This is a genomic window from Microbacterium sp. 67-17, from assembly GCF_001898325.1.
Classification (GTDB): domain Bacteria; phylum Actinomycetota; class Actinomycetes; order Actinomycetales; family Microbacteriaceae; genus Microbacterium; species Microbacterium schleiferi.
Genome location: NZ_MKTR01000024.1, coordinates 120,587 through 178,257, shown reverse-complemented (window position 1 = coordinate 178,257; position 57,671 = coordinate 120,587). Strand labels below are relative to the sequence as shown.

Annotated in this window: 47 protein-coding genes and 1 pseudogene; 19 read left to right on the top strand and 29 right to left on the bottom strand. The window is 68.1% G+C overall.

Features of this window, described 5'->3' with window-relative positions; translation table 11 throughout:
• Positions 1 to 20: 20 nt before the first annotated feature.
• Both BGO47_RS10590 and BGO47_RS10585 read right to left on the bottom strand, forming a co-directional pair.
• Complete coding sequence (locus tag BGO47_RS10590; protein ID WP_292711738.1) at positions 21 to 1,832, bottom strand: glycosyltransferase; 1,812 nt, start codon at positions 1,830 to 1,832, stop codon at positions 21 to 23.
• On the bottom strand, positions 1,829 to 2,725 hold the full coding sequence (locus BGO47_RS10585) for a glycosyltransferase (protein WP_292711736.1): 897 nt from the start codon (positions 2,723 to 2,725) through the stop codon (positions 1,829 to 1,831). Before BGO47_RS10585 ends, BGO47_RS10590 begins: the two co-directional genes overlap by 4 nt.
• Before the next feature lie 87 nt (positions 2,726 to 2,812).
• Between BGO47_RS10585 and BGO47_RS10580 the strand changes: the two genes are divergently transcribed.
• The 5 genes from BGO47_RS10580 to BGO47_RS10560 all read left to right on the top strand — a co-directional run bounded on the left by BGO47_RS10580 (position 2,813) and on the right by BGO47_RS10560 (position 11,638).
• The gene (locus BGO47_RS10580) at positions 2,813 to 4,957 is read left to right on the top strand and encodes a glycosyltransferase (protein WP_292711734.1); all 2,145 of its coding nucleotides are present in this window, start codon (positions 2,813 to 2,815) and stop codon (positions 4,955 to 4,957) included.
• Positions 4,958 to 4,966: 9 nt separating this feature from the next.
• Positions 4,967 to 5,998 (top strand): lysylphosphatidylglycerol synthase transmembrane domain-containing protein, encoded by a 1,032-nt coding sequence (locus tag BGO47_RS10575; RefSeq protein WP_292711732.1) that lies wholly within the window; start codon positions 4,967 to 4,969, stop codon positions 5,996 to 5,998.
• Positions 5,991 to 7,388 (top strand): DUF6056 family protein, encoded by a 1,398-nt coding sequence (locus BGO47_RS10570; protein ID WP_292711730.1) that lies wholly within the window; start codon positions 5,991 to 5,993, stop codon positions 7,386 to 7,388. The genes BGO47_RS10575 and BGO47_RS10570 overlap by 8 nt, the downstream gene beginning before the upstream one ends.
• A 20-nt stretch (positions 7,389 to 7,408) precedes the next feature.
• The gene (locus tag BGO47_RS10565; RefSeq protein WP_292711728.1) at positions 7,409 to 8,161 is read left to right on the top strand and encodes a polyprenol monophosphomannose synthase; all 753 of its coding nucleotides are present in this window, start codon (positions 7,409 to 7,411) and stop codon (positions 8,159 to 8,161) included.
• Between the two features lie 126 nt (positions 8,162 to 8,287).
• The gene (locus BGO47_RS10560) at positions 8,288 to 11,638 is read left to right on the top strand and encodes a hypothetical protein (RefSeq protein ID WP_292711726.1); all 3,351 of its coding nucleotides are present in this window, start codon (positions 8,288 to 8,290) and stop codon (positions 11,636 to 11,638) included.
• Positions 11,639 to 11,681: 43 nt separating this feature from the next.
• Here BGO47_RS10560 and BGO47_RS10555 read toward each other — a convergent pair whose 3' ends face one another.
• Both BGO47_RS10555 and BGO47_RS10550 read right to left on the bottom strand, forming a co-directional pair.
• Positions 11,682 to 12,878 (bottom strand): ABC transporter ATP-binding protein, encoded by a 1,197-nt coding sequence (locus BGO47_RS10555; protein WP_292711724.1) that lies wholly within the window; start codon positions 12,876 to 12,878, stop codon positions 11,682 to 11,684.
• Positions 12,878 to 13,798 carry an ABC transporter permease gene (locus tag BGO47_RS10550; protein ID WP_366246885.1) on the bottom strand — a complete coding sequence of 307 codons (921 nt, stop codon included), beginning with the start codon at positions 13,796 to 13,798 and terminating at the stop codon, positions 12,878 to 12,880. Before BGO47_RS10550 ends, BGO47_RS10555 begins: the two co-directional genes overlap by 1 nt.
• Positions 13,799 to 13,898: 100 nt before the next feature.
• Here BGO47_RS10550 and BGO47_RS10545 point away from each other — a divergent pair, with 100 nt between their 5' ends.
• Both BGO47_RS10545 and BGO47_RS10540 read left to right on the top strand, forming a co-directional pair.
• On the top strand, positions 13,899 to 14,999 hold the full coding sequence (locus tag BGO47_RS10545; RefSeq protein WP_292711722.1) for an NAD-dependent epimerase/dehydratase family protein: 1,101 nt from the start codon (positions 13,899 to 13,901) through the stop codon (positions 14,997 to 14,999).
• Positions 14,996 to 15,853 (top strand): NAD(P)-dependent oxidoreductase, encoded by an 858-nt coding sequence (locus BGO47_RS10540; RefSeq protein ID WP_292711720.1) that lies wholly within the window; start codon positions 14,996 to 14,998, stop codon positions 15,851 to 15,853. The genes BGO47_RS10545 and BGO47_RS10540 overlap by 4 nt, the downstream gene beginning before the upstream one ends.
• On the opposite strand, the gene BGO47_RS10535 is transcribed toward BGO47_RS10540, so the two are convergent.
• Entirely contained in the window at positions 15,854 to 17,887 is a 2,034-nt protein-coding gene (locus tag BGO47_RS10535) for a rhamnan synthesis F family protein (RefSeq protein ID WP_292711718.1), read from the bottom strand. It lies immediately after the preceding gene.
• Positions 17,888 to 17,962: 75 nt separating this feature from the next.
• Complete coding sequence (rfbA, locus tag BGO47_RS10530; protein ID WP_292711717.1) at positions 17,963 to 18,838, bottom strand: glucose-1-phosphate thymidylyltransferase RfbA; 876 nt, start codon at positions 18,836 to 18,838, stop codon at positions 17,963 to 17,965.
• Positions 18,839 to 18,906: 68 nt separating this feature from the next.
• Between rfbA and rfbB the strand changes: the two genes are divergently transcribed.
• Entirely contained in the window at positions 18,907 to 19,905 is a 999-nt protein-coding gene (gene rfbB / locus BGO47_RS10525; RefSeq protein WP_292711715.1) for a dTDP-glucose 4,6-dehydratase, read from the top strand.
• Positions 19,902 to 20,453 (top strand): annotated as a pseudogene (gene rfbC / locus BGO47_RS10520) (dTDP-4-dehydrorhamnose 3,5-epimerase); the annotation flags it as partial. The gene rfbB and the pseudogene rfbC, both read left to right, overlap by 4 nt.
• Positions 20,454 to 20,471: 18 nt before the next feature.
• Here rfbC and BGO47_RS10515 read toward each other — a convergent pair.
• From BGO47_RS10515 to purE, 3 genes are read right to left on the bottom strand one after another with little or no spacing between them, the layout of a single operon-like run.
• Entirely contained in the window at positions 20,472 to 21,557 is a 1,086-nt protein-coding gene (locus BGO47_RS10515; protein WP_292711713.1) for a glycosyltransferase, read from the bottom strand.
• A gap of 41 nt (positions 21,558 to 21,598) precedes the next feature.
• The gene (locus tag BGO47_RS10510) at positions 21,599 to 23,068 is read right to left on the bottom strand and encodes an LCP family protein (RefSeq protein ID WP_292711711.1); all 1,470 of its coding nucleotides are present in this window, start codon (positions 23,066 to 23,068) and stop codon (positions 21,599 to 21,601) included.
• Positions 23,065 to 23,532, bottom strand: coding sequence for a 5-(carboxyamino)imidazole ribonucleotide mutase (purE, locus tag BGO47_RS10505; RefSeq protein ID WP_292712144.1), 468 nt, complete (start codon positions 23,530 to 23,532; stop codon positions 23,065 to 23,067). Before purE ends, BGO47_RS10510 begins: the two co-directional genes overlap by 4 nt.
• 110 nt (positions 23,533 to 23,642) lie before the next feature.
• Here purE and BGO47_RS10500 point away from each other — a divergent pair, with 110 nt between their 5' ends.
• The gene (locus BGO47_RS10500; protein ID WP_292711709.1) at positions 23,643 to 24,494 is read left to right on the top strand and encodes a nitroreductase family protein; all 852 of its coding nucleotides are present in this window, start codon (positions 23,643 to 23,645) and stop codon (positions 24,492 to 24,494) included.
• Positions 24,495 to 24,519: 25 nt separating this feature from the next.
• Here BGO47_RS10500 and BGO47_RS10495 read toward each other — a convergent pair whose 3' ends face one another.
• From BGO47_RS10495 to BGO47_RS10485, 3 genes are read right to left on the bottom strand one after another with little or no spacing between them, the layout of a single operon-like run.
• The gene (locus tag BGO47_RS10495; protein WP_292711708.1) at positions 24,520 to 25,680 is read right to left on the bottom strand and encodes a 5-(carboxyamino)imidazole ribonucleotide synthase; all 1,161 of its coding nucleotides are present in this window, start codon (positions 25,678 to 25,680) and stop codon (positions 24,520 to 24,522) included.
• A gap of 54 nt (positions 25,681 to 25,734) precedes the next feature.
• On the bottom strand, positions 25,735 to 26,310 hold the full coding sequence (locus tag BGO47_RS10490; protein ID WP_292711706.1) for a PH domain-containing protein: 576 nt from the start codon (positions 26,308 to 26,310) through the stop codon (positions 25,735 to 25,737).
• An 18-nt stretch (positions 26,311 to 26,328) separates the two neighbouring features.
• Positions 26,329 to 27,120, bottom strand: a complete 792-nt coding sequence (locus tag BGO47_RS10485) for a biotin--[acetyl-CoA-carboxylase] ligase (RefSeq protein ID WP_292711704.1) — start codon at positions 27,118 to 27,120, stop codon at positions 26,329 to 26,331.
• A gap of 229 nt (positions 27,121 to 27,349) precedes the next feature.
• On the opposite strand from BGO47_RS10485, the gene BGO47_RS10480 reads away from it, so the two are divergent.
• Complete coding sequence (locus tag BGO47_RS10480) at positions 27,350 to 28,939, top strand: acyl-CoA carboxylase subunit beta (RefSeq protein WP_292711703.1); 1,590 nt, start codon at positions 27,350 to 27,352, stop codon at positions 28,937 to 28,939.
• A 6-nt stretch (positions 28,940 to 28,945) separates the two neighbouring features.
• A complete protein-coding gene (locus BGO47_RS10475) occupies positions 28,946 to 29,185 on the top strand; it encodes an acyl-CoA carboxylase epsilon subunit (RefSeq protein WP_292711702.1) in 240 nt (79 codons plus the stop codon).
• 243 nt (positions 29,186 to 29,428) lie between these two features.
• Here the strand turns inward: BGO47_RS10475 and BGO47_RS10470 are convergent, their stop codons facing one another.
• From BGO47_RS10470 to BGO47_RS10455, 4 genes are read right to left on the bottom strand one after another with little or no spacing between them, the layout of a single operon-like run.
• Positions 29,429 to 30,505 carry a hypothetical protein gene (locus tag BGO47_RS10470; RefSeq protein ID WP_292711700.1) on the bottom strand — a complete coding sequence of 359 codons (1,077 nt, stop codon included), beginning with the start codon at positions 30,503 to 30,505 and terminating at the stop codon, positions 29,429 to 29,431.
• Positions 30,502 to 31,761, bottom strand: a complete 1,260-nt coding sequence (locus BGO47_RS10465; RefSeq protein WP_292711698.1) for an ATP-binding protein — start codon at positions 31,759 to 31,761, stop codon at positions 30,502 to 30,504. The genes BGO47_RS10470 and BGO47_RS10465 overlap by 4 nt, the downstream gene beginning before the upstream one ends.
• Positions 31,758 to 32,432 (bottom strand): response regulator transcription factor, encoded by a 675-nt coding sequence (locus BGO47_RS10460; RefSeq protein ID WP_292711696.1) that lies wholly within the window; start codon positions 32,430 to 32,432, stop codon positions 31,758 to 31,760. Before BGO47_RS10460 ends, BGO47_RS10465 begins: the two co-directional genes overlap by 4 nt.
• A gap of 9 nt (positions 32,433 to 32,441) precedes the next feature.
• Positions 32,442 to 33,734 (bottom strand): TRAM domain-containing protein, encoded by a 1,293-nt coding sequence (locus tag BGO47_RS10455; protein WP_292711694.1) that lies wholly within the window; start codon positions 33,732 to 33,734, stop codon positions 32,442 to 32,444.
• 35 nt (positions 33,735 to 33,769) lie between these two features.
• Here BGO47_RS10455 and BGO47_RS10450 point away from each other — a divergent pair, with 35 nt between their 5' ends.
• Both BGO47_RS10450 and BGO47_RS10445 read left to right on the top strand, forming a co-directional pair.
• Complete coding sequence (locus BGO47_RS10450; RefSeq protein ID WP_292711692.1) at positions 33,770 to 34,438, top strand: Maf family protein; 669 nt, start codon at positions 33,770 to 33,772, stop codon at positions 34,436 to 34,438.
• 78 nt (positions 34,439 to 34,516) lie between these two features.
• Entirely contained in the window at positions 34,517 to 36,283 is a 1,767-nt protein-coding gene (locus BGO47_RS10445) for a biotin carboxylase N-terminal domain-containing protein (protein WP_292711691.1), read from the top strand.
• Positions 36,284 to 36,450: 167 nt separating this feature from the next.
• On the opposite strand, the gene BGO47_RS10440 is transcribed toward BGO47_RS10445, so the two are convergent.
• Positions 36,451 to 37,899, bottom strand: a complete 1,449-nt coding sequence (locus BGO47_RS10440) for an NAD(P)H-quinone dehydrogenase (RefSeq protein ID WP_292711689.1) — start codon at positions 37,897 to 37,899, stop codon at positions 36,451 to 36,453.
• A 62-nt stretch (positions 37,900 to 37,961) separates the two neighbouring features.
• Between BGO47_RS10440 and BGO47_RS10435 the strand changes: the two genes are divergently transcribed.
• Positions 37,962 to 38,795 (top strand): purine-nucleoside phosphorylase, encoded by an 834-nt coding sequence (locus BGO47_RS10435; RefSeq protein ID WP_292711687.1) that lies wholly within the window; start codon positions 37,962 to 37,964, stop codon positions 38,793 to 38,795.
• Positions 38,795 to 40,459: a phospho-sugar mutase gene (locus BGO47_RS10430; RefSeq protein WP_292711685.1), complete on the top strand. Its 1,665-nt coding sequence runs from the start codon at positions 38,795 to 38,797 to the stop codon at positions 40,457 to 40,459. The genes BGO47_RS10435 and BGO47_RS10430 overlap by 1 nt, the downstream gene beginning before the upstream one ends.
• A gap of 97 nt (positions 40,460 to 40,556) precedes the next feature.
• Here BGO47_RS10430 and BGO47_RS10425 read toward each other — a convergent pair whose 3' ends face one another.
• The 6 genes from BGO47_RS10425 to BGO47_RS10400 form a co-directional block, all read right to left on the bottom strand.
• On the bottom strand, positions 40,557 to 41,705 hold the full coding sequence (locus BGO47_RS10425; protein WP_292711683.1) for a mannitol-1-phosphate 5-dehydrogenase: 1,149 nt from the start codon (positions 41,703 to 41,705) through the stop codon (positions 40,557 to 40,559).
• A 13-nt stretch (positions 41,706 to 41,718) separates the two neighbouring features.
• Positions 41,719 to 42,156 (bottom strand): PTS sugar transporter subunit IIA, encoded by a 438-nt coding sequence (locus BGO47_RS10420; RefSeq protein WP_292711682.1) that lies wholly within the window; start codon positions 42,154 to 42,156, stop codon positions 41,719 to 41,721.
• A 105-nt stretch (positions 42,157 to 42,261) separates the two neighbouring features.
• Positions 42,262 to 43,794 (bottom strand): PTS mannitol transporter subunit IICB, encoded by a 1,533-nt coding sequence (locus BGO47_RS10415; RefSeq protein WP_292711680.1) that lies wholly within the window; start codon positions 43,792 to 43,794, stop codon positions 42,262 to 42,264.
• A gap of 14 nt (positions 43,795 to 43,808) precedes the next feature.
• On the bottom strand, positions 43,809 to 45,479 hold the full coding sequence (gene ptsP, locus BGO47_RS10410) for a phosphoenolpyruvate--protein phosphotransferase (protein ID WP_292711677.1): 1,671 nt from the start codon (positions 45,477 to 45,479) through the stop codon (positions 43,809 to 43,811).
• A 2-nt stretch (positions 45,480 to 45,481) separates the two neighbouring features.
• Complete coding sequence (locus BGO47_RS10405) at positions 45,482 to 45,757, bottom strand: HPr family phosphocarrier protein (protein ID WP_292711675.1); 276 nt, start codon at positions 45,755 to 45,757, stop codon at positions 45,482 to 45,484.
• A 20-nt stretch (positions 45,758 to 45,777) separates the two neighbouring features.
• Entirely contained in the window at positions 45,778 to 46,095 is a 318-nt protein-coding gene (locus BGO47_RS10400; RefSeq protein WP_292711671.1) for a PTS sugar transporter, read from the bottom strand.
• 196 nt (positions 46,096 to 46,291) lie between these two features.
• On the opposite strand from BGO47_RS10400, the gene BGO47_RS10395 reads away from it, so the two are divergent.
• From BGO47_RS10395 to BGO47_RS10385, 3 genes are all read left to right on the top strand, one after another.
• Positions 46,292 to 48,199, top strand: coding sequence for a PTS sugar transporter subunit IIA (locus BGO47_RS10395; RefSeq protein WP_292712143.1), 1,908 nt, complete (start codon positions 46,292 to 46,294; stop codon positions 48,197 to 48,199).
• 28 nt (positions 48,200 to 48,227) lie between these two features.
• Positions 48,228 to 49,007, top strand: coding sequence for an alpha/beta hydrolase (locus tag BGO47_RS10390; RefSeq protein WP_292711669.1), 780 nt, complete (start codon positions 48,228 to 48,230; stop codon positions 49,005 to 49,007).
• A 380-nt stretch (positions 49,008 to 49,387) separates the two neighbouring features.
• The gene (locus BGO47_RS10385; RefSeq protein ID WP_292711666.1) at positions 49,388 to 50,245 is read left to right on the top strand and encodes a type IV toxin-antitoxin system AbiEi family antitoxin domain-containing protein; all 858 of its coding nucleotides are present in this window, start codon (positions 49,388 to 49,390) and stop codon (positions 50,243 to 50,245) included.
• A gap of 283 nt (positions 50,246 to 50,528) precedes the next feature.
• On the opposite strand, the gene BGO47_RS10380 is transcribed toward BGO47_RS10385, so the two are convergent.
• The 6 genes from BGO47_RS10380 to BGO47_RS10355 all read right to left on the bottom strand — a co-directional run bounded on the left by BGO47_RS10380 (position 50,529) and on the right by BGO47_RS10355 (position 57,566).
• On the bottom strand, positions 50,529 to 51,644 hold the full coding sequence (locus BGO47_RS10380) for an adenosine deaminase (protein WP_292711663.1): 1,116 nt from the start codon (positions 51,642 to 51,644) through the stop codon (positions 50,529 to 50,531).
• A 52-nt stretch (positions 51,645 to 51,696) separates the two neighbouring features.
• Positions 51,697 to 52,995 carry a thymidine phosphorylase gene (locus BGO47_RS10375; protein WP_292711660.1) on the bottom strand — a complete coding sequence of 433 codons (1,299 nt, stop codon included), beginning with the start codon at positions 52,993 to 52,995 and terminating at the stop codon, positions 51,697 to 51,699.
• Positions 52,992 to 53,393 (bottom strand): cytidine deaminase, encoded by a 402-nt coding sequence (locus BGO47_RS10370; RefSeq protein WP_292711657.1) that lies wholly within the window; start codon positions 53,391 to 53,393, stop codon positions 52,992 to 52,994. The genes BGO47_RS10375 and BGO47_RS10370 overlap by 4 nt, the downstream gene beginning before the upstream one ends.
• A 62-nt stretch (positions 53,394 to 53,455) precedes the next feature.
• Entirely contained in the window at positions 53,456 to 54,757 is a 1,302-nt protein-coding gene (locus BGO47_RS10365) for an ABC transporter permease (protein WP_292711654.1), read from the bottom strand.
• Complete coding sequence (locus BGO47_RS10360; RefSeq protein WP_292711651.1) at positions 54,754 to 56,049, bottom strand: ABC transporter permease; 1,296 nt, start codon at positions 56,047 to 56,049, stop codon at positions 54,754 to 54,756. The genes BGO47_RS10365 and BGO47_RS10360 overlap by 4 nt, the downstream gene beginning before the upstream one ends.
• Complete coding sequence (locus tag BGO47_RS10355) at positions 56,046 to 57,566, bottom strand: ABC transporter ATP-binding protein (RefSeq protein ID WP_292711648.1); 1,521 nt, start codon at positions 57,564 to 57,566, stop codon at positions 56,046 to 56,048. Before BGO47_RS10355 ends, BGO47_RS10360 begins: the two co-directional genes overlap by 4 nt.
• Between the last annotated feature and the right edge of the window lie 105 nt (positions 57,567 to 57,671).

Sequence of the window (57,671 nt, the reverse complement as noted above, 5' to 3'; positions counted from 1 at the left end):
ATGATCGGCCGCGGACGAGTCTACCGGGACCTGGGCATGGTGCTCGGATCGGCGAACACCGCACGCCAGGATCCGAGCGACGCCAGCTGCGCCTCGGCTCGGTACTGGGCCGCCAGTTGCGGCCACCGCAACCACAGCCGGATGCGCAGCACCGTCGCGTCCCTCAGCAGCGCAGCGCAGCGGCGACGGGACCTCGTCAGGAGGAAGGCGCCCCTGCCGGTCGCGCTGTCGACGACCGCCGCATCCATGAGTCCCAGGCTCCACCACTTCCCCGACGCGCGGGGAAGGCGCGGGATCGGGGCGGGCGGGCGGCTGCGCCGGAGCTGATGCGCCAGCACGCGCAGCAGCCGCGCCCCGACCGAGCGACGGCCGGAGGGAGCGGCCGGGGCGGCGGGCACGGTCGCGGGCAGCTCCGCCTCGGCCCGGACGGTGTGACCACCCTCGGCGAGGAAGGAGCGGACCTCACCGGCCCGGTTGCGCAGCGACGGCAGCAGATGCGATGGGCCGCGCAGCACATCCGCGAGCGCCGCGCGTCGCACCGCTGCCGCGCCGTACTGCAGACACAGCACGTGGTTGACATCCTGCGTCCAGGTATCCCGCAGCACCCGCCCGCCGCGTCGTCGGGGCGAGTGCATCAACGCTGCGACGAGGCGGTTGCGCAGCTGGAAATACGCCTGCCAGTCCAGGCCGTCGTCCTTGGCCGTCCAGGGCATGTGCCAGAGTGCCGCGCCGGGCAACGTGACGACCGGGTGACCGGCCGCCTGTGCGCGAAGGCCGAACTCAACGTCGTCCCACTTGATGAACAGCGGCATGGCCGCGCCCACGCGCCGCACCGCGGCCAGAGGCACCAGGCACATCCACCAGCCGTTGAAGTCCACGTCGTACGCGCGCGCCGTCGCCGGGTCGGCGATGGTGGCGACGACATCCACGTCGTCAAGAGAGGGCGCGACCGGCTCCCACCAGAACGCGTCCCGGTCCACACGCTCACCCCACGTGTGGAGGATCCGCGGGGCGACGAGGCTGAGCATCTGCGCCCCGACGACGGCCGGCACCGGGGTGCGCTCCGCGAAGGCGAGCAGCCGGCGGATCCCTTCCGGCTCGATGCGAACGTCGTCGTCGACCAGCAGCGCCCACTCCCCCCCGGCGTCATCGGCCGCGACAATTCCACGGCTGAAGCCTCCCGATCCGCCGAGGTTCGCCTGGCGGATCACCTCGAGGCGGTCACCCAGCGCGGCGGAGGCCGCCTCGAACCCCGCTCCGGCCTTCAGATCTCGCGAGCCCTGGTCCACGACCACCACGCGTGCGACCCGATCGGAGATCTCCGGGTCCGCCAGATCGCGCAAGAGGCGGATACAGTCCGCCTCGCGGTCGAACGTCGTGACGCAGACGACAGCGCGGGCGGGTGCCGCCGGGACGGTCTCGCTCTCCCAACGTGCATCCGAAACGACAGCGCCGGTCTCCGTGCACACCTCGGCCCACACGGTGCCGACGTCACCGACGTCGACCGCGACGTCCAGCCCGCCGTCTGCGACGGCGCCGCGCGCCAGTTCGCGGACCGTGCCGGCCGCGGTGAGGCCGCGCACCGTTGCGGTCGCGGCGCCGACGACGGTCGCGCGCAACGCGACACGGCGCACGGCGGTGTGGCGTTGCCACACCGCCGTGGGGAGGGACCCGAAGTACGTCTGCCAGGACAGTGACCCGCCCGCGGCGAGCGAGAGGCGGCTGCGGCTACGATCGACTGCGCCGCGCACCGTCGCGTACAGCTCCGGCTCACCGACGCCCGCAAACGGGAGGCGGTGGATGACGGCGCCCGCGGGGACCTCCGGCGTCACCGGCGCCACCGATCCCGCAGGCGTCGCAGGGATCGCGCGGCGCGCTGGCCCAGGGACAACCGTTCGTCCAACTGGCGGGCGACCTCGTCGCGCACCACGCGCGCCAGGTAGAGCGGCAGACCGTCACCCTGGCCTCGCACCCATGCGCGCAGTGCCTCGTCCCGGACACGGCGGTCGTAAATGTCGTGATCGGCGGCGAGGGCGAACATGCTGTTACCGAGTTCACCGGCGACCCCCCGCCGCTGCATCCAGAAAGCCAGTGGGCGCGCGCCCAGGAAGCCGATGTCGTAGCGCTGGAGCACCCGCAGCGTGAACTCCCAGTCCTCGACCGCATGGAGGTCTTCGCGATACCCGCCCAGTTCGTCGTGAAGACGGCGTCGGTAGAGATGGCCGATCGGCACTGCGCGGTTGACCTGAAGGAATTCGCCGTAGGAGACCGAGGTCATCTCCGGCCAGAACGGCGCACGCCCCACCTCCACGAAGGCGCCGTCGCGCTCGGCCTCGTAGACGATTTCCGTGCGTACCATCACCCCGGCATCGCCGGGATGGGCGTCGAGCCGATCGACCGCCGCCCGGAGAAAGTCCGGATCCCACAGGTCGTCATCATCGTGCAGCACCACGAACTCCGTCGTCAGCACCGCCAGTCCGGCGTTGGCCGCTGCCGAGCGTCCGCGCGGCGCCTCGTGGTGGACCACCCGCAGGCGGTTCGCGGTGCCCGAATGCTCCGTCACGGCTTGTTCCACCGGCGCGGGATCGCCTCCGTCGTTGACGATCACCGCGGTCCAGCCTTCGAACCGCTGCGCCACGATATCCGCGAGTGCGCGGCGCAGGAACCAGGGCCGGTTCTTGGTGCGGATCACGATCCCGACGCGCGGCTCATCGACGTCGGACATGATCCTCCTCGCAGCCGGCCCGGGCGGACCGTCGGTCGACGCGAGGTTATCACCGCGGCGCTGAGAGCCCGCTCGTATAATCGGGGCGTGATCCGCCGACTCCGCGCCGCGTGGCGCGCCGCGCGAAGCTGGCCGGGAGTCGGGAGCCTGCTCGCCCTGGCCGACCGGATGTGGTGGGCCCGCCGGATCCGGCGCGCGCGCATCGTCGACGTCAGCCACGTCGGCGCACAGCTGGGTCGCCGCGTCGGCGAGCGAGCCGCAGTCCGCGCCTACGTCCGCGGCGGGCACCGTGCCGGGCTCAGCATGAACCCGCTGTTCTGCGAAGCCACGGCGTCCCGCCAGCTTTCGGACGCCGACCGCGTGCCCGCGCTCTACGCATATCTCGTCAACGACCGCGACCGGATCGAGGTCAGCCCCAATTGGGACGCGCCGGGCTACCTCGCCGCGCACCCGGAGGCCCGCGAGGATCCTGCCGGCCCGCTCGGCCATCTCTTCCGCGCCGCACGCGCGGGCTCGCCGGTGCCGCTCGGCTGCGGCGCGCGCATCCGCCCCGTCCCGTGGTCGGAGGTGCGTGAGCGCGCGCGACAGGCCGCGGAGCAGTCCCGCCGACGGGTGGCGGTCACGCTCCGCTCCGACGCGGACGTGAATGCCGAGCTGGAACTGCAGGCCGAGATCGGCCCCGAGGAGGACGCCGACGAGACCCTCGCCCTCGCGTCGGTCATCGCCGGTGCGCGCCCGCTGCGAACCTGCCTGCTGCTGCGCGACCCCACCCCGGACGAGTGGATCCAGGCCAGCCTGCTGTCGCTGTGGCTCGACGGATGCACGGTCTCACGCGGCGCCATCTCCGACGCGGCGGCCGCGCCGGCGGACGGTGTGGTGCTCGTCCGCGGGGCGGGTGCACGCCTGAGCGCCGCCGATGCGCTCGCCCTGGCCGACGCGGGGCGCAGCCGCCCCACCGCCCCGCTGTGGCTCGCCCCGGACGGCACGATCGCCTCCGCGGGGCTCGTGCGCGTCGACGGGGCGGTCCGCCATCTGCTTGCCGGGCACCCGCGCGAGGACGCCGCCCGACTGGGCGAGCGCATCGACGTCCCCGCCCTGGCGGGCGGGACCTTCGCCGTTCCGGCTGGCGGGGGCGGCACGCCGCAGACGCTGCTCACCGCGACCGTGTTCGCGCCTGCTGCGGCCCCGGCCGGCTCCGCACCGGCGACGACGGACGACATCGCCGGCATCCTGCGCCCCGCGGGCCTGCGCCCCGCCGGCGTGGACCCCGACGGGCGGCTGCGCCTGGCACGCGTGACCCCCGCACCGCGCCGCTGGGCGATCCGTACGGCCTCGCCCGCCGGCCTCGCCGGGGAGTCCTGGGGCGACACGCACTTCGCGCGCGGGATCGCGGCGGCGCTGCGCCGCCTCGGCGAAGAGGTCGTCATCGACGCCTACGACGCCCGGGAACGGCCCTCCACAGCACTGGACGACATCACCCTTGTGCTGCGCGGACCCCGCCGGATCGATCCGCCGAGCACGGGGAGGTCCATCCTGTGGGTGATCAGCCATCCCGATGAGATCACCCGTGAAGAGGTGGCGGGCTTCGACCGCGTGTTCGCCGCATCCATCCCCTGGGCCGCACGGGCGTCCCACCGGTTCGGTCTCCCCGTGCTCCCCCTCCTGCAGTGCACCGACGCCCACCGCTTCCGCACCACCGGCGCCGTCCGGGGCGATGACCTCGTCTTCGTTGGCACCGCCCGCGGCATCGCGCGCCCCGCGGTGGTCACCCCCATCCGCGCGGGCATCCCCCTCCGCGTGTACGGCCCGGACTGGCGGGGCTACATCCCCGCCGCGAACATCGCCGCCACCGGTATCCCCAACGCCGAGCTCCCGCTGCGGTACGAGACCGCGGCGGCGGTGCTCAACGACCATTGGCCGGCCATGCAGGCGGAGGGGTTCATCTCCAATCGGCCCTACGACGTCGTCGCCGCCGGCGGGCGCGTGATCAGCGACCATGTGACGGGCATCGAGGACGTCTTCGGCCCCGCGCTGGTCACCTTCGACACCCCGGAGGACCTCGTTGCCCTGTTGTCTCGGCCCGTCGACGCGCTGTTCGGCGCCGATGCGGCGGTCGCGACCGTCTCCGAACGCATCCGCCGGGACCACTCGTTCGACGCCCGTGCCGCCACGCTCGTGCAGGCGGCACGCGAGCTGGCGAGCCGGGCAGGAACGCGCGAGGCTGGCTGTTAGAATCCGTCGGTGACTTCCGGACCTCCCTCCGTCCCTTCCGAGGGAGACCTGACCCGGACGCCCGCGCCGGCGGCAGTGCCGGATTCCCCGCGGCGGCGCGCGTTAAAGATCGCCCTGCTGGTGTTCCGCTACGCGCTGATAGTGGCCGTCGTCGTCTTCGCGGTCTGGTACTTCGTGCGCATGTGGGATCCGGTGCGCTCGGCGCTGCTGGAGATGAACGGGTGGTGGGTGGGCGCCTCCTTCGTCGTGTTGCTGGCGGGCCTGATGTGCAACGTGGTGGTGTGGACCACACTTCTTGACGGACTCGGCCACCCGGTCCCCTTCGTACGCGGCGCGCAGATCATGCTGGTCGGTCAGCTCGGCAAGTACGTGCCCGGCTCCGTCTGGGCGTACGTGCTGCAGATGGAGCTCGGACGGCAATACGGCATCGCGCGCGCCCGTGTGCTCGTGACGTCACTGTACGCTGCGGGGATCGGCGTGGTGTGCTCGCTCGTCATCGGCGCCGTGGCGCTGCCTCAGATCGCCGCCGGCCATGAGCAACTGCTGTGGCTGTTCGCCCTGCTTCCGGTAGGCCTGGTGTGCCTGCTGCCGCCGGTGATGACGTTCCTAGCCAACCTCGCCCTGAGGATCTTCCGCCGACCGCCGCTGGAGCACCGCGTGCGTGCGCGCACCATCGTCCTCGCCGTGGCGTGGTGCCTTGCGTCCTATCTGCTCTACGGCGTACATCTCTGGCTGCTCACGGACGGGTCGGTCTCGCCGATGTACATCGTCGTGATGTCGGCCGCTCTGAGCCTCGGGTTCACCGCCGGGCTGTTCGCGTTCGTGCTACCGTCCGGGGTCGGCGTGCGCGAGGCCGTGCTGATCGGGATCCTCGGCCTCACCCTGTCCGCCGGCGAGGCCTCCGCGATCTCCCTGGTCTCACGGGGCATGTTCACGGTGGGAGACCTGCTCACCGCGGGCGTCGCCGCGCTGGCGGCCTTCGCGATGCGCCGCCGCCTGCACAACGCCGATATCCGATCGACGGAGTACGCCGATGTCTAACGCTCTCGCCACCGATCACCCCGTCGCGCATCCGCGCCGCCGTGCGACGTTCGTGTCCTACGGGCTGGTCACGCTCGCCTACGCCGTGGTGCTGCTGCTCGTGCAGCGCCGGGACGGCACCGACGACTTCACGTTCGCCCTGAACATCGCCCCCTTCCCCACCATCGGGGACTGGATCGCCTATCGGTACGAGTCGTGGAGCGGTCGGATCTTCCCCGAGGCGTGGCTGTACGTTTTCACCACAGCCCCGCTCATCTGGTGGCAGTTGGCGAGCCTCGTGCTCAGCGTCGCATTCGTCGCGATCCTCGTCCTGTACGCGCGCCTCGCCCGTCCGGCCGCCGACGACCGCACCACCGCCGGATACGTGCTGATCGCCGGTGCGCTGGTGTTCCTCCTGGACGTCCCCGTCCTCAACGGCGGGTACACGTGGGTCACCGGGAGCATGAACTACTTCTGGCTGATGCCCTTCGCCCTCGCGGGGTTCTACCCGCTGGCGAGGATGTACTCCCCCGCCCCGCGGCTGGCGTGGCCGTGGGTCGTCGGCGCGGTGGCGGCGGCGTTCGTCGCGGCCGTGTCGGCCGAGCAGGTGGGCGCGATCCTCCTGGTCCTGGCCGTCCTCGTCTTCGGCGAGCGCGCCCTCGCGGCCGCGCGCCGCCGCGCGTCCTGGCGGAGCCTGGCCACCGCCGGCCCGGTCGCTGCGTCCGCCGCGGTGGGGTTCGCGATCCTCATGGGCGCGCCCGGGAACGCGCAGCGCTCGACAATCGACGCGAGCGTGTGGCTCCCCGAGTTCCCGCTCACGCCACTGTCGGAGCGTCTGCCTTCCGCGGTGCGCTTCGTGGTCGACGGTCTGGTCAACCACGGCGGGATGGCACTGCCGCTGGTCTGGGCGACGCTGCTGGGCGGCTATTTCGCACTGCGGCGCTCCCGAACGGCGCTGGATCACGTCGTGGCCCTCGTCGCGATCGTCGGGCTGTCGACCGTCTTCATCCGCTCACTCGCCTCGGGGACGGGGCTTTACGCTCTGTACCCCGGCTGGCTGGAGAACCCGCAGGGGCTCGTGCCGGCCGCCGTCCTGGCTTTCTGGCTGCTCCTGCTGCTGGCAACCGCGCTCGCTCCGTTCGCGCTGCTTCGCAGCCGGCTCGGGGCGCTGGTGTCGCTCCTGATCTTCGGTGCAGCAGCGGCGCTGGCTGCCATCACCCTGTCCGCGTCGATGTACGCCTCGGGTCCGCGCGTGGTATTCATCCCGGCGCTGGTGATCCTCATCGGCGGATTCTGTATGCTCGTCTGGGTTCTGCGTCAGCGCCCTCACGCATGGCTGGCCGCCGGCCCGATCGTCGTGGTAGCCGGGTACCAGTACGCGGCCGTGGCCGTCGGCCTCGTGCAAGGCTGACACCCGTAGCGAAAGTTCTCATGACGTCCACCCTGATCATCGTCCCGACGTACAACGAGCGGGAGAATATCCCCCTCATCCTTGGTCGCGCCCTCGCCGCCGTGCCGGACGCCGACGTTCTCGTCGTCGACGACGGCAGCCCCGACGGCACGGCCGAAATCGTGCAGGAGATGATCGCCGCGGACCCGCGGATCCACCTGCTGCAGCGGGAGACCAAGAACGGGCTGGGCGGCGCCTATCTAGCGGGCTTCCGGTATGCGGCCGACCACGATTACGCGCTCGTCGTCGAGATGGATGCAGACGGCTCGCACCCACCGGAGCGCCTCCCCGCGATGCTCGCGGTTTTCCAGCGCCCAGACGCCGCGACGGTGGGCGGGGTGATCGGCTCGCGCTGGGTGCCCGGCGGCAGCGTCGTGAACTGGCCCGCAAGCCGTCAACTCATCAGCCGCGCCGGGAGCCTGTACGCCCGCATCGCGCTGGGCGTGCCGGTGCGCGATGTCACCGCCGGCTACCGCGTGTACCCGACCGCCGTGCTCGAGGAGCTCGATCTGGGTTCGATCGAGTCCCGCGGGTACTGCTTCCAGATCGACATGACCCGCCGCGTGGTGGCGTCGGGTCGCCGCGTGGTCGAGGTGCCCATCGAGTTCCGCGAGCGTGAGCTCGGCGAGTCGAAGATGAGCGGCGGCATCGTCGTGGAGGCGATGCTGCGGGTCACGCAGTGGGGCTTCCAGCGCCTCGGACGCGCCCTGACCCGCCCGTTCCGCCGCGCCTGAGCTGGCCCGGATCCCCGCCGCGCGCGCCGCGCTACCACTAATCCCGGCCCTTCCCTCAATAATTGGTGAGTGGTGAAGGTGTGGAGACGGCGCGCCCGCCGGCCGCTGACGGCCTGGATGGCATCAATGGCATCGGCGGTGCTGGTGCTCACTCTCGCGCTGGTCGCGGTTCCCGCGGCGACGCCCCCCGCGCAGGCCGCGGTCGCCTCGGAATTCAATGCCGGCTACATCATCAGCGATGAGAACATGTACGACGGCAACGCGATGGACACCGGCGCGGTGCAGAGCTTCATCCAGCGGCAGAACTCCACGTGCAACTCGTCGTTCGCCTGCCTGTTCAACTACCGGCAGTCCACCCCCGCGATGCCCGCGAGCCAGTACTGCGCCGCGATGCCCGCGGTGACCAACGACTCAGCCGCGGGCATCATCGCGCGCGTGGGCCAAGCCTGCCGCATCAGCCAGAAGGCGCTGCTCGTGCTCCTGCAGAAGGAGCAGAGCCTGGTGACCTCGACAATGCCGACCAAGCGCAGCTTCGAGGCCGCCACGGGCTTCAACTGCCCGGACACGGCACCGTGCGACCCGGCGTTCGGGAGCTTCTTCTACCAGGTGTACTACGGCGCGCGGCAGTTCCAGGTATACCGCCTGAACCCGCAGTGGTTCCGCCACCAGGCGAACGCGTGGAACGACGTCTACTGGAACCCCAACGCCGGCTGCGGAACCGGCCGCGTCTTCATCCGCAATGCCGCGACGGCAGGTTTGTATAACTACACGCCCTACCAGCCCAATGCCGCCGCGCTGGCGAACCTCTACGGCACGGGTGACGGGTGCTCCTCCTACGGCAACCGCAACTTCTGGCGCCTGTGGTCAGACTGGTTCGGCTCCCCTACGGAGGATCCGCTGATGGTCGTTCGCGTCAGCGGGAGCAACACCGCCTACCTGTCCACCGGCACTGTGCGCTACCGCATCCCCACCGACGAGAGGCTCGCGCAGTTCACCTGGCTCGGCAGCGTGCGCCAGATCAGCCAGTCCCAGCTGGACGTGCTGCAAGACGGCGGTGACGCCCCGCGCGCGGTGCGCATCACCGACGGAACCATCGTCCTCCTGGACAGCGGCAAACGCTTCATCGTTGAGAACTGCTCGGTCGCGTCCGAGTTCGGCTGGGACTGCGACCGTTTGCCCATCGCAGGATGGGGGCAGGTGCTGCGGTACGGGGACGGCGGCTACCTCCGTCGGCTGGTCACCTCATCTGACACGGGACGCACCTGGCTCATCCAGTCCTCGGTGCGCCGCGAAGTGCCCGACGCGTCCCTGCTCGCCATGTTCGGCATCCCCTCGGTCACCTCGACGGTGTCTGAGGCGATGCTCTCGGAGTACACCCTCTCCGGCCCCGTCGTCACCTCAGGCGTGTACACCGAGGGAACCAAAGTGAAGGCCGTCACCGGCGGCGGCACCTACGACGTCCCCGCGGCAGCGGCACGGTCATCGGCGTTCTCCGGTGCGCGGAACCTCACCGCGCCGTCGTTCGACATGCTTGGCAGCAACGGCGTGCTCCCGACCCGCATCCGCTCCGCAGGCGAGTCCTACGTACTGGCGGACGAGGGCTGGCTCAAGGTCTCCGCGGCCGTCTACGGAGGCGACGCCGCCTTCACGTCCGTGCCGGATCGCGCCTGGGATGCGCTGCGGGTCATCGGGACCGACCGTCTACCCCATTTCGCGCGCGAACACACCGATCCCCAGGTCTACCTGGTGTCCGGTCAGAAGCAGGCGGTCACCACAGCCGATCAGTCAGCCATCACCCGCATGTTCGGGGTGAACCCGCGCGTGTGGGCGCTCGCCGACGGCGCACTGTCGGGGCTGGCCCAGTCGCAGCGGTCAGGGCTCGCCCGCGCCGGTGACGGCACCCTGTACTTCTTCGACCAGCGCCGCGCCTTCGTGGTGCCGGGTTGCGACATGGTCCGGGATCTCGGCGCCGACTGCAACACCGTTCCCACTCTGGCCGCCGGCGAGCTGAACGGCTACGAGCGGCCCGGGACCCTGCAGCGTGTGGTGCGCGAGCCCTCCGGGATCCAATGGCTGATCCAAGGCGGCGCGCGACGCCAGGTGCTCGACCTGACCCTCCTGCCGCCGTACGGCATCCCCGCCGTCGCTTCGTCGGTGTCCGCGGAGGCGATCTCGTCGCTGCCGGTCGGCGAGCCGGTGGTCGCTCCCGGCGCATACCGCGCCGGCGGCGACGCCGTGAAGGTGACCACACGAGCGGGCGGCTACGAACTCCCAACCGACGCGCGGGGTCTCGCATTCGCCCGCGCCGCTCGCGTGCTCACCGAGGAGTCGCTGACGCGCCTCCCCAGCACGGGCACCCTGCCGACCCGGATGATCTCCGACGGCCGCGCGTTCGTGCTGGTCGACAGCGGCTGGCTCGAGGTCGAGGCGGCCATGTACGGGGGCAACGGTGCCTTCACGACACTCGGTTCTCGTGCGTACGAGGGTCTCCCCCTCGCCCAAGCGCGCGGCGCGCACTTCCTGCGCGAGAGCAGCTCGGGTGTGACGTACCTGCTGTCCGGCGGCTTCCTGCAGTCCACGGCCGACGCGACAGAACGAGCCTGGATCTCGGCCTACTTCGGCGTCTCCGCCCGGGAGTGGGTCGGAGCGCCCGGGGTCCTCAGCGCCCTCCGCCCTCGATTCGAGCGGATCATGCGGGCAGCAGACGGCAGCTTCGTCCTCGTCGACGGCACGGTGCGCTACCGGCTGGATTCCTGCAATCAGGTCCGCGACCTGGGCGGCGTCTGCGAGACGCTTCCCACGGTCAGCAGCGCGGACCTGGCCTATCTCACCGATCGCGGGCCGCTCACTGCCGTGGTGCAGGCACCGGACGGTGTGCGCTGGCTGCTGCAGGACGGCAAGCGCCGCGAGGTGCCGGCGCTGTCGATCCTGGCCCGCTACGGCATCTCCGACAGGGTCACGGTCGTCTCCGCCGAGCTCGTCGGTGCACTGGCCGTCGGAGACCCGGTCATCGCGGCAGGCGCGTACAGCGACGGCGTGAACGGTTTCCGCGTGGTGACCGAGGGCGGCGAGCGGTGGGATCTTCCCGCGGCCGCGCGCACACCGGGCGTGCTCGCCGGCGTCGTGCGGCTGACAGCCGATTCGTTGAATGCGCAGCCCGCCACCGGGGTCCTGCCGCTGCGGATGACGAGCGAAGGCAACGCGTACGTGCTGACGGTGGACGGCTGGCTGGGCGTTCCCACCGACGCGATGGGGTCGCTCGTCTTCACCGCCATCGGAGCGAAGGGGTGGACGGGCCTGCCCTCCGCCGGCCGAGAGACGCGCCCCTTCTTCGCACGCGAGTCGGCGAGCACCCAGGTCTACCTCGTCTCCGGCGGCCTGCAGGCCGTCGCCAATGATGATGCCCTGAGGTGGATCAGCGCCACCTACGGCGTGCCCACCCGCGTGTGGGTGCTCGCTGACGGCGCGCTGCACTGACCGGCGGGAGCCGCCGCGCAGTGGGCCGCTGCAGGAGCGCGGATCAGGTGGCGGACACGCCGACGGTGGCGCCGACGGTGCCGATCGCCGTCGCGCTGCTGCGTACCGTGAACATCGCGCCCTGCATGAGGGAGTGAGAGGTCCCGCCGTCGACATACGTGGCGTTGGCGTTGACGTAGTACTCGCCGCTGCCGAAGTGCGCGCTCGCAACGCGGAACTCTACGGTGCGCGGCCCGGCGATGGCGCCGAGATCAACGCTCAGACGCTCAGTGTTGGATGCCAGCACCATCTGCCCGAGCGGTGTGTCGATGCTGAAGCCCGCCTCCCACTCGTCGATCGGGCGGAGCACGTCCACGTGCACCCGCACCAGGAGCTCGTCGCCGTCACGGAACGCATCCGGTGTCCGGCCCGAGGCGTCCACGACCTCCACCGACCGCACTTCGATCGGGTGCGTGGTCTCCTCGACACGGGCCTCGCCGATCCGCCGGCCCTCCAGCACGTCCCGCAGCGCCGACACGGCCTCATCGACGTCGCCGTCGAAGACGACGTCGCCGTCCTTGAGGACGATGCCACGGTCGCACAGCTCACTCACCTGCGCGGCCGAATGGCTCACGAGAATGATCGTGCGCCCCTCGGCGCGGAACTGGGCAATTCGGTCCATGCACTTGCGCTGGAACGCCTCGTCCCCCACCGCCAGCACCTCGTCGACGAGGAGGATGTCGGGGTCTGTGTGCACCGCCACCGCGAACGCGAGCCGGACGAACATCCCCGAGGAGTAGAACTTCACCTGGGTGTCGATGAAGTCCCCGATCCCGCTGAACTCCAGGATCGACTCGAACTGCTCGTCGACCTCGGCGCGGCTGAGCCCCAGGATCGAGGCGTTGAGGTACACGTTCTCGCGCCCGCTGAGGTCAGGGTGGAACCCCGCTCCCAGTTCCAACAATGCGGCCATCGAGCCGCGTGTGCTGACCGTGCCGGTGGTTGGGGCAACGATGCCCCCGATGAGCTTGAGCAGCGTGCTCTTGCCGGAGCCGTTGGCGCCGAGGAGGCCGACGGTGGTGCCCGCCTCGATCGAGAGGCTGACGTCGTCGATAGCCACGAAGTCCTGGCGGTGCGCGCGTCCCCGCCTGCCGAGGTGGACGACCCGCTCTTTGAGCGTGTTGTCCTTGCGAACGCGGAAACGCTTCGTCACCCCCTCGACGCGGACGATTTCGGGACGGGCGATCTGCTCCTGTTTCATCACAGCTCCTGCGCGAAGTTGCCCTGGAGCCGCGTGAACACGCGGTGGGATATGAACAGGAGCACCAAGCCGATCAGGCCGGCGATGAGCATCCGCAGACCGAGTTGCGACGGATAGTCATCGGCGGTCCCAGCCCCCCAGAACGCCCGGTGGAACCCCAGGACGCCAAGTGTGATGGGGTTGTTGACGTAGATCTCGAGCGCCCAGCCAGGAAGGCCCATCTCGGCGAAGATCGACTTCACCATCTGCCACGAGTACACGATCGGCGAACCCCACATCGCCAGCATCATGACGACATCGGTGAGGTACTGGATGTCGCGCAGGTAGACGTTCAGCGCCGACAGGAACAGCCCGATCGCCAGCCCGTACACCAGGATCAGCAGCACGGACGGGAAGAACCACAGCATGTTCACCGGCGCCGGCAGCGCCTGGAAGATCAGCGCGGCGATGAGCAGCACGACGGTCTGGACCGCGAACATGAACCCGGCCGCGCCGATCCCCGCCAGCGGGAACACCTCGCGGGGCAGGTAGATCTTCTTCACCAGGCCGGCATTGCTGAGGATCGACACCGTCGAGCCGAAGACCATCTCCGAGAAGAACATGTAAAGCGTCAGACCCGCGAACAGGTAGATGGCGAAGTCGTCGATGCCCTCCGCCGCGCGCAGGAACTGCCCCAGCACGATGTAGTACATCAGGAACTGGATGATCGGCTTGATAAGGGTCCACACGAACCCAAGGAAGCTGTCGCGGTAGCGCGCCTGCAGGTCGCGACGGATCAGCAAGCCGAGCAGCTCGCGGCGCGCGAACAACTCACCTAGCTTGCCGCCCCGGCCGGATGTGCGCAGACCGCGCGAATCCATCGTCTTGAAGGGCTCCGCGGCAAGACGGCGGAATCGTTCTTCGGTCTTCAACGTCACCACTCGGGCTCGCGGGCACGGACGTTCCACTCTACCCCGTCAGACGCCGGGGCCCGATATGCGCTCTCCCAGCTTGCTCGGACCTACCCGCTAGAATCGAACGATGCGCTACCCGCCGCATCCGACGACGCCGGCTCTCGGAACCGTCCTCGTCACCGGAGGCGCCGGTTTCATCGGCCGATCCCTTGCGGCGGCAATGGCCTCTGCGGCGCAGCGGTGGGTCGCGGTGGACAATCTGAATCCGCGGACGCACGGAACCGACCCGCAGGTGCCACTGCCTAGCGGTGCGCACTTGGTCGTCGCCGACATCACCCGCGCGCAGACCTGGGACGAGCTGCTCGGAGAATGGACACCGGATCTGGTGATCCATCTGGCCGCCGAGACGGACACCGGGCTCTCGCTAGAGCACGCCACACGCTTCGCGGATGTCAACGTGGGGGGCACCGCCGCGATGCTGGATGCGTTCACGCGCCACGGGACCCGCCCGGCGCATGTCCTCCTCGCCTCCAGTCGCGCCGTCTACGGCGAGGGCATGTGGCGCGAGGTCGCTACCGGACGCCGGTTCAGCCCCGGCCAGCGCAGCCACCAGCAGCTTCTCGCCGGCCACTGGGACTTCCCCGGCAGCGAACCGCTTCCGGCCGTCGCCGGCGAGACCATGCCTCATCCGACGAGCATCTACGGCGCAACCAAGCTCGCCCAAGAGTCGTTCTTGTCGTCGTGGTCGTGCGCGCGGGACGTGCCGCTGAGCGTCTTGCGGCTGCAGAATGTGTATGGTCCCGGCCAATCGCTGCTCAACCCGTACACCGGGCTCCTCCCTCTGCTGGTGCAGCGGGCCGCCCGCGGGGAGAGCCTCGAGGTGTACGAGGACGGCGCGATGCGGCGGGACTTCGTGCACATCGCCGACGTCACACGCGCCTTCGCGGCCGCGTGCGCGGAACCGCCGGCGACGAGCGTGCGGACCCTGGACATCGGGTGCGGGGTCGGCGCGCCGATCCTCGACGTCGCCGAGACGATCAGCGCGACGATGGGCGGGGGGTCACCGCACGTGACCGGAGCCTTCCGCGACGGCGACGTCCGCCATACCTGGTGCACGACCGATGCCGCCGAGCACGAGCTCGGATGGCGACCCGAGATCGCCTGGCATGAGGGCATCGCCGCCTACGCCCGGTGGTATCTCGCCGACCACGAGGAGGACCCAGCGTGACCGACACCCCCTTCGACGCGCCTGTCGTCGTCACCGGCGCCGGCGGCTATATCGGCCGTCACGTCGTCACCGCCCTGGCGGACCGCGGCGTCCCCGTGATCGCCGTGGTGCGGCCGGGGTCGGGCGCGGCACTGGACCCGCGTGCCCGACGGGTGGAGTTCGACATTCTCGCCGAGGACACCCTTCCGGACGGGCTGGCGGAGGCGCGGGCGCTGGTGCATCTGGCGTGGCGCGACGGCTTCGTGCACAACTCTCCCGCCCACATGCTGGAGCTGTCCGCGCACTACGCGTTCCTACGACGCGCCGCGGCAGCGGGCGTCGACGCGGTCGTGGCGCTAGGCACGATGCATGAGGTGGGGTACTGGGAGGGTGCGATCGACGCCGGCACGCCCACCAACCCCCGATCGCTCTACGGCGTCGCGAAGGACGCCCTGCGCCGGTCGCTCGAACTGGGCCTTCCTGAGGACGTCCGCTTGGTCTGGGCGCGGTGCTACTACATCTTCGGCGACGACCGCCACAGCAACTCGATCTTCGCGCGACTGCTGGAGGCAGTGGCGGCCGGGAAGAGCACCTTTCCCTTCACGACCGGGCGCAACAAGTACGACTTCATCGCCGTCGAGGAGCTCGGCCGACAGCTGGCGGCCGTCGCCCTCGACGACGATGCCCGCGGCGTGATCAACTGCTCCTCCGGCGAACCGGTATCGCTTGCCGACCAGGTCGAGTGGTTCATCCGCAGCCGCGGCCTGCCGATCACCCTGGAGTACGGCGCATTCCCGGATCGTCCCTACGACTCCCCGGCCGTATGGGGCGATGCGACGCGCATCCACGAGATCATGGCCGCGTTGCCGGACTGATCAGACGCCGTTCGGTAGGCCCTCGCCGTCCTCGCTTGCGGCGGCGTCGGCGAGGTCGCCGGTGTCCGCATCCGAGTGGGACTCCTCGGCCGCCGCCTGGATCCTGCTCCACTCACCCGGGTGGCGCAGGCGCCACAGCCAGTGGTGCAGGGTGCGAGCCGGACGGTCCAGGGGCTTGAGGGCCCGCGCGATGCGGGGGTGATTGAGTTTCAGATAGACGCGGGTGAGCGCGACGATGCCGCCGTACCCGAGCCAGCCGGCGCGGTGCAGGAACTGGATCTGGTCGATCGGATACCCGGGCATCGTGGCGCCCATCTGATCGAGTTTGAAATCCAGCGCGGTATGGCTGATAGCCATCTGCTCCGCGCTGCCGATCGTCCGCACGTGGTACCCCAGCTCTGCCGCGGCATACGCGATGAGCCGCTCCTGGACATGCGCGAGGCTGCCGTCGCGATGCTGCGAAGGCGGCGCGTACTCGTCGTAGCGCCATTCGCGATCCGTCATGAGCCGCAGCGCCTCCGGACGGACCATCCACATGCAGCCGTAGGGGGCCAGCGGGGAGATCTCGTCGAGCGGGACGCGGATCCCGAGCTCCTCGCACAGTTCCTCGGTGCGCGGCCGGTTCCCGTACCAGCCGCGTCCCATCGTCGGGTAACCGATGTGGATCATGGGCGGGAACACCATTCCCAGCCCGGGCTCCTTCTGGAAAAGCGCAACGGCGTTCGCGGCGAACCCCGCGGAGTTCAGGACGTTGTCCAGCTGCTGCAGCTTGAAGTAGCGCCCGGCGTTGAAGGAGTCCTGCACGGTCTTCTTGGAGTGGATCTTGACGATGAGGTCGTACGCACCGCTGCGCAGCACATCGCGGCACGCGATGAAGAAGGCGCTGAGGTCGCGCCCGCGGTTGGAGGGGAGCACGCGCACCTCCGACCGCGCGATCCGCTCGTCGGCGCGCTCACGAATTATCGTCTCGATCGTCGCCGCCTTCTCGGCATCCGTCGTGGTGATGTAGACGTCGACAGGACTCGGCAGCAAGACGGCCCGGTCGAGCAGCTCGTCGGTCATGTCTTCGTAAAAAATGTGGATGATCGCCGCAAGGCGCAGCGGGTTCGAAGGATCGTACGAGACGTCGACGTCGGGCAGGATCTCCAGCATCGCTGCGTCGGCGTTCAGCGTCTTCGGCGGCGAGTTGCGGGCCAGGTTTTGCCACATCATCCGCACCGGGTAGCCGTAGTGCTCGGCCCGGTCGATGGTCCAGCGACCGATCACGGCGTGCTGGTCCAGATAGGGCGGGTAGTGGAAGAACGGCCGGCGCTTGAGAATGGGACAGCCGTCGTCCAGGAGCAGGTCGGCGTTCAGTAGCGCCGGATGCTGCGTCGGGTATTCCGCCTCCGGGTAAGCCACCGCCGAGGTGAACCCGCACTGCTCGAAGTGGTGCGTAAACCGCGACTCGTGGTTGAGCACCGACTCCAGGTACGTCGTGATCGGCGGCATCGTCCGCCAGTACTCCTCCCACTCCGGCGAGAGGAACATCCGCGGACGCACCGCGATCCAGTGCGATTGAATGTGACGGTGCAGGATGCCCTTCTTCGTGAACGGGTTCGGCGTCTCCTCGCCGTAGTCGGTCACGCCCCAGAAGTCCGCGCCCGTCGCCTCCATCCGCTCAAACAGCGGCGCGAAGGGGCGCACAGGGCCGAACCAGGTGTAGTTCATCAGCACGATCTCGTCGTACTCGGCGAGCCGGTCGCGGCCGAAGTGGGACAACGCCTCCTTGTAACCCCACACGTCGAACCCGACGTTCTCCCGCTGCCACACCGTGTCGGCGACGGCTTCCAGCGTGGCGCGGCCGCCTTCGGTGAGGTCGCCGTTGACGATCACGAAGAGATGGTCGGCGAACGGACGCAGTGCCTCGAGCTTGTACGGGATGTACTCGTCGACCTCGCCGCGCTTGTCGTAGAAGAGGTAGAAGATCACCCGCTTGACGGTCTCGCCGTCGGGGCCGCGCGTCGCCGTCGTCGTCTCTTCTGGGCTCTGCACTCGATCTCCTGCACCGGTTCGTCACGCCCGCCCGGATCCGCCGAGCCGCGCGATGCTACCGGTCGATTCTAGACGCTACGAACGCGGGCCCTGGTCCAGCACATTGAGCAGGTAGCGGCCGTAGCCGCTCTTGAGCAGTGGCTGCGCGCGCTCGTACAGTTCGTCGTCGGTGAGGAAGCCCATCCGCCACGCCACCTCCTCGGGACAACCGATGGACAGCCCCTGCCGCTTCTGGACGGTACGGATGAACTCGGTCGCCTCACTGAGGGAGTCGAAGGTCCCAGTGTCGAGCCAAGCGGTGCCGCGGGGAAGCAACTCGACCCGCAGGCGTTCCTGCTCCAGGTAGATGCGGTTGAGGTCGGTGATCTCGAGCTCTCCGCGTGCCGAGGGCCGCAGGCTTTTCGCGATCTCGACCACGTGGTTGTCGTAGAAGTAGAGTCCCGGCACCGCATAGTGGCTCTTGGGAACGGCCGGCTTCTCCTCGAGGGAGACCACGCGCCCGGCGTCGTCGAACTCCACGACACCGTAGGCGGTGGGGTCGTCCACCCAGTAGCCGAAGACGACACCGCCGTCCAGATCGGCATACTGGCGCAGACGGGTCCCCATACCCTGCCCGTAGAAGATGTTGTCCCCCAGCACCAGCGCGGCCGATTCCGAACCGATGTGGTCCTCGCCCAGGATGAACGCCTGAGCCAGGCCGTCCGGCGAAGGCTGGGTGAGGTAGGTCAGCGAGATGCCGAAGCGGGAGCCGTCCCCCAGCAGCCGCTGGAACTGCTCCGAGTCCTGCGGCGTCGTGATGATGAGGATGTCCCGGATGCCGGCGAGGATCAGCGTGGACAGCGGGTAGTAGATCATCGGCTTGTCGTAGACCGGCACCAGCTGCTTGGAGATGCCATGGGTGATCGGGTGCAGACGCGATCCGGTGCCGCCCGCGAGAATGATGCCGCGCATTCCTCCAGTCTCAACCATGCCCCTCCCGGTCGCCAAACGCGGCCAGGGGGGCACGGTATCCTCGAACGATGCGCAGACTCCTCGTGACCGGAGGCGCCGGATTCATCGGCTCCGACTTCGTGCACTACCTGATGTCCCACACCGACGACTCCGTCACGGTTCTGGACAAGCTGACGTACGCGGGCAACCGCGCCTCCCTGGAGAGCGTGCCCGCCGACCGGTTCCGCTTCGTGGAGGGGGACATCTGCGACGCGGTCCTGGTGAACGAGCTCTTCGACGAGCACGACGCCGTGGTCCACTTCGCGGCGGAGTCGCACAACGACAATTCGCTGTCCGGCCCGGCGCCGTTCGTGCACACCAATCTGGTGGGAACCTTCACCCTACTGGAGGCGGCCCGTCGCACCGGTGTGCGGTATCACCACATCTCCACCGACGAGGTATACGGCGACCTCGAGTTCGACGACCCGGAGCGTTTCACCGAATCGACTCCGTACAATCCGTCGAGCCCGTACTCCTCAACCAAGGCCGGTTCCGACCTGCTGGTGCGAGCCTGGGTGCGCTCGTTCGGCGTAGCGGCGACCATCAGCAACTGCTCAAACAATTACGGCCCTCGCCAGCACGTGGAGAAGTTCATCCCCCGTCAGATCACGAACGTCATCGACGGTGTGCGGCCCCGCCTGTACGGCGACGGGCTCAACGTGCGCGACTGGATCCACGCCGACGACCACTCCTCCGCCGTACTCACGATCCTCGACCGAGGTCGCATCGGAGACACCTATCTGATCGGCGCCGACGGTGAGAAGACCAACCGTCAGGTGGTGGAGATCATCCTCGCCCAGATGGGTCAGTCGTCCGATGCCTACGACCTTGTGACCGATCGCCCGGGCCACGACAAGCGGTACGCGATCGACTGGACGAAGCTGCGCACCGAGTTGGGCTGGGAGCCATCGTTCCGCGACTTCGAGTCCGGCATCGCCGCAACGATCCGCTGGTACCAGGAGAACGAGGGCTGGTGGCGACCGCAGAAGGCGGCCACCGAGGCAAAGTACGAGCTCTCGGGACAGTGACCATGGAGTACGGCAAGGCGCTCTCGTGCACGCCCACCGCCATCCCCGGCGTGCTCCTTCTGGATTTGCCCGTCCACGGCGATAACCGCGGCTGGTTCAAGGAGAACTGGCAGCGGGAGAAGATGGCGGCCCTCGGACTGCCCGATTTCGGCCCGGTGCAGAACAACATCTCCTTCAACCGCTCGGTGGGGACCACCCGCGGCATCCACGCCGAACCGTGGGACAAGTACATCTCCGTCGCCACCGGTGCGGTCTTCGGCGCGTGGGTGGACCTGCGTGCCGGGGAGAGCTTCGGCATGGTGTTCACGACTGTGATCGACCCGTCTCGCGCGATTTTCATCCCGCGCGGCGTCGGAAACGCCTTCCAGACGCTCGAGGAGAACACCGCCTACTCGTATCTCGTGAACGATCACTGGAGCGCGGATGCGGAGTACACGTTCCTGAACCTCGCCGATGAGACCGTGGCAATCCCGTGGCCGATCGACCTCGCGGACGCCGAGCTGTCGGACAAGGATCGCGCGCACCCGCGCCTGCACGAGGTGACGCCTTTCACCGGCTGACGCCCGTTAAAGGTCGGCGTGCAGCTGCCAGACACGATCGCCGGATTCGCGCCAGGAAAAGCCGCGGCTGCGGTCGGCCGCGAGGGTCGCAGCCCGACTGTGATCGGCGTGGGAAGAGAGAAGCGCGGCAACGGATGCCGCGAGATTCTCAGCGCCATCTTCGACAACCGCTCCCCCGTCGCCAACCAACTCCCGACTTACAGCGGACGCCGCGGCCACGATAGGCGTTCCTAGCACAAGCGCCTCGAGCGTCCGCCACCCGTAGGCGGGTGTGATCCGGGGAGCGAGCACCACGGATGCCGATGCTAGTACCGCCGCTCGATCTGCTGTGTCCGGAACCGACAGCGCGACAACGGAGTCGAGCAGCCCATCCCCGTCCGCAGACGGGCCGAGCACCACCACGGGGACCTCGGTAACCTCCCGACCGAGGGCAGCGAGCACGTCTCCGAGCTCCCCGACAGAAACCCCCGCGGCATCGACAACAACCGCGCCTTCAGGTACCCCCAGCGTCCGCCGACGGCCGACGGCGTCGCGCGGCTCGGCGAATCCGTCCGGCGCAGCGCCGGCGATCACCCGGATTCGCCCGCGGAGTTTCGTGCGCTCGGCGAGTTCGTCGGCCATGGCGTGCAGCGGCACGATGACGGCATCCGCGTGCTTCTCGGCGCGCTTGAGCATCGCGCGATGCCACGCCACGGATGCCTTCGATACGCGCTCCGGGTGGGTCCAGGGGGTGAGGTCCCAGATGGTGACCACAGTCTGCTCGTGGTTGTGGACGCGGTCGTGGCGAACAAGCGGCGCAAACAGCGTCGGCGAGTGCAGCATGCCGCCGCCAAGGCCGCTGGGCAAGCCCAGGGAAAGCGCTGTCGACAGTTCCCGGCGCGGGATCGGGGAGGTCTCGACCCCGGCAAGTCCTTCTAGTGCCCGCACCTCGGCGAGCGCGTCGTCGCCGGCCGCCGGAACAACCGCTGAGACCTCACAGCCCCGTGGCGCAGCGGCGATCAGGGCACGGGTCAACTCCCGCGATGCCATTGCGAGGTCGGGATCGGTCGGTGCGACCAGTTGGTCGAGCACCACGCGCAAAGTCGTCGTCACAGAATCGAGCCTGTCTTCAGAGAGCCGGGGACCTCAACGCCTCACGCGGCAGGCGTGGGCGTGGGTGTCGGTGGGTGCAGCGCCTGCCGCAGGTAGTCCTGGATGAAAGCGACATCATCAGCCGAAAGCTCCTCGGGGATGATGCCGATGCCGCCGACTCCCGACGGGGTGAGCTCGATGGTGGTGACCGGCTGCTCCTTCGACTTGAGGGCAAGCTCGGCGAAGTAGGGCACCATCGACTGAGGGATGTCAGTCTGCACGATCGCCGTGCCTGCGGACAGCACCTCGTTGAACCGATTGAGCACGTTCATCGGCGTGAACTGCGCGAGGATCGCCTCCTGCAGTTGGCGCTGACGCAGCATCCGGTCCCAGTCACTGGTGGTGTAGCGAGAGCGCGCATACCACTGAGCCGTGTCACCGTCCATGTGCTGAGTACCGGGCTCGATCCAGCCGATGGCCCATTCCTCAGCGGGTTGCCCGTCGTAGGATGGCCCGCCACCCTTCGGGAGCCGTTCCGTAACCTCGATGTCCACGCCGCCCAGGGCGTCGACGAGAGCCGCGAACCCATGCATATCGATGAACACGTAGTAGGGAATCTCGATCCCCAGGAGGCCTTCGGCTGCATCCTTCGTCGCCTCAATGCCGGGCTCTGAACCGTTCGCGACAGCATCCGGATACAACGCGGTGCCGTCGCGGCACACCTCGACCTCGGTACGGAGCTGGTTGATGCCGCTCCCCCACCCACAGACCGGGTCGGAATGGCCGCTGTGCCCGTTCGGGTACAGGTCTTGCATGGGGCCCGGCGCGAACGGGACGTTGACCATGTCGCGCGGGATGCCGGTGATCGTGACGGCGCCGGTGTCGGCGTTGATCGAGGCTACCGAGATGCTGTCATACCGCATTGAGTCGCGGCCCTCACCGCTGTCGGCGCCGAGCAGCAGGATGTTGTAGTAGCCGTCCGACGGTGGCACCGAGGGCCCAGACTCGGCGAAGATCGCACCGAACGAATCACGCACGCCTCCGAGCCGGTCGGATGCCCAGACCACGCCGCTACCGGCGAGAACGAGGGCCCCGACACCGACGAGCGCGACGGCGAATCGCGTGATCGACCCGGTGCGCACGAGACGCACGAGGCGCAGGGTGTCGATCGTGAGGACGATCCACAGGAGCAGGTAGGCGAACAGCAGCGCCTGCACGCCGAGCAGCACGAACCAGTTCGTCGCGATCGCGACGAAGGCTTGCTGCCAGAGCAACAGCGTGACGATCGAAACCGCGATCAACGTCCAGCCGAAGAGGGTCGCACCGAGACCGAACCGGCCGAGACGCCGGTTTCCCGCGAGAACCTGCGCCGATCCGGGGATCAGGAAGTTCAGAATGAGCAACCACCACGCTCGACGCGTCATCATCGGCCGCGATGCCGCGTTGGGGTAGCGAAGCGGGCGGTTCTCGATCACCGGCCGACGCACGGATTGCTGCGCTCCGGTCATGCGAGGGGGGCTGGCGACGCTCACAGCGCCTCCTTGAGCCGCCGGTTTTTCTCCTCGACGACGCCCTCGAGTTCGCGCGCGTACGTTTCGATGGCATCGGCGTGAGCGGGGTCGGCGATTCCCAGCATCCGTACTGCCAACAGCCCCGCATTCCGGGCCCCGCCGATCGACACCGTTGCCACCGGGATGCCGGCCGGCATCTGCACGATGCTCAGGAGCGAGTCGAGTCCGTCGAGGGTGGCCAGCGGCACCGGAACACCGATGACCGGCAGTGCGGTGACCGAGGCGAGCATGCCGGGCAAGTGCGCGGCCCCGCCGGCACCCGCGATGATGACGCGGATGCCGCGGCCTCGCGCCTCGCGCCCGTAGGCGATGAGCTTGTCGGGCGTGCGGTGGGCCGAGACCACCTCGACCTCGTGGGGCACGCCGAAGTCCGTGAGCGCCTGGGACGCATCGCTCATGACGCGCCAGTCGGAGTCCGAGCCCATGACGACACCGACGAGCGGGGCGGGAGAACTGTGGAGCGCAGCGGTCACCGGACCAGGCTAGGGTGCATGGCTGGGGATTGCCCGGAACGGCACCCCCGAAGGGAGAATCCGTGACCGAGTCCATCGCCGCACCCCCAGGCACCCCGGACCTCGATACGCTGCTGCGCGCCCGCTACGGCACTGCAGCCCCGGCACTGACCGAGCCGGCCCTGCGCGGCTCGGCAACGCTGGCTGGGCTGCTGCGTCACCACACCGTGCGCAGCTTCACCGACGCGCCGGTCAGCGACGAGGCGATCACCGCGATGGTCGCTGCCGCCCAGTCGGCGGCCAGCTCCTCGAACCTGCAGTTGTGGAGCGTCGTCGAGGTTCGGGATGCCGCCACCCGGCGCGCCCTCGTGGACGAGGTCGGCACGAGCACCTTCGTTGCTGACGCTCCCGTCATCCTGTTGTTCGTCGCAGACTGGGCCCGGGCCTCGGCGATCGCGGCGGCCGAGGGCGAGTCGGATACAGCCGCTGACTACCTCGAATCGACCCTGGTCGCGTTCGTCGACGCCGCCCTCGCAGCCCAGAACGCGGTCGTCGCCGCCGAGTCGCTCGGGCTCGGCACCTGCTACCTCGGGTCGGTTCGCAACAACCCCGAGCGCGCCGCGGAGCTGATCGGGTTACCCGCCCGAGCGATGGTCGCGTTCGGCCTCGCGGTCGGATACCCCGATCCCACCGACACCGCGGGGATCAAGCCGCGCCTCGGGCCGAACGTCGTGCACTCCCGCGAGCGCTATAGACCGATCACGGATGCCGACACCGCCGCCCACGACACCGAGATCGCGGCATACCACGCGAGCCAGGGACGCCCGACGGGATGGAGCCGGGCCGTCATCCGTCGCGTGAAGGATGCGGCAGGACTCAACGGTCGCGACCGGATGCGCGCCTGGCTCACGGGACGCGGACTGCCCTCGAACTGAGCATCCGGCAGGGTCCGGCCCCGGGTCAGTCCTGGAAGAACGCGGCTGCCGCACGCGCGTCGTAGACGACATCATCGAGATCGGCACCGAAAGCATTGACGTGCCCGACCTTGCGCCCCGGGCGCGGCTGCTTGCCGTAGGTGTGGATGTGGGCGGACGGATGCTGCGCCATCGCCGCCGCGAACCGCTCCGATAGACCTCCCTCGCTGGGTCCGCCGAGGATGTTGATCATCACCGACCAGGGCGCGACAGGCGACGTATCCCCCAGCGGAAGGTCGAGAACGGCTCGCAGGTGCTGTTCGAACTGGCTCGTGACGGCACCGTCCTGGCTCCAGTGACCGCTGTTGTGCGGGCGCATCGCAAGCTCGTTCACGAGGATGCGGTCATCGACGGTTTCGAACAGCTCCACCGCGAGCATCCCGGTGACACCGAGCCCCTCGGCGATCCGCTCGCCGACCTCGGCAGCTGTCGCAGCAAGGCGAGCGCTGGCGCTCGGCGCCGGCGCGAGCACCTCGGCGCACACACCGTCGCGCTGCACGGTCTCGACGACGGGGTACGCGCGAACCGCGCCCGATGGTGTGCGCGCGACCTGTTGCGCGAGCTCTCGGGTGAACTCGACGAGTTCCTCGACCAGTAGCGCGCCGCCCCCGGCATCCTCGGCGAGCGCCGTGAACCAGTCGGCAGCGCCGTCTGGCGTCGAGACGACCCGCACACCTTTGCCGTCGTATCCACCCCGAGGCGTCTTCACGACGGCCCGACCGCCGTGTGCATCGAGGAAGGCGGCGAGCTCATCGGGACCGGTGACGGCAGCCCAGTCGGGCTGCGGCATCCCCATCTCCTGCAGTCGCGTGCGCATCAGCAGCTTGTCTTGCGCGTAGCGCAGGGCGTCGGGGCCGGGGTGTACGGCAACGCCCGCGTCAACGAGCGCACGAAGCACCCGCTGCGGCACGTGTTCGTGGTCGAACGTGACGACATCGACCTCGCGCGCGAACGCGAGCACGGTGTCGGCGTCTCGGTAGTCGCCGACAGCGGATGCCGCGAGAGCTGCCGCCATCCCCTCCTGCTCGGCGAGCACCCGGATCTCGACGCCGAGTTCGACAGCGGGCGCGATCATCATTCGCGCCAACTGTCCGCCGCCGATCACACCGACGCGATAGGTCATAGCAGTCCTCCCGTTCGGATCCATTCTGTCGCGAACCGGCCGGATCACGGCGTCGGTGGCCCGCGGGCCCGGATCGCCTCAGGACTCCGGCGGCGCCTGACCGTCTCGGTGGGCGAGGATCTGATTGACCTCGACCTGGTCGATGAGCACTTCGTGAACGAGCGCCACCTGGGGAACCCGGGTCATCCGCATCGGCGCGTCGACACCGTTGGACAGGATGAGCGTGCCGCTGCCGGCCAGGCGCTGCAGAGGCCCGCGGCGCATCTGCACCGAGTACCCGCGAACGTGCGCGAGCTCGCGCCGCCGGGCTACGAACAACCCGCTGCGCTCGATGACACGACGCGTCGTGATCGTGTAGACGTGCGCACGCCACGCCAGGAACGGCAGGAACACGAGCACGAAGATGACAACAGCCGCTGCTGCCAGCAGCATCCAGTTCTCGAACGGTGCCGGAAGGTTGTCGTAGAAATACCCGGCGGCTGCGGCGACGCCGATCAGGACGATCGCCGACAGGATCAGCGCAGGCCGTCGGCCGCGGATCTTCGCGATCAGCAGTTCGGGCGTCGAGACGCCGGGCGCGGGCGCCAGCGGTCGCCCGACAGAACTCGGCGACAGGGAGTACCCCGACGACCCGGTGCCCGGCTGCAGCGACATACCCCCATTGTGGCGGTCTCAGCGGACATGGATGACGTCCCCCGCCGCGACGGGCACCGATTCACCACCCACCGTGACGACCAGCCGACCTGCGTCATCGAGTGCCGTGGCCGATCCCTCGAACACGTGATCGTCCGGCAGCATCACGCGAACCTGGCGCCCGAGTGTCGCGCAGACGCCCCGCACCTCGGTACGCACACGGGCGAATGCATCGGCGGATGCCGCAGCTGCCAGCATCCGGTCGAGACCGTGCAGATAGTCGGCGAGCAGGCGATCCAGGTCGAGGTCTGCTCGGGCGATCGCCAACGAGGTCGCCGTGGACACGGGGAGCTGCCCGGGCGTCATCCGCGTATTGACCCCCGCCCCGACGACGATGGCATCAGGTTTCCCTGGCACCATCTGCGACAGGATGCCGCAGACCTTTGCGCCGTCGATGAGAACGTCGTTCGGCCACTTCAGCGCAACGCGTGAGCCGTCTCCTTCGTTTGGAGGCGCGAACAGACCCCGAATCGCGAGCGTCATCGCCGCGCCGGCGATCAGTGGCACCCACCCGCGCCGGTCGGTGCGGATGCCGGGTACGCGGACAAGAACCGAGATCGCCAGGGCAGCGCCGGCCGGTGCAGTCCACGTGCGATCCAGGCGCCCTCGTCCTGCCCGCTGGTCGTCGGTGATCAGCACCGACAGGTGGGGGTAGGCATCCGGCTCCCCCGCCACCGCCACCAGAAGATCGGCGTTCGTGGACCCGGTGTGGGCGACCACATCCAGCCGGCCCGCAATGATCGCCGCCCGAGGAAAGTCGACTGCCTGCATCCGTTCACTGTAGGGCCGCCGGTCTCGGCCACCCCGACGCGAATCGTGACGGTAGGAGAAATCGCGGAGGTAGGCAGATTCCCCCACCAAATGGCCTACGCCGGGGATATCGCCTACCTCCGGGAGGGCAATGACCACCGCCTCCGCATCGGGAAAGGCATAACGGATGCCGCGGCGCGTTGTCGCTGGTCTCCAAGGGCTTCCCGCGACACGCCGATAGTGTGGAGGCGTGACCGACGACAACGACCTGTTCACGACGGCCGGCAAGATCGCCGACCTGCGCGCGCGCTACCAGGAGGCTGTCGTCTCCGCCGAGGAGTCAGCCCGCGAGAAGCAGCACGCTAAGGGCAAGCTCACGGCCCGTGAGCGCATCGAGCTGCTCGTCGATCCCGGCAGTTTCACGGAGCTCGACGAATACGTGCGCCACCGCACGACAGCCTTTGGGATGGACAAGTCGCGGCCCTACGGCGACTCCGTCGTCACCGGAACCGGAACGATCCACGGCCGCACGGTAGCGGTCTACGCCCAGGACTTCTCGACGTTCGGCGGGTCGCTCGGCGAAGTCGCCGGCGAGAAGATCATCAAGGTCATGGAGCTGGCTCTGCGTTGCGGGATGCCGATCATCGGCATCCTGGACTCCGGCGGCGCCCGCATCCAGGAGGGAGTGGTCGCCCTCGGCAAATACGGCGAGATCTTCCGCCTCAACACGCGGGCGTCGGGTGTCATCCCGCAGATCTCGATCATCATGGGCCCGGCAGCCGGCGGCGCCGTCTACTCTCCCGCCCTCACCGACTTCGTCATCATGGTCGACAAGACCAGCCAGATGTTCGTCACCGGCCCCGATGTCATCAAGACCGTCACCGGCGAGGACGTCGGGATGGAAGAACTCGGCGGCGCCTACACCCACAACACCCGCTCAGGGGTCGCGCACTACCTTGCAGAAGACGAGGACGACGCGATCGACTACGTCCGCACGATGCTGGGTTTCCTCCCCGACAACAACCTCGCGGAGATCCCCGAGTACGAGAGCCCGTTCGAGTGGGAGACGACGGATGCCGACCGCACTCTGAACGCGATCATCCCGGACTCGGCCAATCAGCCCTACGACATCCACGACGTCATCGGCCACATCGTCGACGACGGGGATTTCCTCGAGGTACAGCCGTTGTTCGCCCCGAACATCGTGATCGGCTTCGGCCGGATCGAGGGACGGACGGTCGGCATCATCGCGAACCAGCCCTCTCAGATGGCGGGCACCCTCAACATCGAGGCCGGCGAGAAGGCCAGCCGATTCGTTCGCTTCTGCGATGCGTTCTCCATTCCGATCGTGACCCTCGTCGATGTTCCGGGATACCTTCCAGGCACCGACCAGGAGTGGACGGGAGTGATCCGCCGTGGCGCCAAGCTGCTGTACGCGTACGCCGAGGCGACAGTGCCGCTCGTGACGGTGATCCTGCGCAAGGCCTACGGCGGCGCGTACATCGTCATGGGATCCAAGCAACTCGGCGCCGACGTCAACCTCGCCTGGCCAACCGCCGAGATCGCGGTCATGGGAGGCCAGGGTGCGGTGAACATCCTGTACCGGGGCGAGCTCAAGAGGGCCAGCGAGACCGGCGAGGATGTCGCTGCCGTGCGAACGCGGCTTGCCAACGAGTACACCTACAACGTGGCATCCCCGTTCCTCGCCGCCGAGCGCGGCGAGCTGGACGGGATCATCGAACCGGCCCAGACGCGCGTGTCGATTGCCAAGGCGCTGCGGTCCCTGCGCGGCAAGCGCGCAAGCCTCCCGCCGAAGAAGCACGGAAACATCCCGCTGTAGGACGCGATGAGTACCCGAGAATCAGGGCCCGAAGAGCGCGAGCCCGCCGTGCCGATCAACATCGTGCGCGGCGACGCGACTGCCGAAGAGATCGCGGCAGTCGTCGCCGTCGTGGCTGAGCACTACGTCACCGAGCACGCCGAGGCCGTCGCCGACGAGCCTCAGCGGTCGGCCTGGGCACTCTCGCAGCGGGCACTGCGGGAGCCGCTCCGGCGCGAACTGGGCTGGAACCGCACGCCCTGTTGACCCGCGCCGACAGAATTGGCCTGGTTTGCGGGCAGTCCAATTTTGTCCCCCAAAATACCTACAGACGAATCGTTGCGACTCGGCAAGACTGGAACAGCTGGAACGCAGTAGCGTTCGGCTGAACCGCCGTCACCTCTCGTGTGACGCGGCCCAGGTTCGGCCACGCGGCCGGTTTTCGGGTAACCGTCCGCACCGGTGGGGGTGGACCATCTGTCCACCCCCACCATCCTTTTCGGAGGACGTTCACTCCCGAGCGTCGTGCTCCCCGGGGAGTCGAGTGATCTCGGTCCACAGGTCGACGGTGTCTTCGTCGCTCAGGCCCCGGCCCGCATCCGAGCGACCCACGACCGTTACTGCCACGCTCTCGTGCGGGGACGTGCGGATGTAGAGCCGGTCCGATTGTGCCGAGCGCAGCGCGGCGACCAGACGTTCGCGGATGCTTGCCAGACTCTCGGGGTCGATGCCGTCCAAGCCTCCCTCGTCGAGGACCGTGACCGTCGCGCCACGGCGGCGGGCTGACTCAAGTTCGTAGCGCACCGCATCGTCGAGCAGGCGAGCTCCGCGCAATTCGTCGCGCAGACTCCCTTCGGCAAGTCGCGCCTCGACGCGTTCATCGGGGGTCAATGCGCCGCCCTGCGCGATCGTGCGCGCAAGCACCGGGCCTGCAACCGACAGTGCTCGCTGAATCTGCACGCGGCGTTCCCGCTGACGCACGGTGTGGGCTGCCTGCCACGCCGATGCCGCGCGCTGCAGTTCAACGAGCTTCGCCGTGTCTTTGGCCGCACGATCTGTCAGCATCACCAGCAATTGCGCCAACCCCACCCACAGGATCGAGCCGACAAGTCCCTTCTCGAGCGCATCGAGGATGCCGAGCCAGTACCACGAGACGGCGGCGAGGAGACCGATGCCCACCCACGCGAAGATCGGGCGACGCCTCACCATGACGATGACCATCAGAGCGCCGATGCCACCGAGATACCAGACGACGTACGGTTCTTCGATCGCCTCCCGCGGCACAGCCAGCGACAGCGCGTTGGGGACGATGACCGTCGTTCCCAACGCCATGAGCGCGGCTGCAAGCGGCATCCGGTCGGATGATGCGCGCGGCGCCAATCCGGGTGCGGCCGGCGTCACATCGTCGTCTTCGGGGTCGCGGTTGCCCCACAGCAGCGCGACGCCGGTGGTCACGACATAGAGTGCGACGGCAGCGACGAGCACCAGTGGCTCGGTGAACGGACCGGTCCACCACAGCCCGCGCACGGCAAGGTAGGCCGTGAACGCGAAGGCCAAACCGATCAGCAGGCGGCGGACACTGATCATGCTCGGGCCCCCTGCCACGTGAGGCGCACGAGCGTCCCGCTCGAGTCGGACGTAATGTGCACGGTGCCGCCGACGGCTGCCACTCGAGCAATGATCGATCCGCGTATTCCGAGTCGATCGTCCGGGACCGTGTCGAGATCGAACCCGTCGCCGAGGTCTTGCACCTCGAGGTGCAGTCGCTGGGTGTCAGGCTCCTGACGCGCGCAGACCATCAAGCCGATACCGCCGGCGTGCTCGATCGAATTGGCAATCGCCTGCATAGCCGCGAGGATCAGCGCGTTCGCGACCCGACCGGGGATCTCGGGCGCGTCACGGCCGTACGCGCGTTCCACGACAAGATCGACACCGAGCCCGCGCGCACCACGTTCCACTTCTTCAACGAGCGTCCCGAAAGGTCGTGGCGAATCGCTGCCCAGACCCGCATCGGTTTCTGCGTTCGCGAGTCGGGTCAATGCCTCCTGCGCCATCGCCACGGCGAGACCCTGCTCCCGGGGGGTTTGCGCACGCTCAGAGGCGATGAGAGCTGCGAGGACGCTGTCGTGCATGAGAGCGGCGACAGCGACGCGCTCGCTCTCAGCCGCTTCGGTGACCGCCGCAGCGGTGTACGTCTCCACCGCCGTGCGACGGGACTCGTCGACGTTGTCGGCGATCGACCGGAACATCCACCCCAGGGTCACAAAAACCCCACCCAGGATGATGGCGAAGGACACATCCAGCAGCGTCGGCCACCAGAAGTCGACGGCGAATCCTGCCTGGGCCAAGCGGGTGATCCCGAACAGCACGGGCACGAAGATCGTCCACGCCATCTGCCACACCAACGGCAGGAACATGATGGAGGAGGCGGTGACCACGCTGACGAGGAACCATGTCCACGGTGGATCGGACGGCGGGATGTCCTGCCCCGCCACCACGAAGGGCCAGGCGACGAGCGTCGCGACGAAGACGGCGCAGAAGGTGATGGCGGCGGGTGCGATGCTCCGACCCACGACATAGGTGACGAGCAGGGCCGCCAGCGATCCGAAGTTCGCGACCATGAAGGCCACATGCCAAGCTTCGGGCTCCTGCACCGAGCCCAGCGCCGCGACGAAGGCTTGCGCACCGAGGGCAAGCGATCCGACCGCCAAGACGATGCTGATCATCCGCTCGATCCGCCGCCGGGTGAACGAGCCGAGGCCCGCCGTCGGATCGTGGGCAAGGGGGATCTGCGCCCACGCGGCGGCCAGCGCTCGCTCGCGGGGGTGGGTGTCGGCGCTCATCGCTTGTCCGATGCTCCGGCAGCGAACCCGTCAGCCGAGACGAGGCCATCTTCCAGTGCGCGGCGGATGAGGTCGAACTTCGTTGAAGCCGATCTCCCGACCTCGACGTACTTGACGCGCACGCGGCTGATGTTCTCTTTCGCCGTCGAATACGCGATGCCCAGGCGCTCCGCAACAGCTTTCAGAGGCAAACCGGCGGCATACAGACGCAGCACGTCGCGTTCTCGCGCCGACAGCTGTGCGTCGGCGAACTCACGGTCACCCTCAATGGCGCTTGCCCATTCGACGTTGTTCAGCGGATCGCCGTTGGCCACGGCGTGGATCGCCGAAATCACGTCGTCGATCGGCGAGGCCTTGCTCACGACGCCGATCGCGCCGGCCAGGAGGGCTTCTCGCACGGCCGAGGGCCGATCGGCCACCGAGTGCACCAGGATGCTGGACCCGTCGGCGACAAGTCGCCCGACATTCTCTCGTACTGTCGTCCCGTCGCCCAGGGTGAGATCGAGCACAACCACATCGACCGGCGGAGCGCTCGTGGCACGCCTCCAGCGGACGTACTCGGTGACAGTGCTTCCCGAGAACACCACCTCGGGACCCCCGTCTGTCACACACGCCGCCTCTACCCCCAAGCGGACGGACTCATGGTCATCGATCAGAGCCACCCGCGTCATGGGGTCACTCTACCGAGCGGCATCGCGTCGCAGCAGTGCGACAGCCTCCATGTGATGCGAATGCGGAAACAGGTCGATGCCGCGCACCCGGTCGGCGCGGTATCCATGGTCGGCGAAGCGGGAGAGATCGCGGGCGAGGGCGACCGGGTCGCACGCGACATAGACGATGGATGCCGGCCCCAGAGCTGCCAGATCGTCGACCACGGCAGCACCCGCGCCGGTGCGGGGCGGGTCGAGCACGACGGTGCCGCGCGCGAGCCGTTGCCGGTCCCGGTCGCTGATCTTCTGGCGAAGTGCCCGTGTCCAGCGGTCTACCCGCGCGGTCTCTGCGCGCGCTCCGACCCACTCGGCGAGGTTCTCGCCGGCGTGCTCTGTGGCCCGCTCGTTGCCCTCGACCGAGGTGATGCGCGCCGCGGGGCCGGCCAGGTCGCCCAGAAGCGCCCCGAAGAGGCCGACGCCGCCGTAGAGATCGAGGTGCCACCCGTCTGGGTCGACACCGTCCGCGAGTTCTTCGGCCACGACGGTTGTGAGGGTGGATGCCGCCAGCCGGTGAACCTGCCAAAACCCGCCCGCATCGACGCGGAAGCGCCGGGCACCGACGTGTTCGACCACGACCTCGCTGTGTCGTCGGGTCGAGCCACCGCGACGCTCGGCGCCGTCGGGGCGAGGGAGCACGCGAACGTGGCCGTCGGCGGGCTGGACCAGGTCGACGCGGCCGGGTGCAGGACGCCCGAGCGCGGCGGCTGCCCGCTCGATCGCGGCCGTGGCCAGGGGCATGCTCTCAGTGGGAATGACGCGATGGCTGCGCGCGGCATACGCACCCATGCGCCCGTCATCGTCCACGTGCAACGAGACCCGGGTTCGCCACCGCGTGCCATCAGGCTGCTCGGCAACGACGTGATTGCCGACGGATGCTGCGCGGGGGCCCTCGAACTCGACGGGCACCGCCACGTGGCCGGTGCGTTGCAGGGCGGTAGCCAGGATGTGCCGCTTGAGGTCACGCTGGTGACTGAGCTCGATGTGACCGAACTCGGCGCCCCCGGGCCGATCCGCGGGATCGCGATCGACATCGGCTTCAGGCCAAATGTGGCGCTGACGATGGGGCGATGGGTCGGTCACCTCGACGGTGTCCGCGCGCCAGAATGACGCCTTCGAAGCGTCAGTGAGCCGGGCGCGCACCCGTTCACCCGGGATCGCGTCTGCCGTGAACACCACGCGACCATCGAGCCTGCCGACGAACACGCCGCCGTGGGCGGCATCCGTGATCTCGAGGTCGACGATCTGTCCCACTTCGCCGGTCATGCTTCGAGGATCTCACGGCCCGCTACCGTGGAACGATGCGCGTCCTGCTGGCATCCACCTCCCCCGCCCGGCGCGCACTGCTGCGCCAGGCCGGTATCGAACCGCTCACCATGGCTCCGGAGGTCGATGAAGACGCGGTCATCCACGCCGTCGAGACAGCCGAAGGACGAACGCTGCCGCCCGACGAGCATGTGCTGCTGCTCGCACGACGCAAGGCCCTGGATGTCGTTGCGCGGCTTGCGCTCGAGCACGCGGAATTCGACGGACTCGTGATCGGCGGCGACTCGATGTTCGAACTCGACGGCCGGGTACTCGGAAAGCCGCACGAGCCGTCAGTGGCTACCGAGCGGTGGCACGCGATGCGGGGGCGCACCGGCATCCTGCACTCCGGGCACAGTGTGTATCGCGTCGTCCCGGGTCACACTCCGATCGAAGCGCACGCTGTGGCTCGCGCGTCGGTGACGTTCGTCGATGACATGACCGACGCCGAGGTCGAAGCCTACGTCGCCACCGGCGAACCCCTTGCTGTTGCCGGCGCGTTCACGGTCGACAGTCTCGGTGGCCCGTTCATTTCCCGCGTCGAGGGCGACCCCTCAACGGTGGTCGGGATGTCGCTGTCGACACTGCGAAAACTGGCTCGAGAGCTCGGCGTTGCATGGACGGAGCTGTGGAATCGCTCGGAAGATACAGCGCAGCATCCGTAGACCTCGCTGCACGTTCATCGGGGTTTCTTGTCGGATCAATCCAATTTCGCACCCGAGGGCCTCGGTAGGCTGACATCCATGCCTCACATCGCCAAGGTCCTCGTAGCGAACCGCGGCGAGATCGCCGTCCGCATAATCCGAGCAGCACGAGACGCCGGCAAGGGCTCGGTGGCGGTGTACGCCGACCAGGATCGCGACGCACTGCACGTCCGCCTCGCGGACGAGGCGTATGCGCTGGAGGGCGCAACGAGCGCCGAGACGTACCTCTCGATCGACAAGATCCTCTCTATCGCCCGGCGTTCGGGCGCCGACGCGGTCCACCCCGGCTACGGCTTTCTGGCCGAGAACGCCGATTTCGCACGTGCCGTGATCGCCGCCGGCCTGACCTGGATCGGCCCCTCTCCCGAGGCCATCGAGGCACTCGGCGACAAGGTCACCGCCCGCCATGTCGCCGAGAAGGTCGGCGCGCCGCTTGCCCCCGGCACCCCCGGGCCCGTCTCGGGGGCCGACGAGGTACTCGCGTTCGTCGATACCCACGGGTTGCCGATCGCGATCAAGGCAGCGTACGGTGGCGGCGGCCGCGGCCTGAAGGTCGCCCGCTCCCGCGACGAGGTTGCCGAGCTCTTCGAATCAGCGACGCGGGAGGCGATTACCGCCTTCGGGCGCGGCGAGTGCTTCGTGGAGAAGTACCTCGACCGACCCCGTCACGTCGAAACCCAGTGCCTCGCGGATGCCGAGGGCACTGTTGTCGTCATCTCCACCCGTGACTGCTCGCTGCAGCGGCGCCACCAGAAGCTGGTGGAAGAGGCGCCGGCACCGTTCCTGAGCGACGAGCAGCACCGCATCCTCGTCGAGTCCTCCAAAGCGATCCTGCGCGAGGTCGGCTACCTCGGCGCCGGCACGTGTGAGTTCCTCATCGGGGCCGACGGCACGATCTCGTTCCTGGAGGTGAACACGCGGCTCCAGGTCGAGCACCCCGTCTCTGAGGAGGTCACCGGGATCGACCTCGTCCGCGAACAGTTCCGCCTCGCCGAGGGCGAAGCGCTCGGCTACGACGACCCCGAAACTGTCGGCCACTCCATCGAGTTCCGCATCAACGGCGAAGACCCTGGTCGGAACTTCCTGCCCCAGCCCGGCGACATCCACGTCTTCAAGACCTTCGGTGGTCCCGGCATCCGCCTCGACTCGGGCGTGACAGCGGGCGACTCCGTCAGCGGTGCGTTCGACTCGCTGCTCGCGAAAATCATCGTGACCGGTCGCGATCGCGCCGAGGCGCTGGATCGCGCTCGGCGGGCACTCGACGAGTTCGAGGTGGCCGGGATGCCGACAGTGCTGCCCTTCCACCGCAAGGTTGTGCGAGACGCTGCCTTCACTGCCGAGGACGGTCAGTTCGGGGTCTACACGAGCTGGATCGAGACCGCATTCGACAACGACATCCCGGCATGGGATGGCGAGATTGGCGCGCCGCGCGCGGAGGAGCCGCGACACACCGTGGTCGTCGAGGTCGCCGGAAAGCGCCTCGAGGTGAGCCTGCCCGACCGCGTCGTGACAGCACCCGCCGGCCGCGGGCGCCCGGCTGTTGTGCCGCCCTCGCGCCGCTCGCACGCAGGCAACGCCGTGTCAGGCGCCTCGGGCGATGCGGTGATGGCGCCGATGCAGGCGACGGTCGTGAAGATCGCCGTCGAGGACGGCCAGCAGGTCGTCAAGGGCGACCTGGTGCTCGTGCTCGAGGCGATGAAGATGGAACAGCCGATTCAGGCGCACAAGGATGGCGTCATCGGCGCGATCAATGCCACGCCCGGTGCGACGGTGTCGGCGGGGCATCCCCTGCTCACCATCTCCTGAGCCCGGACTCCGCGTCCCGTTCAGTCGCGCCTACCTGCGAGGTGCGCGCGCAATCATCCGCACGACGGCGCGACCGAACCGGAAGAGTGCCGAATCTCAGTCGCGCCGATCTGCGGGGTCAGCGTTCGAACACCCGCACGACGGCGCGACCGAACCCAGACGCAGGCTTATTCTTCGGGCTCGTCGCGGTCGACGATGTGCATTGCGCGCGCGGCATCCGTGATCGTGCCCGCGAGCGACGGATAGACCGCGAATACCCGGGAGACCTGGTCGACCGTGAGGCGCCGCTCGACGGCGATCGCGATCGGGTAGATGAGCTCGGAGGCACGGGGCCCGACGATGACGCCGCCCACGACCGTACCGCTGCCCTCGCGCGCGATGAGCTTCACGAAGCCGTCGGAGATCCCCATCATTTTGGCCCGCGGGTTCGACGACAGGGGCAGCTTGTGGACGACACCGCCGATGAGGCCTGCGGCGATGTCTTCCTCACCCCACCCGACGGTTGCAATCTCGGGCGCCGTGAAGATGTTGGCGGTGATGCGGCGCTTCTCGAGCGGGATGACGACATCACCGAACGCATGGAAGACGGCGGTACGCCCCTGCATCGCCGCGACCGAGGCCAGCGGGAAGAAGTTCGTGCAGTCGCCGGCTGCGTAGATGTTCGGGACGGAGGTTCGTGCCACTCGGTTGACGCGGATGTGGCCGCTCTGGGTCAGTTGCACACCCGCCTGTTCGAGGCCGATGCCCGCGGTGTTCGGAATCGAGCCAACCGCCATCAGGCAGTGGCTTCCCTCGACGCGCGTGCCGTCCGAGAGGGTCACGACAACACCGTCACCTTCGCGCACCACCGACTTGGCTCGGGACTTGGGAAGAAGCGTCATCCCCCCGCGCAAAAAGACACTCTCGATGACAGCAGCGGCATCCTTGTCTTCGCCCGGCAGGACCTGGTCGCGGCTGGAGATGAGGGTGACCTTGGACCCCAAGTTCATGTACGCCGAGGCAAACTCCGCGCCGGTCACACCCGAGCCGACGACGATGAGATGCTCAGGCAGCGTCTTCATGTCGTAGAGCTGCGTCCAGGTCAGGATGCGTTCCCCGTCGGGCTTGGCGCTGGGAAGCTCCCGCGGCGAGGCGCCCACCGAGATCACAAGGGTGTCGGCTTCGATGCGGTCGAAGTCGGTGCCGCCGGGGCCCGTCGAGACGACCACAGCGTTGTCATCCTCAACGCGACCGTGCCCCTCGAGGATCGTGACCCCCGCCTGCAGCAGGGACGCACGCATGTCTTCGGACTGCTGGCGCGCCAGGGCGAGCAGCCGCTTATTGACCTGCGCGAGATTGATCGCGATTTCCGGCTTCAGAGGGCGCCCGTCGCCACCTTTGGCGAACAGCTGAACGCCGAGTTCCCCGGCGCCCGCGATAGCGACAGCAGCGTCAGCCGTCGCGATGAGTGTCTTGGACGGCACGACGTCGGTGATGACCGCCGATCCCCCAACGCCGGCCCGCTCGACGAGCGTGACATCCGCCCCTAGCTGCGCTGCCGCAAGCGCCGCCTCGTATCCGCCGGGGCCCCCGCCGATGATCGCGACGGATTGGGTGCGCTCGAAGCTCAAAGACATGTGTCCATTGTTTCAGGAAGCCCCCGTTGTTCCCGCCAGTCGCGGGTTCTTAGAGTAGGAGCATGTCAGACACGCTGAGCAACCCGCTCGATGATCCTCACGCCGACCCGTTCGAGGTCGCGCGAACCGCTGCATCCGATATTGCTCGTCTCACCGGCGTCGAGCACCATGACATCGCGCTGACCCTGGGCAGCGGCTGGGGTAAGGCAGCCGACCTCATCGGCGAGACCGTCGCGACGATTGCGGCGACGGATGTCACGGGCTTCAGTAAGCCGGCATTGGAAGGGCACGTGGGGTCGCTGCGCAGCATCCGTACCCCCAAGGGAAAGCATGTGCTCGTCATCGGTGCACGGACTCACTATTACGAGGGTCACGGGACGCGCCGTGTCGTACACAGCGTGCGCACGGCTGCGGCGACCGGCGCGAAAACGATGGTGCTCACCAACGGTGCTGGCGGCATCAAACCGTCATGGAAACCGGGTCAGCCCGTGCTCATCAGCGACCACATCAACCTCACCGGCGCATCGCCCCTCGAGGGCGCGACGTTCATCGACCTCACCGACCTCTACTCGCTGCGACTGCGTGACGTTGCCCGGATGGTGGATCCAACCCTCGACGAGGGCGTTTACTGCCAGTTCCGCGGCCCCCAATACGAAACTCCGGCAGAGGTCAGGATGGCAAAGACCATCGGCGGACACATTGTCGGGATGTCCACCGCTCTCGAGGCCATCGCGGCTCGCCAAGCAGGGATGGAGATCCTCGGATTCTCACTCATCACCAACATGGCTGCCGGCATCCAGACGACCCCGCTCAGCCACCAGGAAGTGATCGAGGCCGGCAAGGAGGCTGAGCCGGTGATTTCGGGGCTGCTGGCGCGCGTCATCGGCGAGCTGTGATGGGGGTGATCGACACCGCCCGGACCTGGCTCGAGCAAGATCCCGATCCGGTCACGCGGGAAGAACTCGGCGCGCTGCTGGAAGCCGCGGATGCCGGTGACGCTGTCGCGCTCGCCGAACTCGAGGACCGCTTCGGCACCCGCCTCGCGTTCGGGACCGCTGGCCTGCGGGGCGCGCTGGGTGCCGGCTCGAACCGGATGAACCGCGTCCTCGTGACACAGGCAGCGGCAGGGCTTGCCGCGTATCTGCGCGAGCGAGCAGGAACTGACGCCGCTCCACGCGTGGTGATCGGATACGACGGCCGCCGAAACTCCGATGTCTTCGCTCGCGACTCCGCGGAGGTCTTCGCGGGGGCGGGCTTCGATGCCGTGCTACTGCCACGGCTGCTTCCGACTCCCGTGCTCGCGTTCGCCGTGCGCCACCTGGATGCTGCAGCCGGCGTCATGGTCACGGCTTCCCACAACCCCCCCGATGACAACGGCTACAAGGTGTATCTCGGCGGCACTGATGCCGGGTCGCAGATCGTGTCGCCAGCGGATGCCGAGATCGCGGCTCAGATCGATGCGGTGGCTGCCGGCGACATCCGTGATCTGCCGCGCAGCTCGGGGTACGAGATCGCGCCGGAGTCTGTCACCGAAGCCTACGTCCAGGCAACGGCGGCGGTTGCTCCCGCGGGTCCCGGCGCCGAGGGTATGCGGTGGGTCTACACAGCCATGCACGGCGTCGGGTGGGAGACTCTCGCCCGCATCCTCGTCGCTGCCGGATATCCGGCACCGACGCCGGTAGCCGCCCAGATCGAGCCCGACGGGCGGTTCCCGACCGTATCGTTCCCGAACCCCGAGGAGCCCGGGGCGATGGACCTCGCCTTCGAGACGGCTCGGGAGGTCGGGGCGGAGTTCATCCTCGCCAATGACCCCGATGCCGACCGCCTGGCTGTCGCGATCCCCGATCCGGCTGCGCCGGAGGGGTGGCGTCGCCTGACCGGAAACCAGATCGGGCTGCTGCTCGGATGGCGTGCGGCACGGACGGCAGACGCGGCATCCGGCGCGACCCTCGCGTGCTCGCTGGTGTCCTCGCCAGGGCTGGCTGCCGTCGCCGAGCACTACGGGCTGGGGTTTGCCGCCACCCTCACTGGTTTCAAGTGGATTTCCCGCGCCCCGGGGATGATCTACGGGTTCGAGGAGGCTCTCGGCTACCTCGTCAATCCCGAGACCGTGCGCGACAAGGACGGGATCTCGGCTGCCGTCGCGATGCTCGGGATGATCGCCGAGGCTCGGGCATCCGGTCGCACCGTGGCCGACTTGTTGGCCGAATTCGACGCGACATTCGGAGCATTCGCCAGTGACCAGATCTCGCTGCGGGTAAGCGACGTGTCGCTTATCGGCAGGATGATGTCGGCGCTGCGCGCAACTCCCCCGGCGACGGTCGGCGGAATCTCGGTGGACCGGATCGACGACCTCCTGCACGGAGTCGACGGCCTTCCGCCCGGCGACGTGCTGCGCCTGTGGCTGGAGGACGGGTCTCGCATCATCATCCGTCCGAGCGGCACCGAGCCCAAGCTCAAGGTGTATCTGGATGTGCGGGCCGAGACGGCGGATGCGGCATCCGAGCGACTCGCAGCACTCGCCGACGGCGCCCGGGATCTGCTCGCCGCCGTCGGCTGACGCATACCGTGGCTAACTCCTCACATCCAGGTCCGGATACCGCTGCCGACACTGCGAACGCTCGGGATGCCGGCGGAACTGAGGAGTTAGCTGCGGGTCACAGCTGGCGCTGGCGCGCGTGAACGGCCTCGAGAACGTCGACGAACAGCGGATGCTCCGGCCCGAGCCCGGTGATCCGGGTGACAGCGGCCGCGGCATCCGTGTCTCGAAGCAGCTGCTGGAGCTCCTGGGACTGCGGGTCCTCGGGGTCGTCGAACGCGAGCGCGGCACCAACCGCGGCCAAGAGGCCCGACACCGACATGCCGCGCTCCGCGGCCTCGGCTGCGGGACCGATGAACCGCTCGTGCCGTGACAGCTTGCGCAGCGGCTGGCGCCCGACCCGGCCCACCGTGTCGGGCAGCGCCGGGTTCTGGAATCGACGCAGAATCGTCGCCCGATAGTCGGCGAGCTCGTCGACGGGAAGCTCGTGCTTGGCCGTCAGCAGCGTCGAGGTCTCTTCGAGCGCGGCGATGACCTGTCCTGCGATCGCCGGATCGGCGAGGGTCTGCGCGATCGTCACGTGCCCGGCGCGAGCTCCCAGGTACGCGGCTGCCGCGTGCCCGGTGTTGACGGTGAAGAGCTTGCGCTCGATGTAGGGCGCGAGGTCTTCGACGAAGTGGGCTCCCGGGATCTGCGGCGGATTGTCGCCGAAGGGCGGGCGTTCGATGGCCCATTCGAAGAAGGGCTCGACGGTGACATCCACACCCGCGTCCTGAGGCTGTGCCGGCACGATTCGGTCGACGGCGGTGTTCGCGAAGACGGCGCGGTTCTGGAGGTCAGTCCAGCTCTCCCCTGCGGCCGCAGCGACCTCGTCTCGCAGCAGGTCGGTCGCGTTGATGGCGTTCTCGCACGCCATCACCTGCAACGCCGCCCGCGAGGCCTCCCGGGCGGCGAGCCCCGCTGCGATGTGCGGTGCCACGAAGCGAAGGACCGTGGGGCCCACCGCGGTCGTGACCACATCTGCGGCTGCGATCTCGGCCACGAGAGCCTCGGGGTCGGTCGCAGAGTTGATCGCGCGGAACCCCGTCACCGTCTTGTCGACGCCGCCCTCGCCGACCTCGTGGACCGTATACGAGGATGCCGCGTTGATCGCATCGACGAGGGGCGCTGCGACATCCGAGAAGACAAGATCGTAACCGCCTTCGTGAAGCAGCAGCCCCACGAAACCGCGTCCGATATTGCCCGCGCCGAAGTGGACGGCCTTCATGACTGTCCCTTCCTCAGACGCCGGCAGCGGAGACGATGGCGAACAGGTCCTCGCTTGTCGCGGCAGCCTTCAGTCTCGCGACGTCATCCTCGTCCGAGAACAGGATCGCGATCTGCGAGAGGATCTCGAGGTGCTCATCGCCAACGCCGGCGATGCCGACGACGAATGTCACCGATTCGCCATCCCAGTCCACGCCGCCGTCGTAGCGGACCACCGAGAGCGCCGACGCGAGGATGGCATCCTTCGCGTCATTCGTGCCGTGCGGTATCGCGAGCTCATTACCCATGTAGGTCGAGACCGTCTGCTCTCGGGCCAGCATCGCGTCGTAGTAGGCCGACGTCACTGCGCCGGCAGCGACGAGCAGATCTGCCGCCTCCCGGATCGCCTCGTCGCGCGTGGCCGAACCCGCGTGAATCCGCACGCGGTCGCTTGTGAGAACCTCACTGGTCATGATGAAACCTTCCTCCCCGGAAATTCGCCGTCTCGTCGCATCCGGGTGACGAGACGAAGGATGAGGGTGCGGGGCGGCGTGCGCCGCCCCGCACCGACTCATCGCTTATGCACCATCCTGGTGCTGGTCGCGCACCAGCTCCACGACCTCGTCGTACCTCGGCGAGTTCATGAAGTTGTCGACGGACACATGAACGGCACCCGGAGTCTTCTGCCGAGCCCGGTCGGTGAGCTGGTTCTGCGTGATCACCAGATCAGCCGAGTCGTCCAGGTTCGCGATCGCCTTGTTGGTGACCGTAACCCCGGTGATCCCCGCCTTCGTGATCTTGTTGCGCAGCACGCTCGCGCCCATGGCAGACGACCCCATACCCGCGTCGCACGCGAACACGATGTTCTTGATCTCTTTCTGTGTGGTCGTTCCCGCGCTCTCCGAGCGAAGGCCCTGGAGGTAGGCCGACTCCTTGCCTTTCGCGTTCTCACTCTGCGTGATCGCCGCGCCGAACGCGTCGTCCGTGTCTGCCATAGCCTGCAGGTCACGCTTGCGCGAGGCTCGCAAGATGAGCGCCGAGACCAGGAAGGTCACAGCTGCGGAGAGCACGACCGACAGGATGACGGCGAAGTATGCCCCGGGAGCAGTCTGAAGCATCACGGCGATGATGCTTCCCGGCGCAGCCGGTGCGCGCAGAGCGCCACCGAGCAGCATGTTGGTCGTGACACCGGTCATGCCACCGGCGATCAGACCGAGGATCAGGGCAGGCTTCATGAGCGCGTACGGGAAGTACACCTCGTGGATACCGCCGAAGAACTGGATGATCGCCGCACCAGGGGCCGACGCGCGAGCCGCGCCGAGACCGAAGAAAGTGAACGCGAGCAGCAGCCCGACACCGGGGCCGGGGTTGGCCTCGAGCAGGAACAGAATCGATGACCCGCTCTCGGCCGCTTCCGAGAGGCCCAGCGGCGTCAGGACACCATGGTTGATGGCGTTGTTGAGGAAGAACACCTTGGCTGGCTCGATGATGATGCTCGTCAGCGGCAACAGGTTCATGTCGACGAGCCAGTTCACCGCGTTGCCAAGAACCTGCATGATGCCATTGACCAGCCACGCGATCGGATAGAACCCGACGACCGCCATGACGAAGCCCCAGATTCCCGCCGAGAACATGTTGACGAGCATCTCGAAGCCGGCGCGGATCTTGCCTTCCCACAGGCTGTCGAGCAGCTTCATGGTCCAGGCCCCGAGGGGCCCCAGGATCATCGCGCCGATGAACATGTGGATCTGACCGAGCTGATCAGCGCCCTCGGGGAGCGCCGCGTTGAAGTTGGCGATCAACAGGTCTGAACCCGCGATCGCACCCATCGTCGCGATCGACCCCACGACGCCACCACGGACACCGTAGACCATGGTCCCGCCCGTGTAGGCGATCAGGATCGGCAGGAGATAGTGGATGAACGGACCCACGATGGTCGCGAGATCCTCGTTCGGCGTCCAGCCGACACCGATGAAGAACGCTGTGAAGATGCCCCACGCAATGAGCGCGGGGATGTTCGGCATGATCATGCCGGAGAGGAAGGTGCCGAATCGCTGAACCGCGACCCGCGCTCCTCCCTGCTTCGCCACTCCAGGCGACGTCGTTGTCATTGCATTCTCTCTTTCTATGATGCGGAAGCGGTCTGTGCCGCTTCCCGCGCGGTTGCCGCATCCGTTGCGGCCAGGGCGGCCTCGGCGACCCGCTTGGCATCGTCGAGGGAGTGGGTGAGCAGGGTCGCGCGTACGTCGGCGAGAGCGGTGGGTGCCATCGAGAGCGAGGTGGCGCCGAGCCCGACGAGCACAACGGCCAGCAGCGGATCGGCTGCGGCCTCTCCGCAGATTCCGACGGGCTTGCCCGTTCGCGCGCCGGCTGCACCGACCTCGCGGATGAGGCGCAGGACCGCCGGATGCCACGGGTCCTGGTATCCCGCGACCGAACCGAGCAGGCGGTCGGCGGCGAGGGTGTACTGGGTCAGGTCGTTTGTGCCGATAGAGGCGAAGTCCGCGTGCGCGAAGATGTGCTCGGCCAGGAGTGCCGAGGACGGCACCTCGATCATGACCCCGGCGGTACGGATGCCGTACTCCCGCGCGAGCGCGGTGAAGTAATCGGCCTCATCCACCGTGGACACCATGGGAGCCATGACCCAGAGGTCAGCACCGGAACCGACCTTCTTGGTCAGTTGGTCGGCTTCGGCGAGCGCGGTGAGCTGCTCGCGCAGGATGTCTTCGCTGGCGCGCAGCGCCCGCAGGCCGCGCAGGCCCAGTGCCGGGTTCTCTTCGTGTGCGTCGTTGAGGAACGGCAGGGGCTTGTCGGCGCCGGCATCCAGCACGCGAACCACGACCTTCTTGCCGGCGAACGCCGCGAGAAGCTCGGAATACGAGACGCGCTGCTGCTCGACCGTGGGCGCCGAGCTGGCGGAGAGGAACAGGAACTCCGTGCGGAACAGGCCGACACCCTCGGCCCCGAGGGCCACGGCTTCTGCGGCCCCGGCCGGGTTTCCGAGGTTTGCCAGCAGCGGCACCGGCGTGCCGTCGGCAAGAGCTCCGTCGGTGAGGGGCGCACCCGCAGCGGCTGCGCGCGCGTTCGCTCTGTTCTCGGCCCGGGTGAGCTCCTCCTGGGACGGCTCGGTCGTGACGGTGCCAGCGGCGGCATCCACGATCACGGTTTCGTCGTCGGCCAGGTCGGCGGCGCCCGCAACGCCCACGACCGCGACGATTCCCTTTTCGCGCGCGAGAATCGCGGTGTGCGAGGTCGGGCCTCCCTCAGTCGTCACAAGCGCGAGCACCTGGTCGAGGTCGAGCAACGCGGTGTCGGCGGGGGCGAGGTCTTTGGCGACGAGAACGAACGGATGCCCCGGCTCGGGAACTCCGGGGGCGGCGACCCCCTGCAACCGAGCGATCACACGCTGGGCGACGTCGTCGAGGTCAGCGGCACGCTCCCCGAGGTAGCCGCCGACAGCCTCGAGCTGAGCTCGGAAGGACGCAAAAGCCTCGTGCACGGCACGCTCAGCGGTCTTTCCCTGCGCGAGCGACGAATCGACTTCGTCGGTGAGCGTCGGGTCTTCGGCCATCATCGCCTGCGCTTCGAGCACCTCCTGAGCCGCTCCCCCGGCCTGCTCGCCGCGCTTCTCCAGCTCCCGCGCAACTGCCGCGAGCGCCTCCTGAACCCGGACCCGCTCCTCGTCGACCCCGATGGCACTCGGGGTGTCATCGGGTGCCGGCAGGGGCGCCGCCATCCGTGCGACGGGGCCCTGGGCAACGCCCAGACCGATGCCGACTCCTCGCAACTGCGCCATGATCAGGCGGCGTCGTGGTCGGTGGTGAGCAATTCAGCGAGTGTGTCCAAGGCCGCCTCGGCACCGTCACCATCGGCGGTCAGCGTGACGTAGTCGCCGTGCTCGACGCCGAGCGAAATCACCCCGAGGATGCTCGCCGCGTTCACCGGAGCCCCAGCGTCCTTCGCGATCGTGATCGGAATGCCGGCATCCTTCGCGGCCTGGGCGAACAGCTTCGCCGGGCGTGCGTGCAGACCGTGTGACGAGCCGATGCGAACGGTGCGGGTGATCTCAGACATGGTTCCCTCCCTGGAACTGGCTATTCGGCGACGGATGCGGCGCGCGCCGCGGTGACGATCTGGAGGATCCGCGAACCATCGCGGTCCTCGAAGGCGTCGGGCGGAAGAAGCACCGCGATCGCGTGCTTGGCTGCGGCCGCCACCCGAATCCGCTCAAGTTCAGATTCGAGATGAGGACCAACAAGCACGATGTCGACGGGCTCGGTGAGACCCGCGAGCGTGTCCTCGGTTCCCGCGGCGACGTCGACGTGAGCGCCACTGCGCACGGCGGCGCTTCTGAGCCGCTGTGCGACGAATGTGCTGGACGCACCTGCGCCGCAGACCACGAGGATCCTCATCGACCCGCCTCCTTCGGGATCGATTCTTGTGAGAACGCTGAGAGGCAACAACCAGTCCTTTTTCCGCGGGGGCGGAAGAGCGTTTGCGACGACGAAGCCCTGCGCGGACGCCCGGCGTGGTTGACTGACACGGTCGAGGACGCGCCTGGTGCGGCCTCGCGCGAGGAGTTCGGTGACACGACCACGACAAGACCGGATGCTCAGCCTGCTCGTTCGCGAGGGTGAGTGGGTCACTGCGGCGACCCTTGCCGACGCCCTCGGCGTCACTCCGCGCAGCATCCGTTCGTATGTCACCGCCGTCAACGCGCGAGTCCCCTCGGGCGCCGCCATCGAGTCCGGCCCCTCCGGGTATCGGGCCGGCGTCGATGCCGCAGCCGCACTCCGCGCTTCGGCGGCAGCCGACGCCGGCACACCGCGCGACCGACTGCACACGCTCATCCGAGCGCTCCTGAATGATCCGGGCGGCATCGACGTCTTCGAAACTGCGGATGCACTGCACGTGAGCCCCGCCACCCTCGAGGCCGACCTGGGCCGCGTGCGGAGCCTGCTCGGAGGCACCGGCATCACTCTCGAGCGTTCCGCGTCGATCGCGCGTCTTCGCGGCACGGAAGTCGCGCAGCGGCGCCTGTTGAGTTCCCTCGCGCACGACGAGATGGAAGCCGGCGCATTCGACTTCGATGCGCTGCGCCGCTCTCTCGGCGGATCCTCCATGGGCGCCAATGTGTTCGGACCGTTCAAGCCCGCTCTCGTGGCCCGCATGGGCGATCTCGGGTACTACGTCAACGAGTTCGGCATCGCGGATGTGCTGATGCACATCGCCATCACCGCCGACCGAGCCTCCCAGGGCCGCTCACTGGAGGCGACCACCGGCTCGCCGATCTCGGAAGATCGTCGCGCCGTCGCCGAGGTTCTCGATGCCCTTGTGCGTGAGCACATCGGGGTCGATCTCGGACACGGGGACCTGGACCATCTGGCCATCCTCGTCCTGACGCGGGTGGTCGCTCCGGGTGCCGCAGCGCCGAGCGAGCGGGCGCGCGAGAACCTCGATCCCCACCTCGAACAGGTCGTTCGCGAGATCGTCAAGGACGCGGCATCCGAGTTTCTCGTCGACATCGCGCACGAGGATTTCGTCGTGCGCCTCGCGCTTCACGTGCAGAACCTCCGGCAGCGCGCCGCGGCCCAGGCATGGTCTCGAAACCCGCTCACCCGGTCACTGAAGACGAGCTACCCGATGGTGTTCGAGGTCGCCGTCTTCATCGCGGGGCAGCTCCACGAGCGGCTCGGCATTCCGCTGCTCGATGACGAGATCGCCTACATCGCGATGCACGTCGGGGGGCGGCTCGAGCGCAGCCGCCGGAGCGAACAGTTGCTGACCGCGACCATCGTCTGTCCCGGGTACTACGAACTGCACGAGCTGCTGCGATCGAGCGTCGACCGCTCTCTCGGCCGCGCGATCGAGGTCATCGGGGTCGACACCCGCGCAGACCCCGACTGGGATTCGATCCACACCGACCTCGTGCTCTCGACGATCGACCCGCCGACGCCGTCGGAGCGGATCGTCAGGGTGCAGCCGTTCCTCACCGAGAGCGATGTCGATCGCGTCCAGGCAACCGCAAGCCGTATCCGGCGCGGGCGACGCCTGGCACGACTGCGCGCGGACCTCGCACGCTACTTCGTCGCCGGCGCGTTCAGTCGGGAGCTTGCCGCGGCAGGCAACGAGGAGGAGGCCATCCGGCTGCTGGGCGCACCCCTGGTCGAGGACGGCGTCATCGACCAGGACTACATCGAGCGCACGATCCACCGCGAGCAGCTTTCGTCGACGGCGTTCACGGATGCCCTCGCCGTTCCCCACGCGATCGGGATGACGGCAACCCGCACGGCGATCTCGGTCGGCGTCTCCGAGAGCTCGATCGCCTGGGGTGACTCCCGCGTACAGGTGGTCGCACTGGTCGCGTTCTCGGAATCAGACCGCACCGCTTTCCAAACGGTCTTCGAGCAGTTCGTCGAAGTGTTCTCCGAGCGTGAGAGCGTGCAGCGCATCGTGCGCCGGTCGACGGATCTCGCCGGTTTCCTCGACGAGCTGGCCGCGGTCATCGACGGCTGATCCCGCTCCGGTTCACTACGCTGAAGGGGTGGATGCCGAGTCTGCCCCGCCGCCGCAACGACGCCGCTCCCGCGCGGTACGGGTCATCGGATGGATCGCCGCAAGTCTCGGCATCCTGCTGATGGTCGCCATCGTGGGGATCGTCATCTACTCGCAGGTGGGCGTGATGGCGGCAGAGCCCGAACCGCTTGCTTCCGTGAAGGCGAATCCCGCCATCTCGATCACTGACGATTCGGCAGCAATCGTGCTCTCACCCACCGAAGGCGCGACCGGTGACGGGCTCGTCTTCATTCCGGGCGCGAAGGTCGACCCGTGGGCCTATGCCGCGAAGCTCTCGGGCATCGTCGAGTCGGGGACGACCGTCGTGATCACCAAGCCGTGGCTGAACCTCGCGTTCTTCGATCTCAGATCGCTTGGCGCCTTCACGAGCCTTGCCCCGGACGTCGACACCTGGGCCGTTGGTGGCCACTCACTCGGCGGGGTTCGTGCCTGCCAGCTGACGCAGGATGCCGAGGCGCTGATTCTGTTCGCTTCCTACTGCGCGAACGACCTCAGCGCGTCGGGGTTGCCGGTGCTCAGCCTCGCCGGTGAGCTCGACGGCCTCTCGACTCCCGAGAAGATCGCGGATGCCCGCCCGCTCCTCCCGGCGGATGCCGACATGGTCGAGATCGCGGGTGCCGCGCACTCGTCATTCGGTGACTACGGCCTGCAGCCCGGCGACGGCACACCGACCATCTCCGATGCCGCCATGACCGAGACCCTCACGTCCGAGATCGACCACTTCTTCCAGACGCAGGTTGCTGACTGACACGCCCGCAGGGGGCACTGCGGCATCGGTGGCTGCTGCGGGACTGCTGCCAACTCCGCACATCTGCCGCCTCAGCGGCAGTTCCTGTCCGCTCGTGCCCTAACCCGAGGCAATCGTGAGGAGTTAGCGGCCACCGACCGGCGAGCGGCGCATCCGCCCACCGGACGCCACGGCCGCAGCCAACTCCTCATACTCGCCGTACCGATGGACGTTTCAGCCTCGTAGCCCCGGCCGCGCCCCTCATATTGCGGAGTTAGCAACGCCCTGCGGGCAAACACCCCGGGCGAGAACCGATCCTCCCCACGTCGCTCCTGAGCGCTGTTCTCCCCAGCGATGACATCCGTTGGCCGTTATCCCCCTCACGACGGTTGACTCCACGCATGCCGAACGCACCGAGCGCGACATCCCCCGCCCTCCACCACCAGATCCTGGAGACGTCGGACCTCCGCGCGCACGGTCTGTCGGAACGGCGCATCAGGTTGTTGGTTGATTCCGGGCAGCTCCTTCGCGTGAGGCGCGGCAAGTACCTCGCGGTCGATGCGCCACCATGCCTTTCCGAAGCGGCACGCTTCGGCGGTCGGCTGGACTGCGTCTCTCTGCTCCGCGAGGCAGGCATCTTCATTGCGTCCGAACCGCCGCTTCACGTGCAGCTCGACATCGGCGCGAGCCGGCTGCCAGCGCGCCCGCACCACGTCGTCGCACACTGGCGCGCCACCGGAGCCCAGCGCTGTTCGCCGATCACGCCCTGGATCGAGGCCCTCGCGCAGGCCTGCCGGTGCCAGGATCCACGGTCCGCCATCGCAACGCTCGATAGCGCATGGCACAGGGGCCTTGTCACTGAATCAGATCTGCGTGAGGTCTTCGCGCGTCTTCCGCTGCGTTACCGAGCACTCCGCGGGCTCCTCGATCGACGGGCGGAGTCCGGCACCGAGTCGCTCATGCGGCTCATCCTCCGCACGCTCGGATGCGACATTCGTGTGCAGCAGCACATTGCCGGGGTCGGACGGGTCGATTTCGTCGTCGATGGCTGGCTGATCGTCGAATGCGACAGTGAAGCGCACCACGCGGGCTGGGAGGCTGCAAAGCGCGATCGGCGCCGCGATATAGCGGCGGCGACTCTCGGCTACACGACGATCCGGCCGATCGCGGAAGACATCCTGCATCACCGAGATGAGCTAACCGCGACGCTTCGCACGATCATCGAGCGAGGTAATCCTGTTCGTGCTCGTCGTCGCTAACTCCGCAAGACCACGAGGTTCTGCGGACTCGCGAGATCTGCGGATGCATGACTTGGCCGCTCGTGAGGAGTTAGCTGCGCGATAGGCGTCGCCGCTCGTCCCCATCCAGCGTCAGCACGACCGGTCGCGCCTCCGCCGACGTTCACGCCGTCGCGGTAGCTAACTCCGCAAATCCGGGCTGGATGCCGCCGCGACGCCATCGTCGACGGGGATGATGGACCGATCTTGAGGAGTTAGCGACCCTCGGCCGCAACCCCTGGCCTGCGACCGCAGCCGCAGCCGCTTAGCGGTCGAAGCCCTCGCCGATGAGTTCGATGAGTTCCTCGCGCTCCTCGACCGGCAGGAAGGCACCGGCCGCGGCGTTGAGCTGGAAGACTTCGAGGTCGTCGAGGTCGTACTCGAAAGCGTCGGCGAGGATGGCCAGCTCACGAGTCAGCGACGTCCGGCTCATCGTGCGGTTGTCGACATTGACCGTCACCGAGAAGCCCAGCTGGTAGAGCAGGTCAAAGGGGTGATCGGCGAGCTCCTCGCCCCACGCCGAGATCGCTCCGGTCTGCAGGTTCGAAGTCGGCGACAACTCGAGCGGAATCTCGCGGTCACGCACCCAGCGGGCAAGGTCACCGAACTGAACCAGCACCTCGTCACCCGCGCGGGAGACGACATCGAGGTCTTCAGCGATCCGCACCCCGTGGCCGAGGCGCAGCGCTCGCCCATCGAGCAGGGCCGAACGGATCGAGTCCAATCCGGCGGCCTCACCCGCGTGGACGGTGACGGGGAAGAACTCGCTGGCGAGGTAGTCGAACGCCTCGCGGTGGCGCGAGGGGAGGAATCCGTCTTCGGGGCCCGCGATGTCGAAGCCGACAGCCCCGCGCTCACGCCACTGCACGGCCAGCCGCGCGATCTCCAGGGACCGGTCGGTGTGCCGCATCGCGGTGATCAGCTGCCCGACACGGATGTCGTGACCTGCCTGCTCTGCGGCATCCTCACCCTCCTCGATGCCGTCCTGTACGGCCTCGACGACTTCCTCGAGCGACAGCCCACCCGACAGGTGCTGCTCGGGCGCCCACCGCACCTCGCCGTAGATCACACCGTCGGTGGCGAGGTCCTCGACGAACTCACGGGCAACGCGAGTGAGCCCCTCGCGGGTCTGCATGACCCCGACGGTGAGGTCGAAGGTCTTGAGGTACTCGACGAGCGAGCCCGAGTCGGAGCGCTCGGCGATCCAGTCGGCGAGATCGTCAGCGGTGTCTTCGGGAACCTCAAGACCGACCTCGTCGGCAAGCTCCAGAATCGTCGCCGGCCGCACACCGCCGTCGAGGTGGTCGTGCAGCGACACCTTGGGGAGCTTGCGGATCGACATCCCCTGCAAGACGTGGTCACCGTGCTGATCGATCGACATGAGGGCTCCTGGAAGAAGGGGGATGGCTGTGGCGGGGAAGAACGAAGGATGCTTAGGCGGTGATGCGTTCGAGAACGAGGGGGGTGCGCGAGACCTCGGCCTCCCCAATCTCCCATGCGTTCTCGAGCGCGTCCAGTGCTCGCGGGAACCGCGCGGCATCCTGCGCCGAGAGCGTGAAGAGCGGGGCGCCGGATGCCACGGAGTCGCCCGGCTTGACGTGAAGGTCGATACCCGCGGCATGGATGACGGGGTCCTCGGCGCGTGCACGACCGGCACCCAGCCGCCACGCGGCGATTCCGAACGGCAGGGCCTCCATGCGGGTCACGATCCCCGCGCGAGGCGCGGTCACGGTGTGCGTCTCGCGCGGGGCGGGCAGCTCGGCGTCCGGGTCCCCGCCCTGGGCGAGGATCATCGCGCGCCAGGAGTCCATGGCGCGTCCGTCGGCCAGCGCCGCCTCGACGTCGGCATCCCGTTGCCCGGCCAGAGCCAGCATTTCCCGTGCCAGGGCGATCGTGAGCTCCACGACGTCGGCAGGCCCACCGCCGGCAAGCACCTCGACGGATTCCCGGACCTCGTTGGCATTGCCGATCGCACGTCCCAGCGGCGTGTCCATATTGGTCAGCAGCGCCGTCGTGGCAACCCCGGAGTCGGTCCCGAGAGCGACCATCGTGCGTGCGAGCTCGCGCGCGCGATCGACATCCCGCATGAACGCGCCCGAGCCGAACTTGACGTCCAGCACCAACGAATCCGTGCCCTCGGCGATCTTCTTGGACATGATGCTCGAGGCGATGAGAGGGATCGCCTCGACGGTGCCGGTCACATCGCGCAGCGCATAGAGCTTCTTGTCGGCGGGGGCAAGGCCGGAGCCGGCGGCGCAGATCACGGCGCCCACATCCCGCAGCTGCGCGGTCATCTCGGCGTTCGAGAGCGCCGCGCGCCAGCCCGGGATCGACTCGAGCTTGTCGAGGGTTCCCCCGGTGTGTCCGAGGCCTCGTCCCGACAGCTGCGGCACGGCGACGCCGAAGGACGCCACCAGCGGCGCGAGCGGGAGCGTGATCTTGTCTCCCACTCCCCCCGTCGAGTGTTTGTCCACTGTCGGCTTGCCGAGTCCCGTGAAGCTCATCCGCTCCCCCGAGGCGATCATCGCATCGGTCATGACCCGGATCTCGTCGCGCTGCATGCCGTTGAGCAGGGTCGCCATCGCAAACGCCGCCATCTGCGCATCGGCAACGTATCCGCGTGTGTAGGCGTCGACCATCCAGCGCAACTCCGCTTCGGGAACGGCACCACCGTCTCGCTTGATACGGATGACGTCAACGGCGTCGAACGGCTCGATCGATGCCTCGGTCACGCGCGTGCCTCCTCGAGGTCGCGGGGCCCGAAGGCATCCGGCAACACCTCATCGATCGTGCGGATGCCAGAGACGGTGTGCAGCAGCATCCCGGGCGCGGAGTGTTCGTAGAGGAGCTGGCGGCACCGGCCGCAGGGCATGATGATCTGCTCTTGTCCGTTGACGCAGACGAACGCCGTGAGTCTGCCCCCACCGCTCATGTGCAACGCCGAGACGAGTCCGCACTCAGCACACAGTCCGACACCGTACGAGGCATTCTCGACGTTGCACCCGGCGACGACGCGTCCATCGTCGACGAGCGCAGCGGCTCCCACCGAGTAGTTCGAATACGGGGCGTAGGCGCGGCGCATGGCCGAGATCGCCTCGGTACGCAGCCCGTCCCAATCGATGTCTGTCATGCGGATCCTCCCGGCTCACGCAGGTCTCAGCGCCCCCGCCGGTGGCGAGGGCGCTGATCCCGTTATTCCTTGATATAGGGCTTTCCGTCGGCTGCAGGCGCCCGCGAGCGTCCGACGACACCGGCGACCACGAAGATCGTGACGACGTACGGCAGCATGAGCATGAACTCGCTCGGCACCGGCGAACCGACGATGCTGAGGGTGTTCTGCAGGCTCGACGCGAACCCGAACAGCAGCGCCGCAAGCGTCGCCTTGATCGGGTCCCACTGGCCGAAGATGACGGCTGCAAGCGCGATGAAGCCGGCGCCGGCTGTCATCTCCTTGTTGAAGGCGATGCCGTTTCCGATCGTGAACACGGTGCCACCGAGGCCGGCGATGGCACCGGCGAGCAGGACGTTCCAGAACCGGGTCGCATTGACCTTGATGCCGACGGTGTCAGCGGCCTGCGGGTGCTCGCCGACCGCACGTAGCCGCAGACCCCAGCGGGTGTGGAACATGCCCACGTAGACCGCCGCCACGGCGATGTACATGAGGTACACGATGATCGTCTGGTTGAAAAGCACCGGGCCGATGACGGGGATGTCGGCAAGGAACGGAATCGGCATCCGGTCAAACCGCGGCGGGCTGTTGAGGGTCGCGCCGTTGGGCTGCAGCACCTGCGAGTACAAGAAGCTCGTCAAGCCGATCACGAGGACGTTCAGCACGACACCGACGATGACCTGATCGACGAGGTACTTGATGGCGAACGCTGCGAGGATGAAGGCCACGAGAACTCCGGCGACCATCGCCGCGAGAAGGCCGAGGAGAGGCTGACGAGTCGCGGAGGCAACGACGGCGGCGGTGAACGCCCCCGCCAGGAGCTGACCTTCGATCGCGATGTTCACCACTCCGGCACGCTCGCCGATCACGCCGCCCAGGGCACCGAAGATGAGCGGAACGGCGAGTCCGAGCGAGCCCATCAGAAGTCCCGTGACCGGGATCGCCGCGCCCGCCGCAGCCCAGGTAAGGAACCCGACGACGATCGCCAGGATGTAGACGATCACGATCCACAGCGGCGAGCGCGCGAAGGCTCGGACGAAGAACACGGATGCGACAGTCAGCAGTGCCAGCAGCACGACGCAGACCCACGCGGTCGCCATGACGGGCACGGCGAGTTCGGGCAGCTGAATCGCGTCGGTGGGTGTTGACAACCGGAAGGTCGTGACCCCCTCCCGCGGCGCAACGAGCAGCAGGATGGCAAAAAGCGCCGTGAAGTTCGTGAGCGCGATCGGAACCTTCCAGCTGCGAATCTTCTCGGGCTGGGCGGTCACCAGCGGGGCGATGGGTACGGTCCCTTCGCCCGTGGGAGATGCGGTGGTGCTCATGCAGCACCCCCTTCGGCGCGGGCTTGCGCTTTCAGCTGCTTCTGCCGCGCCTTCTCACGCTTGCGCCGGTCGCGCTCGGGTGAAGGCAGGAAGAAGATCGTACGCACGAGCGGTGGTGCCGCGATGAACAGCACGATCAGCGCCTGGACCACCGTGACGATCTCGACCGGAATCTGCTCGGCAGCCTGCATCGAGTACCCACCGGCCTTGAAAGCACCGAACAGGATGCCGGCCGCGAACGTCCCCCACGGAGTGGAACGCCCCAGCAGCGCGACCGTGATGGCGTCGAATCCGATACCGGCGTCGATGTCAGCCGAGAAGCCGGTCGTCACCGTTCCCAGCACCTGGTTGACACCGGCGAGACCGATCAGTGCCCCGGAGATGAGCATGCCGTAGACGTACATGCTCGAGACCTTGATGCCGGCTACCCGTGCGGCGTTCGGGTTCTCCCCGACGGCACGGAACTGGAAGCCGAGGCTCGATCGCGACAGGATCCACCACACGAGCACCGTCGCGCCGATCACCAGGATGAACCCGAAGTGCAGGTTGTAGGAGGGCCCGAGCAGATCCGGGAACACCGCGGTGTCTTTCATCGCCGGCGTCTTGGGGTTGCTCGATCCGGGTGCCTGCAGCAGGCCAGGCGTGCGCAGCATCCACGAAATCAGATAGAACGCGATGTAGTTGAGCATGATCGTCACGATCACCTCGTGCGCACCTGTGCGCGCCTTGAGAAGACCCGCGATACCGGCCCACAGCGCACCGGCGATCAGACCCGCGATGAGAGCGACGACCATGTGGATGCCCCAGGGCAGGTCGAGCGAGAACGCGACCCATCCGGCCGCCGCCGAGGCCATCAGCATCTGACCGCGACCACCGATGTTGAACATGCCGATGCGGAACGCGAGGGCGACACCGAGGCCCGCCGCGATCAGCGGCGTCGCGAAGGTGAGCGTCTCGGTGATGGGCTTGATGGCTCGCTCGAAAGTGGGGGCGTTGAAGTTGTAGATCGCACCCTGGAAGAGGGCAATGTAGGCGCCGCTCACGGCATCCCACACGGCGGCGATGGTGTCCATCGGACGTGCGAAGAAGTACGCGGATGCCGCCTGCACGTCTTCGTCGGTGAACGCGATCATGATGCCGCCGACGATCAGGGCCAGAAGCACAGCGAGCACGGAGATGATCGCGTTGCCCTGGGTGATGCGACGGAAGGTCTCGTGCCACTTCCCGGGGGGCGGGACCTCCTCGAGACCGGGCTTCGAGCTATGCGTGGGCTCGGATGCCGTCGTGCTCATGCTGCGGCTCCTTCCGTGCTCGGGGTCTCCCCGGCCATCATGAGGCCCAGGACTTCGCGCGGTGTGTCCCCCGGAACGATGCCGACGATGCGTCCGCGGTACATCACCATGATCCGGTCCGCGAGGGCGACGACTTCGTCCAGTTCCGTGGATACGACGACCACGGGGATGCCGGCATCCCGCGTCTGCACGACACGCTTGTGGATGAACTCGATGGAACCGACATCCACGCCGCGCGTCGGTTGCGCGGCGACCAGCAGCGACAGCTCGCGACTGAGCTCACGAGCGAGCACGACCTTCTGCTGATTGCCACCCGAGAGGGTACCGACGGGAGTATCGACGCCCTGTGCGCGGACGTCGAACTCCTCGAACTTCTCCTGCGCGAACGCTGCCAGTGCGGCGCGCTGCACGGTGCCCGCCTTCACGAACGGAGCACCGTGAGCGCGATCGAGCATGAGGTTTTCGGCGATCGTGAACGGGCCGACGAGGCCATCTTCCTTGCGGTCCTCCGGCACGAACCCGACGCCGGTGTCCAGGATGCCGCGGACGCTCCGGCCGATGAGCTCGGTTCCGTTGAGCGTGGCAGAGCCCCGCACGATCTCCTGGAGGCCGACCAGCGCCTCCGTGAGCTCGGTCTGCCCATTGCCTTGCACACCCGCGACGGCGAGGATCTCGCCACCGCGGACCTCGAAACTGACGTCGTCGACGATGGGGTGGCCGGTGTGGTCGAGCACCGACAGGTGCGAGACCACGAGAGCGGAGTCGCGCAGTTGCGGCGGATCTTTGTGGACCGTGAGTTCGACGGCCCGGCCGACCATCATCGACGCGAGCTCGGCGTTCGATGACTCGGGCGATGCTTCGCCGACGACCTTGCCGAGGCGGATGACGGTGATGCGGTCAGCCACTTCGCGGACTTCGCGAAGCTTGTGGGTGATGAAGACGATGGAGGCGCCGGCGTCCTTGAGCTGGCGCATGATCGCCATGAGCTCGTCGGTCTCTTGCGGCGTGAGCACGGCGGTCGGCTCATCGAAGACGAGGACCTTCGCGTCCCGCGAGAGCGCCTTGATGATCTCAACGCGCTGCTGCACCCCGACGGGCAGCTCCTCGACGAGCGCGTCGGGGTCGACGTCGAACCCGAACCGCTCCGAGATCTCCCGGACGCGCTGCCGGGCCGCATTCAGGTCGAGGAACCCTCCCGCTTTGGTGGATTCGTGACCGAGCATCACGTTCTCGGCGACGGTGAACACCGGGATCAGCATGAAGTGCTGGTGCACCATGCCGATGCCCGCGCGCATGGCGTCGCCGGGACCGTGAAAGTTCTGGACGTGATCGTCGAGGAGGATCGTGCCCTCGTCGGCCTGGTACAGACCGTAGAGAACGTTCATCAGCGTTGACTTGCCGGCGCCGTTCTCGCCGAGGAGACAGTGAATCTCTCCGGGTTCGACCACGAGATCGATGTGGTCGTTTGCGACGAGGCTGCCGAACCGCTTGGTGATCCCGCGGAGTTCGAGCTTCATGATGCCGATCCTAGGAGACAGGTCGGGTCGGCGCACCGAAATGCGTGGCCGACAGGCGGGCGGTGAGGGGCGATAACGACAGTGGCGGGGAGGCTGGATACCCAG

Bases quoted from the DNA above. Each gene is read 5' to 3' on its own strand.
- BGO47_RS10585 (WP_292711736.1), bottom strand. From the start codon at position 2,725: ATGTCCGACGTCGATGAGCCGCGCGTCGGGATCGTGATCCGCACCAAG.
- BGO47_RS10570 (WP_292711730.1), top strand. From the start codon at position 5,991: ATGTCTAACGCTCTCGCCACCGATCACCCCGTCGCGCATCCGCGCCGC.
- BGO47_RS10565 (WP_292711728.1), top strand. From the start codon at position 7,409: ATGACGTCCACCCTGATCATCGTCCCGACGTACAACGAGCGGGAGAAT.
- BGO47_RS10560 (WP_292711726.1), top strand. From the start codon at position 8,288: ATGGCATCGGCGGTGCTGGTGCTCACTCTCGCGCTGGTCGCGGTTCCC.
- BGO47_RS10555 (WP_292711724.1), bottom strand. From the start codon at position 12,878: ATGAAACAGGAGCAGATCGCCCGTCCCGAAATCGTCCGCGTCGAGGGG.
- BGO47_RS10545 (WP_292711722.1), top strand. From the start codon at position 13,899: ATGCGCTACCCGCCGCATCCGACGACGCCGGCTCTCGGAACCGTCCTC.
- rfbA (WP_292711717.1), bottom strand. From the start codon at position 18,838: ATGCGCGGCATCATTCTCGCGGGCGGCACCGGATCGCGTCTGCACCCG.
- rfbB (WP_292711715.1), top strand. From the start codon at position 18,907: ATGCGCAGACTCCTCGTGACCGGAGGCGCCGGATTCATCGGCTCCGAC.
- purE (WP_292712144.1), bottom strand. From the start codon at position 23,532: ATGGGCTCGGACTCCGACTGGCGCGTCATGAGCGATGCGTCCCAGGCG.
- BGO47_RS10495 (WP_292711708.1), bottom strand. From the start codon at position 25,680: ATGGATCCGAACGGGAGGACTGCTATGACCTATCGCGTCGGTGTGATC.
- BGO47_RS10490 (WP_292711706.1), bottom strand. From the start codon at position 26,310: ATGTCGCTGCAGCCGGGCACCGGGTCGTCGGGGTACTCCCTGTCGCCG.
- BGO47_RS10485 (WP_292711704.1), bottom strand. From the start codon at position 27,120: ATGCAGGCAGTCGACTTTCCTCGGGCGGCGATCATTGCGGGCCGGCTG.
- BGO47_RS10475 (WP_292711702.1), top strand. From the start codon at position 28,946: ATGAGTACCCGAGAATCAGGGCCCGAAGAGCGCGAGCCCGCCGTGCCG.
- BGO47_RS10470 (WP_292711700.1), bottom strand. From the start codon at position 30,505: ATGATCAGTGTCCGCCGCCTGCTGATCGGTTTGGCCTTCGCGTTCACG.
- BGO47_RS10465 (WP_292711698.1), bottom strand. From the start codon at position 31,761: ATGAGCGCCGACACCCACCCCCGCGAGCGAGCGCTGGCCGCCGCGTGG.
- BGO47_RS10460 (WP_292711696.1), bottom strand. From the start codon at position 32,432: ATGACGCGGGTGGCTCTGATCGATGACCATGAGTCCGTCCGCTTGGGG.
- BGO47_RS10455 (WP_292711694.1), bottom strand. From the start codon at position 33,734: ATGACCGGCGAAGTGGGACAGATCGTCGACCTCGAGATCACGGATGCC.
- BGO47_RS10450 (WP_292711692.1), top strand. From the start codon at position 33,770: ATGCGCGTCCTGCTGGCATCCACCTCCCCCGCCCGGCGCGCACTGCTG.
- BGO47_RS10445 (WP_292711691.1), top strand. From the start codon at position 34,517: ATGCCTCACATCGCCAAGGTCCTCGTAGCGAACCGCGGCGAGATCGCC.
- BGO47_RS10440 (WP_292711689.1), bottom strand. From the start codon at position 37,899: ATGTCTTTGAGCTTCGAGCGCACCCAATCCGTCGCGATCATCGGCGGG.
- BGO47_RS10435 (WP_292711687.1), top strand. From the start codon at position 37,962: ATGTCAGACACGCTGAGCAACCCGCTCGATGATCCTCACGCCGACCCG.
- BGO47_RS10430 (WP_292711685.1), top strand. From the start codon at position 38,795: ATGGGGGTGATCGACACCGCCCGGACCTGGCTCGAGCAAGATCCCGAT.
- BGO47_RS10425 (WP_292711683.1), bottom strand. From the start codon at position 41,705: ATGAAGGCCGTCCACTTCGGCGCGGGCAATATCGGACGCGGTTTCGTG.
- BGO47_RS10420 (WP_292711682.1), bottom strand. From the start codon at position 42,156: ATGACCAGTGAGGTTCTCACAAGCGACCGCGTGCGGATTCACGCGGGT.
- BGO47_RS10415 (WP_292711680.1), bottom strand. From the start codon at position 43,794: ATGACAACGACGTCGCCTGGAGTGGCGAAGCAGGGAGGAGCGCGGGTC.
- ptsP (WP_292711677.1), bottom strand. From the start codon at position 45,479: ATGGCGCAGTTGCGAGGAGTCGGCATCGGTCTGGGCGTTGCCCAGGGC.
- BGO47_RS10405 (WP_292711675.1), bottom strand. From the start codon at position 45,757: ATGTCTGAGATCACCCGCACCGTTCGCATCGGCTCGTCACACGGTCTG.
- BGO47_RS10400 (WP_292711671.1), bottom strand. From the start codon at position 46,095: ATGAGGATCCTCGTGGTCTGCGGCGCAGGTGCGTCCAGCACATTCGTC.
- BGO47_RS10395 (WP_292712143.1), top strand. From the start codon at position 46,292: ATGCTCAGCCTGCTCGTTCGCGAGGGTGAGTGGGTCACTGCGGCGACC.
- BGO47_RS10385 (WP_292711666.1), top strand. From the start codon at position 49,388: ATGCCGAACGCACCGAGCGCGACATCCCCCGCCCTCCACCACCAGATC.
- BGO47_RS10380 (WP_292711663.1), bottom strand. From the start codon at position 51,644: ATGTCGATCGATCAGCACGGTGACCACGTCTTGCAGGGGATGTCGATC.
- BGO47_RS10370 (WP_292711657.1), bottom strand. From the start codon at position 53,393: ATGACAGACATCGATTGGGACGGGCTGCGTACCGAGGCGATCTCGGCC.
- BGO47_RS10365 (WP_292711654.1), bottom strand. From the start codon at position 54,757: ATGAGCACCACCGCATCTCCCACGGGCGAAGGGACCGTACCCATCGCC.
- BGO47_RS10360 (WP_292711651.1), bottom strand. From the start codon at position 56,049: ATGAGCACGACGGCATCCGAGCCCACGCATAGCTCGAAGCCCGGTCTC.
- BGO47_RS10355 (WP_292711648.1), bottom strand. From the start codon at position 57,566: ATGAAGCTCGAACTCCGCGGGATCACCAAGCGGTTCGGCAGCCTCGTC.